Here is a 54,086-nt window from a genome sequence, read left to right as displayed (position 1 = left end):
CGGCTTGTGCGTGGCAATTCCCCCCGGCTCCGTTACTTCTCTGCCATGCCCGATCCCGCAAAGGTCCGTTACCTGGACCGCACCACGCCGCCGCATCTCTCCACGCTGATCCTCCTAGCCGGGGTGTCTGCGCTTGGCATGAATATCTTCCTGCCGTCCCTGCCGGGCATGACGCTGTATTTCGAGACCGATTACGCCATCATGCAGCTCTCGGTGGCGCTTTATCTCGGGTTCAACGCGGCGCTTCAGCTCGTGATCGGGCCGATATCGGACCGCTTTGGCCGGCGGCCCGTGGTGCTCGGCGGTATCGTCCTCTTCATGCTGGCGACCGTGGGCACGCTTCTGGCGCGCAGCGTGGAGGTCTTCTTGGTCTTTCGCATGGCCCAGGCGGCTATCGTGGTGGGCATGGTGCTGTCCCGTGCGATCGTGCGCGATCTCGTGACCCAGGACCGCGCCGCCTCCATGCTGGGCTACCTTACGATGGGCATGTCCGTGGTGCCCATGATCGGCCCGGCCATCGGCGGCGGGCTCGATGACGCGTTTGGCTGGCAGGCGAATTTCTGGCTCCTGCTCCTCATGGGTGGGCTCCTCTTCGCGCTGGCCTGGGCGGATCTGGGCGAGACGGCACCGCTCACGCAGAGCAGTTTCCGCGACCAGGTGCGAGACTACCCTGCCCTTCTCACCTCGCCGCGCTTCTGGGGCTACAACCTCGCCGCGGCCTTCTCCTCTGGCGCGTTCTTCGCCTATCTGGGCGGCGCGCCCTATGTCGGCGCGGAGGTCTTCGGCATGGGGCCCTCGGAGCTCGGCATCTATTTTGGCGCTCCCGCCATCGGCTACTTCGCGGGAAACTGGATTTCCGGGCGCTACTCCGTGCGCTTCGGGATCAACAACATGATCCTTTGGGGCTCCCTGCTCTGTTCGGGCGGCATGCTCGTGCTTCTGGCGACCTTCGCGGCAGGGCTACAAGGCGCGGTGATCTTCTTTGCCTTCATGACCTTCGTGGGCCTCGGCAACGGCATGGTCATCCCCAACGCCACCTCGGGCATGCTCTCGGTACGCCCGAAGCTCGCAGGCACCGCCTCGGGCCTCGGCGGCTCCATGATGCTGGGTGGCGGCGCGGCGCTTTCGGCGCTCGCAGGGGCCGCGCTCGGCGATGGGGCCACGGCCTTTCCGCTGATCTACATCATGTGCGCGACATCCGCGGCCGGGGTCCTGGCGATCCTCTTCGTGCGGTACCGTGACGCGCAGCTTGCCGCCGCGCCAGCGGAGTGATCAGCCCTTCGTGGCGCTGGGCGCCGGCGTGATTTCCCGCTTTTTCTGCGCCTCTCGAAAGGTGATGTAGCTCACGGCAGCCACGATCATGAGCCCGCCCAGGATGACGAAGCTGTCCACCGGCTCCCCGAAGAGGAGGAGGCCAACCAGGGTGGCCCAGACGAGCTGCAGGAAGTGGACAGGCTGCGTCACCATAAGCGGCGCGGCCTGGAAGGCGAGCGTCATCGTATAATGCCCCGCCGTGGCAAAGGCCGCGACGAGAAAGAGCCAGGCGAGGTCGCCCCCGCTCGGCGTGACCCAGACCGCGGCCGCGAAGGGCGCAAGCGCCACCGGCACCATCACCGAGAGCATGCCAACAACCATTGCAGGGCTCGCGCGATCCGCCAGCACCTTGGCCAGGAGATAGGACGCTGCGAAGAAAGCCGTGGTGCCCAGCATGGTGATGTGGGCGAGTTCCACCTCGCGAAAGCCCGGCCGCAGGATCACGAAGACCCCGAGGAGGGCCACGCAGATCGCGAGGATCCGCCGCACGGCGAGGCGTTCGCCGAGAAAGACCGCGGCGGCAATGGTGACCCCGATGGGCGTGAGGTAGCCCATGGCGGAGACCTCCGCGACCGGCAGGATGCCCATGGCGTAAAACCAGAGGATCACGCCCAGCGCATGGGCGGCCCCGCGCATGCCGAAGAGGCCGAGCGTCTCCCGCGAAAGACCCTCGCGGACCATGGGTCCTATCATGGGAAGGAGGAAGACGAGGCCGAGGACATAGCGCAGGAAAGCGGCCTCGGCGGCGGGGACGCGCCCGCCCAAATGCTTCACGACGGCCGCGACCCCCACGAAGAGAAGCCCGGTGATGACCATCCAGAAGACGCCGAGGAGGGGCCGTTGCCGCATGGCCGCACCCTGCCTCTGGGCTCGAGTATCTGCAAGCAGCGCCAAATTCCTTGCGAAGGAATTTGCAAAACTCTTGCGAAGAGTTTTGGCGGCGGCAGCGTAACTTACAGCGTGAGGATCAGCGGGCGGACCTGGCGGCGCGGGCACAAATTCCTTCGCAAGGAATTTGCAAGACTTTTCGCAAAAGTCTTGGACGCTCAGCCTGCCGCTTCGAGCTCCGCGGCGACGTCATCGCTGACTTCCAGATTGGCCGTCACGCGCTGGACGTCATCGTCGTCTTCCAGCACTTCCATGAGCCGCATGACCTTCTGCACGCCCTCGAGATCGAGCTCCGTGGTCGTCTGCGGCTTCCAGATAAGCTTCGTCGACTCCGCCTCGCCGAGATCGGCTTCCAGCGCGTCAGATACCGCCGCGAGATCGGTGTCAGCGCAATAGATGAAGTGCCCCTCCTCGGAGGTCTCCACATCCTCTGCGCCCGCCTCCAATGCGGCCATCATGACCGTGTCCTCGTCACCCGCATCAGCCGGGTAGACCACCTCACCCTTGCGGTCGAACATGAAGCTCACCGACCCTGTCTCGCCCAGGTTCCCGCCCGCCTTCGAGAAGGTGGAGCGGACATTCGAGGCCGTACGGTTCCGGTTGTCGGTCATCGTCTCCACGATGATGGCGATCCCACCGGGTCCATAACCCTCGTAGCGGATCTCTTCGTAATCCTCGCCGTCCCCGCCCGTGGCCTTCGAGATCGCGCGCTCGATATTGTCCTTGGGCATGGAATTGGATTTGGCCTCCTTCACGGCGAGCCGGAGGCGCGGGTTCTTCTCGGGGTCCGGATCGCCCATCTTGGCGGCCACGGTGATTTCCTTGGAGAGCCGCGAGAAGAGCTTGGCGCGCAGCTTGTCCTGACGCCCCTTGCGATGCTGGATATTCGCCCATTTGGAATGGCCTGCCATGGGTCTCTCCCGGTAGAGCTGTGTCGTGTCGCGCGTGTATAGGTCAGCCCCGAGACCGCTCGCAAGGCCCCATCACCGAGCGTCCGCGCGACCACACTGCCCGGAGGAGACGCCCATGCTTTCGACCCTCGCCGACATCGCCGATCTTCTCGCAGCGGCGGGAGTGATCGCGTCGCTTCTCTTTCTCGCTTTCGAGCTTCGGACCCAGAACCGCGAGACCGGGCTCGCCAATTGGCGCCACCTGCTCGAAAGCCTCACCGCCTTCAAGGCCGTGACGAACGATCCGCACATGGCCGATCTCATCACCCGCGGGCAGGCCGACTACAGCGCCCTGACGCCTGCCGAAAAGCTCGCCTTCGGCAACTGGCTCGAGCAGGGCATCCACATCATCGGCAACTTCGAAAAGCACTCAGGCACCGTCCCCCGCGCCATGCGCGATGTCAGCCTTGCCACCCATAACCTGATGCTCGATCACCTGCGGACACCCGGCGCCCGGCAATGGTGGCAGGAGGCGCGCCCGCGCGGGCGCTTCATGCCCAACACCGCCCAAACCATCGACAGGATGCAGGCGGAGGGCGTTGCCCCCATCGGCCCGCATCTCGGATAAGCTCTTGATCCCCGAGCGCCTTGTCGCAAGTGTCGCGCCATGACGCCGGACCAGATCATTCTCTTCAGCCTTTTCGCCGCCGTCTTCGCCCTCCTTCTCTGGGGCCGCTTTCGCTACGATCTCGTCGCCTTCGGCGCACTCATGGTCGGGGTGGTGGCCGGCGTCGTCCCGAGCGCGGAGGCGTTCGCGGGTTTCGGGCATCCGGCCACCCTCGTGGTCGCGCTGGTGCTCATTGTCTCGGCCGGGCTCGTGCGCTCGGGTGCCGTCTTTCTCATCACGCGAACCCTTGTCGAGCCCGACCGGCCCCTCGCCGGTCACATCACGCTCATGGGCGCGGTGGGCGGGATCCTTTCGGCTTTCATGAACAACGTCGCGGCCCTCGCGCTCCTCATGCCCGTGGACATCCAGACCGCGCGAAAGGCGGGCCGCGCCGTAGGGCTCACGCTCATGCCGCTGTCCTTCGCCACGATCCTCGGTGGCATGGTCACCCTCATCGGCACCCCGCCCAACATCATCATCGCCTCGATCCGGGAAGAAGCGCTGGGGGCGCCCTTCCGCATGTTCGATTTCGCGCCCGTGGGCGGGGTGGCCGCGCTGGCGGGGATCGCCTTCGTCGCGCTGGTGGGCTGGCGCCTCATCCCGTCCCGCGAGGGTCACGGCGCGGGCTCCATCGCCGAAGACTTCGCCGAATACGTGGCGGAGCTCACAGTGCCCGATGACAGTACGCTCATCGGAACCCGCGTGGGCGCGCTCGAAGACGAGGCCGAAAAGGCCGATGTCGCCATCCTCGGCCTCGTTCAGGACGGCAAGCGGCGCTACGGCAGCGCGCAAAACGCCGTCATCCGCCCGGGTGACGCCCTCGTCATCGAAGCGAGCCCGGAGGCGCTGGACGAATTCCGCACGGCGCTCAAGCTGCGCGTCTCCGACCAGAAACGCGAGGACGCCCTCAAGGCGGGCGGCGACGGGCTCAGCGTCTTCGAGGTGGTCGTCCAGGACAGCTCCCGCATCCGTGGCAAGAGCGCCCAGACCATCGGCCTCTCCTGGCGCCAGCGCACGGTGCTCATGGGCATCTCCCGCCGCGGGACACGCATCACCAAGCAGATCCGGAAGACCGAGACCCGCACCGGCGACATCCTCCTGCTTCTGGCCCCCACCGAGGCCGTACAGGACGTGACAGACTGGCTGGGCGTGCTGCCCCTCGCCGATCGCGGGCTCGCCGTGACCGAGAACTCCAAGACCTGGCTCGCCATCGGGCTCTTTGTCGCGGCGGTGGTCGCGGCGTCCTTCGGGCTCATCTACCTGCCCGTGGCGCTCGGGCTGGTGGTGGTGGGCTTCATCCTCGCCAAGATCCTGCCCATCACGGAGATCTACGATCACATCGAGTGGCCGGTGGTGGTGCTGCTCGGCTCGATGATCCCGCTCGGCGCGGCGCTCGAGACCTCGGGCGGCACGGAGCTTCTGGCCGGCGCACTCATCTCGCTCACGGAGGGATTGCCCGCCTGGGCGATCCTCACAGTGCTCATGCTCGTGACGATGACGCTGTCGGACGTGCTCAACAATACCGCGACGACCATCGTGGCCGCGCCTGTGGGCATCGAGATGGCGCGCACGCTCGAGGTCTCGCCCGATCCCTTCCTCATGGCCGTGGCGGTGGCGGCCTCGGCGGCGTTCCTCACCCCCATAGGTCACAAGAACAACACGCTCGTCCTCGGGCCGGGCGGCTACGGCTTCGGGGACTACTGGCGCATGGGACTGCCGCTGGAGATCCTGATCGTGGCTGTCTCGATCCCGACGCTCCTCGTCGTCTGGCCGCTGTAAGGCACCACGAATTTTTGCAAAATTCGTGGGCGCCAGAGGTGTCAGAGCGGCCAGATGAACGGAATGACCGCGGACGCCAGGAGACCCACCGACAGGTTGAGCGGGATGCCCACGCGCAGGAAATCAGTGAACTTGTACCCGCCGGGCCCGTAGACCAGCATGTTGGTCTGGTAGCCGATGGGCGTGGCAAAGCTGCAGGACGCCGCCACCATCACCGCCACCACAAGCCCGCGGGGATCGAGGCCCACGGCCGTGGCCAGACCGATGGCGATGGGCGTCACCACCACGGCCACGGCATTGTTGGAGACCGTCTCGGTGAGGATCGAGGTAAGCAGGTAGACCGCCCAGACGATAAGGAAGGGTGGCAGGCCGGAGAGCGCAGGGGCCACCGCGTTCACGATGAGCGCGACGGCGCCCGAGGCTTCGAGCGCCGCGCCAATGGCCAGCATGGCGAAAATGAGCGCGAGGAGGCGCCCGTCCACGAAGGAGAACGCCTCGTCGGCATCGATGCAGCGCGTCAGGAAAACCACCGCCACCGCGATCACCGCGAGCATGAAGATCGGCGCGAGCCCGAGGCCCGCGGCGAGGACGAGCCCGCCCAGCGCCGCCAGCACGATGGGCGCGTGGCTGCGCCGGTAGGCGCGCTCGCTCGGTGCTGTGACGTCCACCAGCCCCATGTCGGTCGCGAGCCGCTGGATATCCTCCGGCGCCCCCTCGAGCAGGAGCGTGTCCCCCACCTGCACGACGAGATCGTCGAGCTGGCGGCCGATATTCTGCGAACGACGGTGCACGGCCAGCGGGTAGACCCCGTAACGGCGGCGCAGACGCAAGTTGCCAAGCGAGCGCCCCACCATGCGCGCGCCGGGCGTGATCAGCACCTCCACCGTGGCCGTCTGAACCGAGCTCAGCTTGTCCACCATGGCGACGTCCTTCGACTTCTGAAGGCCCAGCAGCTCGGCCATCTCCGTGCGCAGCACCACCCGGTCGCCTGCCTCGAGGGTGACACCCTTGAGGTTGCGGCGGAGCGAGGCGTCCCCGCGCAGCACGTCGATGAGCCGCGAGCCCTCGCGCTTGAAGACGTCGATCTGGCTCACCTCCTGCCCGATGAGCGCGGAGCCTTCCGGCACCGCCACCTCGGTGAAGAATTTCATCTTCGCGCGGTCCGACAGCATCGCCGCCATGCTCTGCCGCTCCGGCAGGAGCCGCGGCGCGATGAAGCGCAGGTATAGGACGCCCCAGAGCACGATGATCACCCCGAGCGGGGTGATCTCGAAGATCGAGAAGGCCGCCAGGCCCTGGTCCCGCGCCACGCCGTCCACGAGGAGGTTCGTGGAGGTGCCGATCAGCGTCATCGTCCCGCCGAGGATCGCGGCATAGGAAAGCGGGATCAGGAGCTTCGACGGCGCGAGGTTCAGCGTCCGCGCGAGCTGCACGAAGACCGGGATCATGACCACGACGACGGGCGTGTTCGACACGAAAGCCGAGGAGAGCACGACAAAGAGCATGAGAAGCCCCACCGCCAGCGCCGGCTGCGTGGCCGCGCGGCCATCAGCATAGGCCGTGAAGGCATGGAGCGCGCCCGTGCGCACGAGTGCGCCCATGAGGATGAACATGGCCGCGATCGTCCAAGGCGCGGGGTTCGACAGGACGTCGAGCGCGGCGGTGTAGGGCAGGATGCCGAGGCCGAGGAGCAGCGCCACGCCCGAAATGGCCACCACCTCCGTGGGAAAGGTCTCCCGGACGAAAAGCACGAACATCAACACGACGACGCCCAGCGTCAGCGCGGCTTGGACCTCCATCCCAATGCCCAGTAGCTCGACCATGCGCGGCGCGATGCCCCCGCTTCTTGTTCTTCGTCGGGGACTGTTGCCTATGGCGCGGGGCTCTGCAACTCCTCGTCGGCCGGGCTCGGCGCCGCAAGGCGCGGACGAGGCTGGACGAGTGCCATGCCGATCAGCATCAGCACGAGCGCCGCCCAAATGTAGGGCGAATAGCTTTCCCCGAGGAGGAGGAGCGCCCAGAACACGCCGAAGCCCGTCACGAGATAGCTCACCTGCACCGCGAAGGTCGGGCCCGCGCGGCCCACGAGCCAGACATAGGTCGCATAGACGCAGGCATGGACGAGGCCCGAGCCCAGCATGGCCGCGTCGGCGGCCGTGTAGGGGCCGAAGGGGTCGATGAACTGGCCGGAGAAGAACGCGAGCGGCGTCGCGATGATGACGCCCAATAGCGAGGCGCCGAAGAGCGCCTGTACCGCGTCGAGCCCGGCGAGGCCCCAGCGCGCGACGAGGTTGCCCTCCCACGCGTAGCAAAGCGGCGCGATGATCGCGAAAAGGACCCATCCCACGAGCCCCGGGGCCGGCAGGCTGGCATCGGGGACGACGATCAGGAGCACGCCCACGAGCCCGAGCGAGAGCCCGGCAAGTCGCACTGGCTGGAACCGCTCCAGCCCAAGAAGCAGCGCCACCGGGAAGGCGAGCATGGGCACGAGCGACAAGAGTACCGACATGAGGCCCGACGGCAGGTGCACCACGGCCTGGTAGGAGGCCGAGTTCGGGATGATCGTGCCAATGAGTGCGATCATCAGGTAGACCCGCAGGGTGCCGCGCGTGATCGGCAATCCCTTGCCGCGGAGGAGCGTAACGAGGCCGAGCACCGCCGCGGTGATCGCCATCTGCCAGAAGATCAGGCCGAAATGCCCGTAGCCCGTGGAGACGGCGATCTTGGCCAGGGGCTGGGTGATACCCCAGCCCGCCCCGAGCAGGACGAGGATGGCCGAGAAGCCGAGGACCTGCGCGCGGGTCACGGTCTCAGGCCGCGACGGGCGAGGGCCCGGCGGCGGCGAGACGGCCGCCATGGCGGACCATCTCCACCCGCGTCGCGTGGCCCGTCCTGTCGTCAGTCTCCACGTAGAGGCCCGCCAGCGTGGCTTCGCCCAGCGCGGGGGTGAAGCGGCCCTTGGGCATGCCTGTGATGAAGCGGCGCAGCGGCTCGGCGGGCTCCATGCCGATGACGGAATTGTAGTCGCCGCACATGCCCGCATCGGTGAGGTAGGCTGTGCCGCCTTCGAGGATCTGTGCGTCCCCGGTGGGGACGTGGGTATGCGTGCCGACAACGAGGCTCGCGCGGCCATCGGCGAAATGCCCGGCGGCCATCTTCTCCGAGGTGGCCTCCGCATGGATGTCGATCAGTGCCGCCTGCACGGCACCGCCGAGCTTGTGCCGCTGGAAGACCGCGTCGAGCGCGCTGAAGGGATCGTCGAAGGGCCGCTTCATGAAAACCTGCCCGAGCGCCTGCGCCACGAGGACCTTGCGCCCCCGTGTCGCCTCGAAGATCGCCACGCCCCGCCCCGGCGCGCCCTTGGCGAAGTTGAGCGGTCGCAAGATCCGCGGCTCGCTCTCGATGAAGCCCAGCATGTCTTTCTGGTCGAAGGCGTGATCGCCGAGGGTCAAGCAATCCGCCCCGGCATCGAGCAGGGCCGCCGCATGGGCCGCGCTCAGCCCGGCGCCTGAAGTGGCATTCTCGGCGTTCACACAGACGAAATCGAGCTTCCAGGCCGCGCGGAGCTTCGGAAGATGCTCCGTGATCGCGGTTCGGCCCGCGCGCCCCATGACGTCACCAAGGAAGAGAATGCGCATGGCGCGGGACCTAGGGCAGCAGGCGGGCAAAGGGAAGGCCGCGAAGGCGGGAGTGGGGGCCAGCCCCCACCCCCCCGAGGTACAGAGCACAAAGAAGCCGAAGCTTCAGCGCAATATCCCGAGCCTAGCGCCCCCTGGCGCGGCGCGGAACACATTTCTGCCTGGCGCGGATGCAATGAGAGGGACGCGGACCTGCCGGCACGGGTCGCGCCGGGGACGGGCCAAGGCCCGGGCGTCACCTCAAGTCGATCACCTCTGCCTCGGTGATGATGAGATCGAGCGGTTGGTCCGTAGGCTCGAGCGGCAGCTCGTGCGCCTCCTGCGCGGCATAGGCAAAGCCTGCGGCCAGCGTGGGCCGCGCGGCGCGCAGGGCCTCCAGCGTCCGGTCATAGAACCCCCCGCCATAGCCCAGCCGCCCGCCGGCGCGCGTGAAGGCCACGAGCGGCACGATGACGATCTCAGGCGCTATGAAGTCAGGCTCTGCCGGGATGCGGGCCTTGAACGGGCCTTCGACCAGCGCCATGCCGGGCTCCCAGCGGGCGAAAGTCAGGGGCTGTCCCGTTCCCGCGATGACCGGGATCGCCACGGGCCCGTGGGCCGCGGCCTCCTCCATGGCCGGGAGGGGGTCGATCTCGGTGTTGATAGGCATGTAGCCCGCGACCGCCACGCCGCGAAAGCCCGCCAGAAAGCTCGAGAGATGCCCGGCGGCGGGCAGCGAACCGTGGGCGGCTTTGCGCCGGGCCAAGGCGGCGCGTCGCGCCTCTGCCTTGGCGTCTGCGAGGGTCACAGCAGGACGGCGGCGGCGAGGCCGAGAAAGGCGAAAAAGCCGACCACATCGGTCACCGTCGTCACGAAGGCGCCCGAGGCGAGCGCGGGGTCGATGCCGAGCTTGTCGAGGATCACGGGGATCGCCGTCCCGGCGAGGCCCGCCACGACGAGGTTGATCACCATGGCCGCGGCAATCACGCCGCCCAAGGCGGGCGAGCCGAACCAGATCACGCCCACAATCCCCATCACGACGGCGAAAATCACGCCGTTCACCAGGCCCACCAGGCATTCGCGCCGGATCACGCGCCAGACATTGGAGCCCGTGAGGTCCTTCGTGGCGATGCTGCGCACGGCCACGGTGAGCGACTGCGTCCCCGCATTGCCGCCCATGGAGGCCACGATGGGCATGAGCACGGCAAGCGCCACGATCTGCGCGATGGCGGCATCGAACTGCGCGATGACGAGGGAGGCGAGGATCGCCGTAATCAGATTGACGAAGAGCCAGGGGAAGCGGCGCTTCGTTGTTTCTACTACGCGGTCGCTGAGCGTGCCCTCGTTGATACCCGCGAGGCGCAGGATGTCCTCCTCGTGCTCCTCGTCGAGGACGATCATGGCATCGTCGATGGTGATCACGCCCACGAGCCGCTCATCGGCATCCACCACGGGCGCGGAGATCAGGTGATACTGGTTGAAGGCATAGGCCACCTCGCCCTCGTCCTGATCGACGGGGATGGTGCGAAAGCTGTCCTCGGTGATTTCCTTGAGCCTGACCTCGCGCTTCGAGCCCAGGAGACGCCCGAGGGTGACATAGGCCGTGGGCCGCATCCGCGGGTCCACGAGGATGACGTGGTAGAATTGCTCCGGCAGGTCGTCGGAGGCCCGCAGGAAATCGATGGCCTCGCCCACGCTCCAATGCTCGGGCGCCATGACGACCTCGCGCTGCATGAGGCGGCCTGCGGATTCCTCGGGGTAGGAGAGCGATTGCTCCACCGCCACACGGTCCGCATCGTCGAGCGCCTCGAGGATCGCCTCTTGCTGGGGCTCTTCGAGATCCTCGAGAATGTCGACGACATCGTCACTGTCGAGGTCGCGCACGGCCTCCGAGAGCACCGCGGCTGGGAGGAACTCGATGATCTCCTCCCGCACACCCTCGGTGATCTCCGAGAGCACCTCGCCATCGACGATGTCGGCGGCGAGTTCCAGAAGCTCGCGGCGCGGCCCGCTGTCCATCTGCTCAAGCAGGTCGGCGATGTCAGCGGGATGGAGCGGCTCGAACAGCACGTCGAGCGCGGCGCGGTCGCGCTCGGCGAGGGCCGCGCGCACCTGCGGCAAGAGGCGATCGTCGAGCTCATAGCCCTCCTGGTCCTCGGTCTCTGCGGCGTTCTCGGCCATGGCCCCTCCGGTGTTGTGCGCGCCCGATGGGAAGGCTACGCACGCTTGGATATGTCGAAACACCTCCTTCTTGGCCAGACCCTGCGCTTTACCGGCAGTCCTTTCGAGGCCCCGTGGGAGGATTTGACCGAGCTTCGGGCAGATGGCGCTGTCCTCGTGGAGGACGGCCGCATCGCGGCGGTGGGCGCGGGCACGGCGCTCCGCGCGGCCCATCCTGACGCACAGGTGGTGGATTACGGCGCGCGCCTGATCCTGCCCGGCTTTGTCGATGCGCACGCGCACTACCCCCAAACGGAGATGATCGCGAGCTGGGGCAAGCGCCTCATCGACTGGCTCAACACCTACACCTTCCCCGAGGAAATGCGCTTCGCCGATCCGGCCCATGCGGCTGACGTGGCGGGACGCTACCTCGATCTGCTGCTGGCCCATGGCACCACGACGGTCTGCACCTATGCCACGACCGCCCCAGCCTCGGTCACGGCGATCTTCGAGGCCGCGGAGGCACGGGGTATGCGCGTGCTCGCGGGCAAGACCTGCATGGACAGGAACGCGCCCGAAGGCCTCGTGGACACCGCCGCGCGGGCCTATGACGAGTCAAAAGCCCTGCTCACCGCTTGGCACGGCCGCGGGCGGGCGGGCTACGTCATCACGCCGCGCTTCGCGCCCACCTCGAGCGAAGCCCAGCTCGAGGCCCTCGGCGCGCTCTGGCGCGAGCATCCCGAATGCCTCATGCAGACCCATATCTCTGAGCAACGCGAGGAAGTGGCCTGGGTCAGGGAGCTCTTTCCGGGCAGCCGCGATTACCTCGACGTCTACGAGCGCCACGGCCTCTTCGGCGCGCGCGCGGTGCTGGGCCACGCGATCCACCTCGAAAGCCGGGAAATCGACCGCATTCGAGAAGCCGGCGCGGGCCTCGTCCATTGCCCCACGTCCAATACCTTCATCGGGTCAGGCCTCTTCGAGATGGGCCTCGCGGAGACGTGCCGCGTGGGCCTTGCCACCGATACCGGGGGCGGTTCCTCCTTTTCGATGCTGCGGACGATGGCGGCCGCCTACGAGATTGCGCAACTCCGCGGGCAGCCGCTCCACCCCGCCCAGCTCCTCTGGCTCGCCACCGAAGGCTCGGCGCGGGTGCTCCACCTGGAGGGCACGATCGGTCGGCTGGCCGTGGGCGCGGAGGCTGATATCTGCGTGCTCGATCTCGCCTCCACCCCGGCCCTCGCCCAACGCCACGACAACGCCGAGGCCGGGTGGGAGGCGATCTTTCCCACGATCATGATGGGCGACGACCGCGCGGTGGCCGATGTCTGGGTGATGGGAGAGCGCGTCAGCCGGTGACGTCTGGCGGCGCGTGGGCGCGCACCGGCGGCGCCTGACCCTCGAACTTCGCCAGCCGGACCCGGCAGGAATGCGCGGCCGTCCCTTGGGTCCAGTCAGAGGTGCGCGTGTCCCGCGTCAGCACGTTCGGATTGCCGTGGATGCAATGGCCCTCCGCGTCGGGATCGTACCACGCGCCGGTGGGGAGGAAGACCGCACCGGGGGCGATGGACTCGGTGAGACGCGCACCGGCAAGGCAGCGCCCGCGCGGGCTCGAGAGTTCCACGACATCGCCGTCTGCCACCCCGCGCACGGCTGCATCCTCCGGGTGGATCAGCACTGCCTCGCGCCCGGCCACCTTTGCCCGCTGGCTGAGCGCGCCCGCATCATGCTGGGAATGGAGCCGAGTGGGCGGCTGGCCGGAGAGGAGCGCCAGCGTGCCCGCCTCGGGCGCCTCCCGCGGTGGTCGGTAGAGCGCATGCCCCGCGCGGCCGAAGCCTGCCACGGCCTCCGAGTAGAGCTCGATCCTGCCAGAGGGCGTGGCGCGGGGATGCGCCTCCGGGTCCGCGCGGAACGCGGCGAGAAAGACGGTCTCGTCCCTCGGATCATCGAGCAGCAGAGGCTCACCGGCGAGAAAGGCCTCCCAGCTCGGCAGCGTCTCGCCATGCTCGGCCGCTGTGGCCTGTGTCAGTGCCCAAAGATGCGCGAGCCAGGCGGCCTCGTCCCGCCCCTCGGTGAAGTCCTCGGCCACGCCGAGCCGCTGGGCCAGCGCGGCGTAGATCGAGAATTCCGTCCGCGCCTCGCCGGGTGGGGCCACGGCCTGTCGCATGGGCACGAGCACGGTGTCCGAGCGCCCTGCCCCGAAATCCGTCCGCTCCTCCGGTGCGGCCACGGGGAGCACGATGTCGGCGTGGCGCGCTGTGGCCGTCCAGCTGATCTCGTTGACGACGACCGTCTCCGGCGCCTGGAAGGCGCGGGCGAGGCGGCGGAGGTCCTGGTGATGATGGAAGGGATTTCCCCCGGCCCACCAGACGAGCCGTGCATGGGGAAAGCGCCGCGCCGCGCCGCCCACCCAGTAGCGCCCGCCGGGATCGAGCAGCATGTCGGCGATCATCGCGACGGGGATCCGCGCCGCGACCTTGTTCTGGCCCTGCGGCAGGGCCGCCGCCCTAAAAGGCCGATCCACGGCGCCCACATGCCCATTGACCGCGTAGGCGAGGCCCAGCCCGCCGCCCGGCGTTCCCATCTGGCCGAGAAAGGCCGCGAGCGTCACCGCCGCCCAGAGTGTATCCTCGCCCCAATCGGCACGCTGCAGCGCGGCCGCGCAGGTGATGAATGTGGTGCCCACCGCCATGCGCCGCGCAAGGCTCCGCAGGGTGTCGACGGGAATGCCGGAGATCGCTGCCGCCCAATCCGCATCCTTTCGGATGCCGTCATCCGTGCCCTCGAGATAGGCGGCCACTTGGGCAGATCCGACCGTGTAGCGCTCGAGGAAGTCCTGCGCGTGGAGCCCCTCCTCCCTGAGCGTCTGCGCCAGCGCGAGCATGATCGCGGCGTCCGTACCCGGCCGTGGCGGGAGCCACTCGGCCTCGAGGTCTTCTGCCATGTCGCTGCGGAGCGGGCTCAGGTTGACGAAGCGCACCCCGCGCCTCCGGCAGGTGCGGAGCGCCTCGGGGATGAGGTGGCGCCCATTGCCCCCGTCGCAGATCTCCATGTTGCGCGCGGCGAGCCCGCCGAAAGAGACGACGAGATCGGCATGGCGCGCGATGACGGGCCAGCGCGTGGCCTCCGCGAGCATCTGCTTGAAGGGACCGCCGAGGATGTGCGGCATCGCCCCCATGGCCGCGCCGTAGCTGTAATTGCCCTCCGAGCCCACGAACCCACCGATGCAATTGAGAAAGCGCTTGAGCTGGCTCTGGGCGTGATGAAAGCGGCCCGCGCTCGCCCAGCCGTAGGAGCCTGCAAAGATGGCCTCGTTGCCATGGTTGGCGCGGATCCGGGTGAGCTCGCCAGCGATGAGATCGAGCGCGCGGTCCCAACTGACCTCCACGAAAGGCCCCTGCCCGCGCGTGCCGCCCCCGTCGAGCCAGCCTTGCCGGACGGCGGGCCGCAGCACCCGTGTGGGACCGTGCAGCGATCCCGCGATGTTGTCATTGAGCGGCGAAGGCTCGGGATCGAGCGGGTGGCCCGTGACAGAAATGATGCGCCCGTTCTCCAACCGGGCCTGCCCGAGACCCCAATGGTTGGAGAGCAGCGCGTCGCTCATCCCATGAGCCTCTCGAGGCTCCGCGCCTGCGCCCTGAGTGCCCGGGAGAGATCAAAGCTCACGATCTCGCCGCACCGGACGATCTCCCTGCCCTCCACGAAGAGCTCCCGCACCCGGCGCGGCCCCGCGAGAAGGAGCGTGGCGACGTCCCAGCTTCCGGCGCTTTCCACGCCGCTCACGTCCCAGATGGCGATATCGGCCCTGTATCCGACGGCGAGCTGACCGATCTCGTCATCGCGGCCCAGCACCTCCGCGCCACCCCGCGTGGCGATCTCCAGCGCCTCCATGGGCCCCATGGCACCCGCCCCGTGCACGAGCCGTTGCAATAGCAGCGTCTGGCGCGCCTCGTCGACGAGCGATCCCGCGTCGTTGGAGGCCGAACCATCGACGCCGAGCCCCACGGGCACGCGCGCATCCCGCATCGCGCGGACCGGCGCGATGCCTGAGGCCAGCCGGCAATTCGAGCAGGGGCAATGGGCCACGCCCGTCCCCGTCCGCGCGAAAAGCGCGATCTCGCCTTCGTCGAGCTTCACACAATGGGCATGCCAGACATCGCGCCCCACCCAGCCGAGCTCTTCGGCATATTGCCCCGGGCGGCAGCCGAACATCTCCAGCGAATAGGCGATGTCCTCGTCGTTCTCGGCGAGGTGCGTGTGGAGCATCACGCCTTTCTCCCGCGCCAAGGCGGCCGCGTCCCGCATGAGCTCGCGGCTCACCGAGAAGGGCGAGCAGGGGGCGACGCCCACCCGGCAGAGCGCGCCGGGCGCCGGGTCGTGAAACGTATCGATGACGCGCTGACAATCCTCGAGAATGGCGGGCTCGTCCTCGACGAGGCTGTCGGGGGGCAGTCCGCCCGCGCTTTCGCCGATGGACATGGACCCGCGCGTGGGATGGAAGCGGAGCCCCACCTCCGCGGCGGCGTGGATGGTGTCGTCGAGCCGCGCGCCGTTGGGATAAAGGTAGAGGTGATCCGAGGAGGTCGTGCAGCCCGAGAGCGCGAGCTCGGCAAGACCTATCTGCGTGGAGGCATGGAAATCCTCGGGCACCATGCGCGCCCAGATGGGGTAGAGCGTCTGGAGCCAGCCGAAGAGGCTTGCGTCCTGCGCGGCGGGCACCGCTCGGGTGAGCGTCTGGTAGAGATGGTGGTGGGTGTTCACGAGGCCCGGCGTGAGAACGCAGCCGCGCGCGTCGGTCACCTCAGCGTCAGGCGCGGAGAGGCCGGGGCCGATCTCGGCGATAATGCCGTCACTGATGCGGATGTCCTCACCCTCGAGGATGCGCCGGTCGCCGTCCATCGTCACGAGGCGCGCGGCCCCGCGGATGATCCGCTCAGCGGGCATTCAGCGCCTCGAGGGCGGCCTTGTGAAGCGTGGCATTGGCCGCGGCAACGGCGCGCCCGCCGCCATGGGCCGGCCTGCCCTCCCAATCCGTGACGATGCCGCCAGCGGCCTCCACGACCGCGATGGGGGCCTGGATGTCGTAGGCATTGAGCCCGGCCTCGATGACGAGATCCGCATGCCCACCGGCCACCAGGGCATAGGCATAGCAATCCATGCCGTAGCGCGTGAGCTTCGCGCGGGACGCCACGCGCTCGAAAGCGGCGCGCTCGTCCGGCGTGCCCACTTCTGGAAAGGTGGTGAAAAGGATCGCGTCCGAGAGCGTTTCTGTGCGGCGCGTCTTGAGCGGGCGCGTGCCACCCTGCGCCGTGAGTTGTGCGTGGCCGAACCCGCCCTCGAAGCACTCGCCGATATAGGGCTGTGCAACGATCCCGTAGAGCGGGCCGCGCGCGTCCGAGATCGCGATGAGCGTGCCCCAGGTGGGCGTGCCGGAGAGGTAGCCACGGGTGCCGTCGATCGGGTCGAGCACCCAAGTCAGCCCGCTCGTGCCGGGGGTCTCGCCCTCTTCCTCACCGAGGATGCCGTCTTCGGGGCGCGCCGCGCGCAGCACCGCGCGGATCGCGGCCTCCGCGGCGCGGTCGCCTTCGGTCACAGGGTCGAAAGCGGAGGCATCCTTGTTGTCAGCGGTGAGGCCCACGGCGCGGAAATGACGGAGCGTCTCCACGGCAGCGGCATCGGCGCAGGCATGGGCCACGCGTCTCAGCTCTGATTTGAGGGCGTCATCCACGCTCCGCTCCCGACTATCTTCTGTCGGGCTACGGAGCGGGGATTGTACGGTCAAGCATCACGTGCCGGGCAGCCACAAATTGCTGCGCGGCACCTGAGGCTCAATACAGTCGCACCGACAGCGCCCTCAGGCGACGTCGGAGAGCACGCGCGCGAGCTCGAAGAGCCGACGGCGCTGATTTTCGGGGATCGCGTAGTAAGAGCGCACGAGCTCCATCGCCTCGCGATCCGCCATCAGATCGTTGGGCGTCCCGCCCTCGGCATGCTCCGCCGCGGCTTCGTCAGCCCCGTCCAAACCCTGGAAGAAAAAGCTCACCGGGACCTCGAGGCGCTCGGCGATATCCCACAGCCGAGATGCGCTCACGCGGTTCATCCCGGTTTCGTACTTCTGGATCTGCTGGAACTTGATCCCCACCGCTTCAGCCAGCTGCTGTTGCGTCATCCCAAGCATCCACCGACGGTGGCGAATGCGTTTACCAACATGCACATCCACAGGATGTTTCATCGTGTACTCCCTAATACCTCGTCACGACACGACAGCGATCACCCCCCGCTTCGTGCGCCACACTTGTAGCACGAGGGCCGAGACGCCGCACAACCTGACGTTTTGTTAGGTTGGGGTCGGTTGAAACGGGGTAAAGCCCGGTTGGACACCGGTATACGGACGTGTTCTGCCTAAATTTTAGGCGCTTTTGTTCAAAACAAGCGGTGACTCGCCCGTCTAATGCATGACCCTCACGTCATTGCCGCGCTTGCATCGCCCGCGAGCGCACGGCTAGGTGCCGCCAGGGAGGGCCCGCGATGCGCGCTTTGGACGTCACCGAATTCAAGATCGCCCCGACACTCGTGGAACGGGAAATGCCCGCGCCCGGGCCTGGGCAGATCCGTCTCCGCGTGGAGGCCTGCGGGCTCAATTTCGCCGATCTGCTGATGATCCGCGGCGAATATCAGGAGACGCCGGAGCCCCCCTTCACGCTGGGCCTCGAGGCCGCGGGCGTGATCGACGCGGTGAGCGGCGACGTCGCGGGGCTCGAGCCCGGGCAGCGCGTGGCCGTTTTCGGGAATTTCGGCGGGCTTGCAGAATATCTGGTGGCCCCGGCGGAGGCCTGCCTGCCCCTGCCTGAGGCCATGACAGCGGCGCAGGCCGCGGCCTTCCAGATCGCCTATGGCACCTCGCACCTCGCGCTGACCCACCGGGCGGCGCTCCAACCGGGCGAAAGGCTCGTGGTGCTCGGGGCCGCCGGGGGCGTGGGGCTCACGGCCGTCGAGATCGGCGCGGTCCTCGGGGCGGAGGTCATCGCCGTCGCCCGTGGCGCGGACAAGCTCGCCGTGGCCAAAGCCGCCGGAGCGCATCACCTCATCGATGCCGAAGACCCCGAGCTTGCCGCGAAGCTGCGCGGCCACGGGGCCGATATCGTCTATGACCCCGTGGGCGGCGACCTCGCGCAGGCCGCCCTTCGCGCCTGCCGCAGGGGGGCGCGCTACCTCGTCATCGGCTTCGCCTCCGGCACTGTGCCGGAGGTCAAGCTCAACCATCTTCTCGTCAAGAACATCGCCGTGCACGGCTTTTACTGGGGCGGCTACGCGTCCTTTGACCCCGCCCCGATGCGCGCCTCCCTCGCCGCTCTCATGGAGCTTTTCGCGGAAGGCCGTGTCACGCCCCATATCGGGCTGTCCGTCCCGCTTGCAGAGGCGCCTCAGGCGCTGGAGGCACTCCGCCGCCGGGAGGTGACAGGCAAGGCCGTGGTGACGATGACCCAGTGACAGGTCCCCTGGCGCCATGGCCCTGTAATCGAGCCCCGCCTTAGCCGCGCTTGTAAGCCTCCGCGATCATGGCCGTGAGCGCCGCGAGGGGCTCGGCCCCCTTCGAGGCCTGCCGGTAGAGATTGACCTTGTGCGTCGACAGCTCCGGCAGCGCGCCCTGGTGGGCGATGCGCTCGAAATGCGCGGGTTCTGAGCCGTCAAGCATGGCGTGGACGGCGAGATCCGCGCTTACCGATGCCTCGATGGTCCGCGTACTGTCGGACGACACCGCCATCTCCCAGGAGATGCTCGCGCTGTCGAGCGCGCGCTGCGCGTCGCGGCGGAAGATGCAGGTATGCTCGAAGGCCAGCCGCAGGGGCCGGGCCTTCCACGCCGCCCCGCCGGGCGCCCCCACCCAGACGAGGGATGCCTCGCGCAGCGTCATACCCCCGCGGTCGAGCCCGCTTTCGGTCGTCAGAATCAGGTCGCACTCGCCGCGGGAGAATTGCGCCTTGAGCCCTTCGGTGAAGGAGGAGATGAGCTGCACCTTCATGCGCGGAAACTCCGCCGCGAAGCGCTGCAGGATCTGGGGAATGTGCGGGTAGACAATGTCATGGGGCACGCCCAGCGTGATTTCTCCCTCGTAAGCATCCGTCACGAGCCGTCCCAGTGCTTCGTCGTTGAGCGCCAGCATACGGCGTGCATAGCCGAGGAGCTGCTCGCCGGCGGCGGTGAGCGCGATGCGCCGCGAGGTCCGGTCCATGAGCCCCACATTCAAGGCCTCCTCCAGGCGCTTGAGCTGCATGGAGACGGCGGACTGCGTGAGGTTGAGGGCGCCAGACGCGCGGGTCACCCCGCCGAGATCGGCGACGGCAACGAAGGATCGAAGGGCGGTGAGATCGAGATTGCGCGGCATATCACTCTCCTTGATGCATCAGCCAACTATCATTCATTTTTCCTATGCATCAATCGGGGCCATAGTATCAAGCATCTTCATACGACCCCACGCATTGATCACCTAGGAGGATCGAACAATGACCTTTTTCACCGACCACGCGACCCGCACACTCCCCCGGCGCGCCACGCAATCCCGCTTCGGGCAGTTCCTGCACCTGCTCACCGTCGCCCGCACGCGCCAGGCGCTCGGCAGCCTCGATGCCGATGCCCTTGAAGACATCGGATTGACGCGCGAACAGGCACAATCCGAAGCAAATCGCTCTTTTTGGGACGTCCCGGCGCATTGGCGCTGCTGAGCGGCCCCTGCGGCGCTCAAACGCTTGAAATGCTGGGTCAGGCTGCCAATATTCTGACGAGAAGCAAGCGCCCCGAAAAGGGGCTCTCTCAGGGAACCTTTTTGGAGGACTAAATGGCAGAGTATCAGACCATCCGGACGTCGACCGGCGCCCGCTCGGCTGAGATCGACGCAGGGCTCCGCGCCCACATGAACAAGGTCTACGGCACGATGTCCGTGGGCATGCTGATCACGGCACTCGTGGCATGGGCGATTTCCGGCCTCGCGACGACGACGGATCCGGCCAGCGCCACCGTGCAGCTGCAAAACGGCACGCTGCTCACGGCGCTCGGCTCCGCGATCTATCTGAGCCCGCTGCGCTGGGTGATCATGTTTGCCCCGCTCGCCGTGCTCTTTCTCGGTATGGGCACGGTCATGCGCCGCGCTTCCGCGTCCGGCGCACAGCTCTTCTTCTTCGTGTTCGCCACGCTCATCGGCCTGTCGCTGAGCTCGATCTTCATCGTCTACACGGCGTTCTCGATCACGCAGACCTTCCTCGTGACGGCCATCGCCTTCGCGGGTCTCAGCCTCTACGGCTACACGACGAAGAAAGACCTCAGCGGTTGGGGCACGTTCCTCATGATGGGCCTCATTGGCCTCATCGTGGCGATGATCCTCAACATCGTGCTGGGGGCGTTCTTCGGCATATCGTCGCCGGCGTTCATGTTCGCGATCTCCGCGATCGGCGTGCTGATCTTCGCGGGCCTCACCGCCTACGACACGCAGAACATCAAGAGCGAGTACGTGGCGCATGCGCAGTACGGTGACCAGGAATGGCTGGACAAGTCTGCCATCCACGGCGCGCTGAGCATGTACCTGAACTTCCTCAACATGTTCCAGTTCCTGCTCTTCTTCCTGGGCAACCAGGAATAAGCAGCCGAGACCGGCAACGAAAAGAAGGCCGCCCTCCGGGGCGGCCTTTTTCATTTTTGAATGCCGCCTCCTGACGCGCGCGCCAATCGCCGGGGATGGTGGGCGGGGCGATGCGCAAGCGAGCGCCGTCCCGCCATGCTCAGCGCAGGCTCGCCAGCCAGGCCTCCGTCTCCGCCACGCCGCGCAAGCGCACCTTGGCCCCGGTGAAGGCCGCGAACTCCCGTGCCATGCGAGCCCGCCCGGAGCGCCACGTCCGCAAGATGAACCAGATGAAAGCCACCGTCTCGGCGTTGAACTGCTCCGGGCATCCCTCCGGCAGATCGGGCCTTGTGCGTCCCCGGTAGCGCCAAGAGCGCGCGAGCACACGCCAGAGCCGAAGCCAGAGCCCCACGTCGATCCAGACGAGCATGTCCGCCCGCGCGAGCCGCGAGGGCCACGTCGTCGAAAGCCCGCCCTCGATGATCCAGGCGTCCTCTTCCTCGCGGGCGCGCGCCATGGGGATCTTCTCGGCCATGGGCCGCGGCACCCAGCCCGTCTGCCAGTGAATGTGATCGAGATGCACGACCGGCAGCCCGGTGCGCGCGCCGAGCGCCCGTGCGAGCGTGGATTTGCCGGCGCCGGGCTGCCCGATGATCATCACCCGCCTCACAGCGCGCGCTGCATCCGCATGGCCGGGAAATCGATGGCCCCTTGCAGTTGGACGACCATGGGCTCCACCTGCTCGAAGCCAACCGCCTCGTAGAACGGCACCGCAGTGAGCGTGGCCCAGCATTCCAACGCGCGCAGCCCCGCGCCACGCGCCTCCGCGAAGGTATGCGCCATGAGAGCGCGCCCGATCCCGCGCCGCAGGTGCCGGTCGTCGGTGACGACATGGCGAATGTCTCCCCAGCGCGCGCGCCGCCGATTTACGGTGAAGCCCCCTGCCCCGAGGACGGTGCCGTCTTCTTCGGCCAGGTAGTATGTGCCCGAGGCCATCAGCGAAGGGCGCGCCCGGGTCATCGCCGGGATCGCGGCCACGAGCACCGAGGGCGGGTAATCGGCCTTCAGGAGCCGGGGATAAGAGCGCTGGAGAAGCGCGTCGACGGCGGCCGTATCTGCCGGCGTGGCCGGGCGGATCAGGAGCTCAGACATCGGCCCCGGGCCTGAACGCGGGGTCTGACGCGGAGCGCGCGGCAAGGGCCAGCCGCAGCTGTGCTGCGACCTTCGCCTGCTCGGCAGGAGAGACATATCGCGCTGCGCCCGTGCCATACCGGGCCGAGGTGATGTCGTCGCTGGCATGGAGCGGGAGGACATGGGCATGGACATGCGCCGCCTCGTTGCCGGTGAACACGAACCCCACCCGCTCGACGTTGTAGAGCGCCTTCTGCACGCGCGCGATACGCTGACCCAGCAGCACCATCTCCGTCGCCAGCGGCGCGGGGAGGCAATCGAAGGTCTCGTAGTGCGCGCGGGTGACGATCTGGACATGGCCCTCGCGGATCGGGCGGTGATCCGCGAACAAGGCGAGGGTCTCCGTCTCCCAGGCGCGGCATGTATCCCGCTCCGAGGCGGCGATCTCACAAAAGGGGCAGCTGTCCATAACGGGGGATCCCTTAAAACGAAAAAAGCCGCGCTTCGAAGCGCGGCTCTTTCAGGGTCGTCCAAGTCAGGCTTACTTGATCTTGCCTTCCTTGTACTCGACATGCTTGCGCGCGACGGGGTCGTACTTCTTGATCACCATCTTCTCGGTCATCGTACGTGCGTTTTTCTTCGTCACATAGAAGTGGCCCGTGCCCGCGGTGCTGTTGAGCCGGATCTTGATCGTGGTGGGCTTTGCCATCGTGTCGTCTCCTCGTCAGGCCCTTTGAGCCTGGTGCAATCTGAGTGCTGCCTTCTATCCGCCCGAGCGGCCAAGTCAACAGCGAAGCGCCACGCCGTTTCTAAACGGCTCAAGCTCCTTCCAAGGGGCTTTGACGCCCTATGAAGGGCGTTTGGCGCGGGTGGCCTATAAGCCGGATTCTGTCCACCGCGCTCGCGCGCGGATAGATGGCCATTCCTCTGGGATGCCTGTTGCCAGACACCTCTAGCTGCCTACCCGGATCCCAGGCCGAGGCGGCCGGCGGGATCCCTATTCGGCATTGCTCCCGGTGGGGCTTGCCATGCCCGCGCTGTTGCCAGCCCGGCGGTGGGCTCTTACCCCACCGTTTCACCCTGACCCGGCATGCCGGGCGGTCTGATTTCTGTGGCGCTTTCCCTGGGGTCTCCCCCGCCGGGCGTTACCCGGCACCGTCGCCTCGTGGAGTCCGGACTTTCCTAGAGGCGCATGCCCCTCGGCCATCCAGCCACCCGCGCGCCCCGCGCTTAAGCGGGCCGGCGCGCCCGTGCAAGGCCCAGCGCCGCGAGCCGGGCCCAGTCGAAATGCGCGCCGGGATCGATCTTGCGGCCCGGCGCCATGTCCGAATGCCCGATCACGCCGTCCGCCGTGATGCCCCAGCGCGCCATGATCCCGGGCAAAAGCGCCTCGAGCGTCGCCATCAGCGGCGCGGCATAGGGCGCGTGACCGTCATTGACCATCTCGATCCCGATGGAGCGGGAATTGATGTCCTCCTGTCCCTGCCAGCTGCCCGCGCCTGCATGCCAAGCGCGCATCTCCTCGTCCACGAGCTGCCAGAGCGTCCCGTCCTCGCCGATCACGTAGTGCGCCGAGACCTCATGCGCGGGGTCGCACAGCCGCTCGAGCGCTGCGCTCGCGGGCGTCATGGCGGTGTAGTGGAGGACGATCAGGTGCGGCGTGAGCCCGTCCCGGCGCGGCCCGAAATTGGGCGACGGGTGCCAGAGGGGCGCGCTCAGTTGCCCACCACGCGGAAGGGCGCGGGATCCCAGGCGCAGGCGAAGCCGTCGCCATCGGGATCGAGGTTGCGCCGGTCGCGTTCGGGGCCGCCGGCAGCGAGGAAGGTCTGCTGCGCGATGTCGGCGCTGGGGAATTCGGCGCAGTTGCGCAAGTGCCGATTGCGATTGGAGAGCCCCGAGCGGCGGTAGAGCGATTGCCCCACGCTATTCGTCGTTCGCAGCGCGTATTCCACGATATTGGGCCCCGCGCCCGTGCGCGACGGCAGTGCCGTGGGCGCCACGACCTCGAAGGCCGCGCGGTTGGCCGCGATGCGCGCGGCGTCGCTCTCAATCGTTTCTCGTTCCGAGACGGCATCGAAATTCTGCTCGTCAGAGATGCCGGTGGGCGCGCGGTCCGTGGCCTCTGGCGCGGTCGCGGCCGCCGCGGCGGTCCCATTGAGAGCGGGGTCATTTGCCGTAGGCGGCGGCGGCGAAGGCACATTCGTCACCCCGTCTTGGCTGATCGAGCGGCGCAGCGCGGCGTCGCGCGCCGCCTGGGCGGCGAGAAACTCGTCAGGACTGCCGAAGCCCACGCCCGAGCCCGAATCAGGGACGGTTGGGGCACAGGCCGCCAGGGCCAGGAAACCGATGATCACTGCTCCACGCATGGGACCTCTCGCGCTTTGATGCGTCATACAGGCTCGCGGCGGGCCATGCCAGTGCGGCGGGCCATGCCAGCGCGACGGGCCGTCCAAGCGCCGACCACGGCCGCCCCTACCACCACCGCGCAGGCGTGGCGGAAAAGCCCGCCGCCCTCTCGAGCGCGAAGGCCGTGTTGAGCAGATCGCCCTCTTCCCAAGGCCGCCCGATGAGCTGAAGCCCCAGCGGCAGACCCGCGCCATCGAGCCCCGCGGGGACGGAGATGCCCGGCAGGCCCGCGAGGTTCACCGTCACGGTGAAGACATCGTTGAGATACATCTCCACCGGATCGTCGAATGTCTTCCCGAGCTCGAAGGCCGCCGATGGCGTGGCCGGTGTCAGGATCGCGTCCACGCCTGCGGCGAAGACATCGTCGAAATCCTTCTTGATCAGCGCCCGCACCTTCCGCGCGCGGTTGTAGTAGGCGTCGTAGAACCCGGCGGAGAGCACGTAGGTCCCCACCATGACGCGGCGCTGGACCTCTGCGCCGAAACCCTCGGCGCGTGTTTTCTCGTACATCTCGGTGATGCCGTCGCCCTGGTCGAGCTTGGCGCGATGGCCAAAGCGCACCCCGTCGTAGCGCGCGAGATTGGAGGAGGCCTCCGCTGGCGCGATCACGTAATAGGCCGGCAGCGCGTATTTCGTGTGCGGCAGGGAAATGTCGCGGATCACGGCGCCCGCATCCTCGAGCATCGCGCGGCCCTCGGCCCAGAGCGCCTCGATCTCGGCGGGCATGCCCTCCATGCGGTATTCCTTGGGGATGCCGATGACCTTGCCCTTGATGTCGCCGGTGAGCGCCGCTTCGAAATTCGGCACGGGCAGATCGGCAGAGGTCGAATCCTTTTCATCGTGGCCCGCCATCGCGCCCAGCATGATCGCGCAATCGCGCACGGAGCGCGCCATGGGCCCCGCCTGGTCGAGGGAGGAGGCAAAGGCCACGATCCCCCAGCGCGACACGCGGCCATAGGTGGGCTTAAGCCCCGTGATGCCGGTGAAAGCCGCGGGCTGGCGGATCGAGCCGCCGGTATCTGTGCCAGTGGCACCGAGGCAGAGCCCGCCTGCCACCGCCGCCGCCGAGCCGCCGGAGGAGCCGCCGGGCGTGAGCGCGGCATCCGAGTTTCCCGCGCGCCAGGGGTTGACGGCGTTGCCGTAGACGGAGGTCTCGTTCGAGCTGCCCATGGCGAATTCGTCCATGTTGAGCTTTCCCAGCATGACCGCGCCCGCGTCAAAGAGCTTGGACGTGACCGTGCTTTCGTATTCGGGCCTGAAGCCTTCGAGGATCCTGGAGGCCGCCTGGGAAGGAACACCCTTCGTGCAAAAGAGATCCTTGATCCCGAGCGGAATGCCGCACATGGCGGGCGCATCGCCCGCCGCGATGCGTGCATCCGCCGCCGCGGCCTGGGCCCGCGCGATCTCGGGCGTGTGGTGCACGAAGGCGCCGAGCGCGCCCGCGGCCTCCGCCTCCCCGAGACAGGCCTCCGTGAGTTCCGCCGAGGTCACCTCGCCCGCGCGCAGCGCATCCCGCGCCGCCGCGATCGTCATCTTCGAAAGATCGCTCATTCCACCACCTTGGGCACGGCAAAAAAGCCCTCGCGCGCGTCAGGCGCGTTCTTCAGCACCGCCTCGGCCTGGCTGCCATCGGTCACCACATCCGCGCGGCGCTTGAGGCGCATGGGCGTGACAGAGACCATGGGCTCCACTCCGTCCACGTCCACCTCCGAGAGCTGCTCGATGAAGCCGAGGATCGCGCTGAATTCATCCGCCAGCGCGGGCAGACGCTCCTCTTCCACGCGGATCCGCGCGAGCTTGGCGACCTTGGCCGCGGTGTCGGTATCGATGGCCATCACGTCCTCCGAAAGGGTCGATCCGCGTCCTAGCGGGCAGGCGCGGGATTGCCAACCATGTGGCGCCGATAAACCTCGATCATCCAGCCCAGCATGAGCCCGTTGAGAAGATGCCAGAGGAAATGCGAGCCGAGCGGAAAGTCGTCGCAGATGATCTCGTCCACCGACCGCACCGAGATCGAGACCGACAGGAGAAGCGCGCCGAGGATCATCCCCCGCGCGGTCTGAAAGTTCTCCCGCGCCACGAGCGGGGCGAATAGCAGAAGGAGGATCGGCACCGTCCAGTAGAAGTTCGAGATCGCGAAGAAGGGCAGCCGCTCGATGAGCGGCACGACGAGCGCCGCGAAGGGCACAAAGGCTGCCGTGAGCAGGAGCGCTGCCCACCGGGGCCAATGCAGGTAGTGGAGCCCCACCGCGAAAAGGTAGAGCAGGATGAAAAGCCCGATGGGCACCACGTCCGCCGTCACCGCCCAGACCGTGGCGTGGGTGTGAAAGAGGTAGGAGCCCACGCCGATCGCCGCGAGGATCGCGATGAGGAGATAGGCGATGGGAAGGCCCGTGCCCTGCACCCGCCGGTACATGATGAAAGCCGCCACGAGAAAGGCCGCATTCGTCAGTGCGTTCACCGGCTCGGCCCAATAGGTGAAGTCCACCCGCTCGCAGTAGCCGTCGATCTGCTCCATCCAGTTCATTGCCGCAGGACCTCCCCGTGGTAGCGTTGCGCTGCAAGATAGGGAGGTCGACATGAAACTCACATGGCTGGGCCACGCCTCGTGGCGGCTCGAGATCGCGGGGGAGGTGATCCTCATCGATCCCTGGCTCGAGGGGAACCCGATGATGGAGGGTCAGGATGCCGCCGCCGCCACGGCGGGCGCCACGCATATTCTCGCCACCCACGGCCATTTCGACCATGTGAGCGGCCTCGCGGACGTGAGTGCCGCCACGGGCGCGCCGGTCTCGGGCATGGTCGAGCTCGTCAAGCATCTCGCCGCGGCCGGCGCCGTCGAAGGCCACGCCTATAACAAGGGCGGCACCATCGCAGTGGGCGACGTGCGCGTCGCCATGGTGCCCGCCTCCCACTCCTCGACAATCGGGGAGAAGGGCTTCTACGCGGGAGACCCCACGGGCTTCATGGTCACCGGCGAGGGCAGGACACTCTACTTTTCCGGAGACACGACGATCATGGCCGACATGGCCTGGATGGGCGATTTCTACAAACCCGAGATCGGCATCCTCTGCGCGGGCGGCTACTACACGATGGGCATGGAAGAGGCCGCCTACGCGGCAAAGACTTATTTCTCGTTCAAGACGGTGATCCCGCAGCACTACCGCACCTTCCCCGCCCTCGCCCAATCCGCGGCCCCGCTCGAGGCCGCGCTCCCAGGCGTCGATGTGCGGGAACCCGAAGTGATGGTCCCGCTCGACCTCTGAGGGCGGCCACATCCCTGCTTCCCCTGCGCCCGACAGGCAGGGCGAAGCGCCTTGGGCGGCAGGGGCCCTCCGGGGGAGGTACGAGGCACAAAGAAGCCGAGACCACGCGCCGCCGCGCGCGCCCCACATGCCCCGGGTGCCGTTGACGACTTTCTTTCGCTGCCCGGTTTCTTTGTGCCCCGTACCTCGGGGCTGTGGGGGCTGGCCCCCACGCCATGCCTATCGGCGCGCGCCGAAAAACGCCCTGAGCAGTGCTGCGGCCTCGGCCGCCAGGATGCCGTCGTAGATCTCCGGCACGTGATGCGCCTGGGGATGCGAGAAGACCCGCGGCCCCCGCTCGACCCCGCCCGATTTCGGATCCGATGCCCCGTAATGGAGCCGCGCGATCCGTGCCGCGGAGATGGCCGCGGCGCACATCGGGCAGGGCTCGAGCGTCACGTGGAGCTCCGCCCCCGGTAGCCGCTCGGCGCCCAGCGCCGCGCAGGCGGCGCGGATGGCATCGATCTCGGCATGGGCCGTCGGGTCCCGGCGCTCGCGCATCCGGTTGCGCGCCTCCGCAAGGACCGCGCCGTCCGGGCCGACAAGCACAGCGCCGACGGGCACCTCGCCCGCCTCCGCGGCGGCGCGCGCGAGCTCCAGCGCGCGGCGCATATGGGGAAAGCGTTCCATCCCTTCGCATCGCATCGCCCTTGGCGCGGGGCAAGGGGTGCGCTAGGCCCGCGCCATGGCAGAGACGGCAAAACCCGGCGACAGGATCGCCAAGGTGCTCGCCCGTGCGGGCGTGGCCTCGCGCCGGGGCGCGGAGGAGATGATCGCGCGGGGCCGCGTGGCGGTGAACGGCGAGGTCCTGACCTCGCCCGCGCGCAACGTGACCGCCGCCGACAAGATCACCGTGGATGGCCAGCCCATCAAGGAGGCCGAGCCCGCGCGGCTCTGGCTCTATCACAAGCCCCCGGGCCTCGTGACGACCGAGCGCGACGAGAAGGGCCGCGACACGGTCTTTGCCAACCTGCCCGCGCATCTGCCCCGGGTGATGAGCGTGGGCCGCCTCGATCTCAATTCCGAGGGGCTGCTGCTTCTGACGAACGACGGCGAGCTTAAGCGCAAGCTCGAGCTGCCTGCCACGGGCTGGCTGCGCCGCTACCGCGTCCGCGTGAATGGCAGCCCCAAGGACGAGACCCTGGAGCCGCTGCGCATGGGCCTCGCGGTGGACGGTGAGCGCTTCCAGCCCATGCAGGTCACACTCGACCGCCAGCAGGGCGCCAATGCCTGGCTCACCATCGCGCTGCGCGAGGGCAAGAACCGCGAGATCCGCCGAGCCGCCGAGGCGATCGGCCTCACCGTGAACCGCCTGATCCGGGTGAGCTACGGGCCCTTTCAGCTGCGCGAGCTGAAGGCGGGCGAGGTGGAGGAGGTGCGTCAGCGCGTCCTCGCCGACCAGATGGGATGGTCCACGAAGCCCAAGCTTCAGCCGCGCCGCCGCAGACAAGGCCCGCGCGGCTAGGCACCGCGTCCCACGGCTGTCGGACGCGCGCCCGGGACCTGATCCGTGGCCTGATCCGGGGCCTCCTCTCTTTGCTCCAAGCACCGCCATAGTGGCACAACCCGAGGGCTATCTTTGCCCCGCTCCCGGCCCTAAGCATTGGAGAACAGACCTTTTCACGGATGCATTCCCATGGCCGAGCTCCTGACCTTCGAAAACCTGGGTAACCTGCTGATGCTCTGCTTCCTGCAGGCGGTGCTCGGGTTCGACAATCTCCTCTACATCTCGATCGAGTCCCAGCGCGCGCCGCTGGCCCAGCAGAAGACCGTGCGCTTCTGGGGCATCATCATCGCGGTGGCGCTGCGCGTGGTGCTCCTCTTCGCCATGGTCCAGCTGCTTGACGCGCTGGCCGCGCCCTTCTTCGTCTTCGACTGGGAGGGCGTCATCGAAGGCGGTGTGAATTTCGCCACCATCGTCTTCCTCTTCGGCGGCGTCTTCATCATGTACACGGCCGTCAAGGAGATCACGCATCTGCTGACGATCGAGCACCTCCACACCGACGTCGAAGGCAAATCGTCGAAATCCGCGGCGCAGGTCATCACCCTCATCGTACTGATGAACCTGATCTTTTCCTTCGATTCGGTCCTGTCGGCCATCGCGATCACGGATGTCTTCATCGTGCTGGCCACGGCGATCCTCTTGTCGGGGCTCGCCATGCTGCTCCTCGCTGACGGGGTGACAGCCTTCATCGAGAAAAACCGCGCCTACGAGGTGCTTGGGCTCTTTATCCTGCTCATCGTGGGCGTGGTGCTCATCGGCGAGGCCGGCGTCGCCGCCGCCCATGCGGCCGAATCCGCCGTGAGCGCCGACGTGGCCAGCCACACGACCCATGACAACGACCTCGCGCTCCGCGTCTTCGGCTTTGCCATCGTGCCCATGTCAAAGACGACGTTCTACTTCGCGGTGATCGTGCTTTTCGCCGTGGAGATCATCCAGTCGCGCTACCGCAGGAAGCTCTCCGCCGAACGGGCGGCGACGCAAAATGGATGAGGAGAACTGGTAGTTCACGGCCGTCATACCTATGGTAAAGTGCATGGAGACGAGTGAGGGGCAATGTCCGGTAAAGCGCTGCAAAACCTGAGCTGGCTGCTCCTCATCGTGCTGATCCTCACCGTGTCGATCACGGGGGGCGTCTGATGGCGGAGCGCTACGGCGGGAAGTACTCGAAGGGCGGCGCGACTGAAAACGCGCGGCCTGCGCCGAGCTCGCCCTACGAGGGCGCGCGCCCCTCCGCGGTGGGGCTGCGGGTCAATCTTCTCTTCATCGCGCCCCTGCCCCTCGTCTTCTCGCTTTTCGGCTCGGGTGCCACGACGCTCGCCGTCAATATCGTGGCCCTCGCGCTCATGCTGCTCGCTGCGTGGCTCACGCGCGAGGGGCTCGTGGCCGAGGAGGCCTACACTGCGCGCACCATCGCCAAGCGCCCGGCCATGCCGCGCAAGATCGCGGGCGCTGCCGTGCTCGGGGCGGGGCTCGCGCTGGCGTCGCTGGCGACCATGGGCGCCTTCCCTGCGGTCGTCGTGGGCGCGGTGGGCGCGGCGCTCCATCTCGGGGCCTTCGGGCTTGACCCGCTGAGCGACAAGGGCGCAGAGGGCATCGACCAGTTCCAGCAGGACCGCGTGGCGCGGGTGGTGGACGAGGCGGAGGCCTATCTGGGCTCCATGACCACGGCCATCGCCGGGCTGAAGGACCGCGGGCTCGAGCGCCGCGTCGCCGCCTTCCAGGCCACCGCGCGCAAGATGTTTCGCACCGTTGAGGAAGATCCGCGCGATCTCACCGCCGCAAGGAAGTTTCTCGGCGTCTATTTGATGGGCGCGCGCGACGCGACGCTCAAGTTCTCCGATCTCTACGGCCGCCAGCCGAAGCCCGAGGACAAGGCGCAATATCTCGCGCTCCTCGATGATCTGGACGGGAATTTCGCCGCGAAGACGGAGAAACTCATGACCGACAACCGCACCGACATGGATATCGAGATCAAGGTGCTCCGCGATCGCCTCGCCCGGGAGGGTGTGCAGTGAGCCCGTCCGAGAGGGCGCATTTTCAACTGCCCCGCGAGGGCTTTCATTAACCGGCCCCGTCGGGCCACCACCCAAGCCACGAGCCAGGGTATTTGACCAAGGCCCCGCCGAGAAAAACGGGGCCACCGCCAACAGAGGGACCACCATGAAAGAAGACGTCCGCACCCGTGCAGAGGCCGCCCTGGCCGACGTGGAAAAAGTCACCGCCGTCGTGCTGCCCGAACCGTCGAACGCGCTCGTGCCTGTCAACGAGACGGCGGAGCCCGAGATCGCCAAGCGCGTGGCCGAGATCGACGTCAAGAACACGCAGTCCATCGTGGAATTCGGCTCCGCGGCGCAGGCCGAGTTGCAGGAAATCTCCCAGTCCATGCTGGCGGGCGTCAAGAACAAGGATGTGGGCCCAGCCGGCGACTCGCTGCGTCAGATCGTGACCACGATCCGGGGCTTCTCCGTCTCCGAGCTCGACACCCGGCGCAAGCGCAGCTTCTGGGAGCGCCTCCTCGGGCGCGCCGCGCCCATGGCCAATTTCGTCGCCCGCTACGAAGAGGTGCAGGGCCAGATCGACAAGATCACGGGCAACCTGCTCGAGCATGAGCACACGCTTTTGAAGGACATCGAGAGCCTCGACGTGCTCTACGAGAAAACGCTGCAATTCTACGACGAGCTTGGCCTCTACATCGCCGCCGGCGAGGCCAAGATCAAAGAGCTCGACGAGAAGGACATCCCCGCCGCCGAGGCCGCCGTGGAAGCCGCCGCGGAAGAAGACAAGCTCATCCGCTCCCAGGAGGTGCGCGACATTCGCGCGGCCCGCGACGATCTCGAGCGCCGGGTCCACGACCTCAAGCTCACGCGGCAGGTGACGATGCAGTCGCTCCCCTCGATCCGTCTCGTGCAGGAAAACGACAAGTCGCTCGTGACGAAGATCAACTCCACCCTCGTCAACACGGTGCCCCTCTGGGAGACGCAGCTCGCGCAGGCCGTCACCATCCAGCGGAGCCGCGAGGCCGCCGAGGCCGTGCGCGACGCCAATGACCTGACGAACGAGCTCCTGAAGGCCAATGCCGCCAACCTGCGCGAAACGAACAAGGTCGTGCGCGAGGAGATGGAGCGCGGCGTCTTCGACATCGAGGCCGTCAAGCAGGCCAATGCCGATCTCGTGGCCACAATCGAGGAAAGCCTCCAGATCGCCGACGAGGGCAAGAAGAAGCGCGCCGCCGCGGAAGTCGAACTCCAGAACATGGAAAAGGAGCTCCGCGAGACGCTGGCCAAGGCGAAGTCCTCCGGGACGGGCTCGGGCTACGCCGTGGGCACGGCTGCCTCCACGAAGTGAAGGCACGCGCCGCCCTCCTTTTGGCCAGTGTCGCGCTGGCGGGCTGCGAGGTCGCGGAAGGCGGCCTCGAGAACTCCGTGCGCCCCACGGCCCGCCCGCCCGCCGCGGTTGCGCCCGCGCCCAGCGAGGAAAGCCTGCGGCTGGCGGCGTTCTACACGCGCCTCGAACAAGGCCAGCGCGTGCGCGGGCTCCTGAGGACGGATGGCGGCACTGTGGATGCGCCCTTCAACGAGCGCACGCTGGCGGAGAATTTCCTCGCCATCGCACTCTTTGACGAGAATCCGGGCAACGAGATCCGCGTGGGTGCCGCGCCGGTGCCCACGGTGCTGCGCAAATGGTCCGGCCCCGTGCGCATCGGTCTCCGCTTCGGGGCGAGCGTGCCCGGGGAGGACCGCGCGCGTCAGGAGATGCAGGCGCGGGACTACGCGCGCCGCCTCGCCACCGTCACCGGTCACCCGATCAGCTACGTGGGCAGCGGCGGGGAGAATTTCTCCGTATACGTGGTCAACGAGGACGAGCGCCGTGCGCTGGCGCCCACGCTTGCAAGCACGATCCGCGGCTTCGACGAGACCACGGCCGCCACCGTGCGCGACCTGCCCCGCTCCGTCTATTGCCTTGTCATCGCGTTCTCGGGATCGCGCAGCGCCAATTACACCCGCGCCGTGGCCATCATCCGGCAAGAGCTGCCGCCCGCCTCCTGGCGTTCCTGCCTTCACGAGGAGGTGGCCCAGGGCCTCGGGCTGCCGAATGACAGCCCCCGCGCGCGGCCCTCGATCTTCAACGACGACGAGGAATTCGCGCTGCTCACGCGGCACGACGAACTCCTCCTCGCGATCCTCTACGACCGCCGCCTGCCAGCAGGCATCGCCGCCGCCGAAGCCGCCCCCCTTATCCGCCGCCTGGCCGCCGAACAGCTCGGCGCCGGCCCCGTCTGACCCAAGATCACCTCCAGAGTTCAGGAGCCCGCCCATGCCCATCTTCGATTTTCTCTCCGGCCAGTTCATCGACGTCATCGAATGGACCGACGACACGCGCGACACCATGGTCTTCCGCTTCGAGCGCGAGGGCCACGAGATCAAGTACGGCGCCAAGCTCACCGTGCGCGAGGCGCAGTCGGCCGTCTTCATCCATGAGGGCCAGCTCGCCGATGTCTTCACCCCCGGTCTCTACATGCTCGAGACCAACAACATGCCCATCATGACCTCGCTCCAGCACTGGGATCACGGCTTCAAGAGCCCGTTCAAGAGCGAGATCTACTTCGTCGCCACCAACCGCTTCACCGATCTGAAATGGGGCACGAAGAACCCGATCATGCTGCGCGATCCGGAATTCGGGCCGACCCGGCTCCGCGCCTTCGGGACCTATGCGATCCGCGTCACCGACCCCGCGCGCTTCATGACCGAGATCGTGGGCACCGACGGCGAGTTCACCACCGACGAGATCAGCTTCCAGATCCGCAACATCATCGTGCAGGAATTCTCGCAAGCCATCGCGCGGAGCGGCATCCCCGTCCTCGACATGGCCGCAAATACCGGCGACGTGGGCAAGCTCATCGCGGAGGCCATCACGCCGACCCTCACGAGCTACGGCCTCTCGGTGCCCGAGTTCTACATCGAGAACATCTCGCTCCCGCCCGCCGTGGAAAAGGCGCTCGACGAGCGCACGTCCCGCGGGATCACCGGCAATCTCGACGATCATCTGAAGTACAAGGCCGCCGAGGCCATGGGCGCGGGCGGCTCGGCCGGCGATGCCATGGGCATGGGCATGGGTGCCGGTCTCGGCATGCAGATGGGCAACATGATGATGGGCGGTATGGGGCAAGGGGCGCAGCACGCAGCCGCTGGAGCCCCCATGGCCCCGCCCCCGCCGCCGGTGGAGCACGTCTGGCACATCGCCGAAAACGGCGCCACGAAAGGCCCCTACTCGAAGGCGCGGCTCGCGGAGATGGCAGGCAATGGCGGGCTGACCCGCGAGACCTTCGTCTGGACCCAGGGCCAAGATGGATGGAAGCGCGCCGAGGACGTCACCGAGCTCGCGCAGCTCTTCACAATCATGCCGCCCCCGCCGCCGCCGGGCGCCTGATCCGGGTCACGCGCTCACGCGAAACGCGGGCGCGCCGCGCCTCTCTTCGGGCAACGGATCCAGCCCTTCGACCGCCGCGAAGCGCGGGCTCGGGATCAGCCAGCGGTCAATGGTCCGCGCGAGACGCGCGTCTCCGCTGACGAAGAGCTCGCCCAGGTCGAACTCGCGTGCGACGCTCGTGCGCCCGATCACGATGCCACCAAGGGACACGATGCTCGTCTCCACGTAGAGGTCGACATCGAATCCAGGGATAGAGGTGCACACTTCCACCGGGGCACCTGGCTGCATGAGCAGCCACCAGGTGTCGTAGTCGAGCCCGGGATCGGAGAAGCGGAGCTGGATGACGACGCGCCGCCCCGGCAGCTCTTCGGTGGCGACGTGCTTGCGCATGTTCCACATCAGGTTTGACACCGACGTGCTGCAGAGCGCGAGCTCCGCCGAGATATAGCGCTGCGACCAGTCCGCCAGCGCGTAAAGCGCAGGCTCGAGGGCGACGGCCGCATCGGTGCGGATGTAATCGACGTCGCCGGTGGCGGGGTCTGCAATCCGCTCCACGAGGCCCAGTTCCTCCAGCTCCTTCAAGCGTTTCGACAGGAGCGCGGGGGAAATGCTGCCGATCTCGCGCCGGATCGCGTTGAATTTGCTCGCCCCGGCCCAGAGCGCCACGAGGATCGCGATCGTCCAGCGCGGCTCGAGGATCTCGCACACCCGCGTGATGGGGCAGATCATTCCGTAAGGTTTCTTGGTCATCGGCCTCTCCTGTCGCGCCCTGAAAATACCGCAGCGCCCCCGTCTTGGGCCAGTTCACAATCTGTAGTGGGTGCGCTTCAGCTTCTGCACTGCCTGGAAGCGCGGGATTTCACCGATGTTCGGGCCATCAAATCCCGTGAGGAGGCCAGAGATGGACCACGCAACCAACCCAACCCGAATTCCGCAGGCAGGACGCCTGTCCCGCCGCATCCTCGACGCCTTGCGCACGCTTTCCGCATGGTCTGCGGGCGCCTTCTCAGGTGAGATCGACGCACCGGCATCTTCCGAGATCACCACGCGCCTCTATAATCACGCCAACGGGGCACGCCGGCGCTGAGCGGGCACGGCGCCGACCGGACCTGCCTGGAAACGGCAAGCTGAAACTTCGGGACGCGCCGATGCGTAGCTACACCATGACGACGCGATTGATGCCCGCGAGCCTTGCCGCCCGCCTGCCGCAAAAGCGGACGGTGCTCAAAGTGCTGCACTGGAGCCTTCTGCCCTTTTTCGTCTGGTTCATCTTCGCCGACCCAGATGTGATCCGGTCGTGGGGGCCGCGCTGGTTCCAGCTGCATTCCCTCATGGGGCTGGGTTTCGTCGTGATCGCCCTCGCCTGGACCGCCTTCACGCTGCGCTACGGCCTGCTGAGCCGCCCGGGACCGAAGCTGAGGGGCTGGCTCAGACCGCTACACCGCTGGCTCCACATCGCGCTGGTCTGGAGCCTCTTTCTCGTGGCGTTCGGCGGCTTTCTCCTTGGGCTGACGGCGAGCTTCCAGATGAAGGCCGGGGGCTTTCTGCCCTTCGCGCCGCCCCTCGATCTGCCAGAGGCGCATCATATTGTCGGCCTCGCCCACACCTACCAATTCTATTCCATGATCGCCCTCGTGGGTGTCCATGCGGGCTTCCATGTCTGGCGTCACCTGCGCCTGCGCGATAATGCTTTGCGCATCATGGCTCCCAAATTCCTCCATAAGTACCTGTGACCGAGGCCGGGCTCGAGGCTGCGCCCCTCGCGGGCGATACCCGCTTTCCCTGTGGCAATTGCGGGTCCGATTTCCGCTTTGCCCCCGAGCGGGGCCTTCTGATCTGCGATCATTGCGGCAATGCCGAAGAGATCGGCAGCGGCGCGGGCGGCCCGCTCGAGGAGCTCGATTTCAAGGCCGGGCTCGGCGGTACGCTTGACGCCGAGGAGATGGAGGAAACCCGCGTGCTCTCCTGCACGTCCTGCGGCGCGCGGGTGGAGTTCGACCCCGCGCAGCACGCCGCCGAATGCCCCTTTTGCGCCACGCCAGTCGTCACAGACACCGGCACCAACCGCCACATCAAGCCGCGTGGCGTCCTCCCCTTCGCGCTCGACGAAGGCGCGGCGCGGGCGGCGCTGGAGGCGTGGCTGGGCGGGCTATGGTTCGCGCCGGGTGGCGTGGCCGAGTATGCCCGCAAAGGGCGGCGCATGGCGGGCATCTATGTCCCCTATTGGACCTACGACGCCGCCACCGCCTCGCGCTATACCGGCCAGCGCGGCACCCATTACTACGAGACGAAGACGGTCATGCGCGATGGCAAACGCGAGACGGTGCGCGTGCGCAAGACGCGGTGGAAAAGCGTGTCCGGCCGGGTGGCACGGGCTTTCGACGACGTACTCGTCCTCGCCGCCACGTCGCTGCCCAAGCGCTACACGGACCGTCTGAGCCCTTGGGACCTCAGCGATCTGCAGCCATACAATCCGGAATACCTCGCGGGCTTTCGTGCGGAGGCCTACACCGTCAATCTCGACGCGGGCTTCCAGGAGGCACAGGGGATCATGCGCCGGGTGATCGAGCGCGACGTACGCTTCGACATCGGCGGCGACGCGCAGCGGATCACGACCCTGAAGACCGAGGCGCGCGACGTCACCTTCAAGCACATCCTGCTTCCGGTCTGGATGGCTGCCTACAAGTATCGCGGCAAGAGCTTCCGCTTCGTCGTGAACGGGCGCACCGGCGAGGTGCAGGGGGAGCGTCCCTACTCGGCCTGGAAGATCGCGGCGGCGGTCGTGGTGGGCCTCGTCGTGGCGGGCGTGGCGGGGTACGTGCTGGCGCAGGGCTGAGCCGCACGGCGCGCCCCGGGTCTACAGGCTCGGTTCGCGAGGCGCACCCTACGCCTGCGGCGCGTCGAGAAGGGTTTCGATCCACGCCTCCTTGGGATCGCGCAGCTTGCCAGCGCGTTTCCAGCTGAGCCCGCGCATGACCTCCTGCGCGGCCCCCGGCATCCGCTCGGGAAAGCGCTGGCCCGAGGCCACACCCCAGAGCGCCGTCCAAAGCCGCCCCACCGTCCAGGGATTGTAGCCCCCGCCCCCGGTGATGAGCGTGCGCGGGGCGAGGCCGAGGAAGGCGCGCACCCAGGCGACGTGGGCGTTGTTCGTCATCGAGAGCCGCGATTGCGGATCATCCGTGACTGCGTCCGCCCCGCATTGCAGCACGATGGCATCGGGCTTGAACGCCCGGACCGCCGGCAGCGCGATCTCGTCGCGGATGCGCGCGAGGCCCGCATCGTCGAAGCCTGCCTTCACGGGGATGTTGATATGCGTGCCCGGGCCCCGATCCTCGGCCGCGCCCGTGCGCGGCCAGCGGTTCTCCTCGTGGACCGAGAAGACGAGCACCGAGGTGTCCTCGCGAAAGGCATGGGCCACGCCGTCGGGGTGATGGGCGTCGATATCGAGATAAGCCACACGCTGCGCGCCCACGTGCTGGAGCGCCAGGATCGCGAGCACAACGTCATTGAGATAGCAAAAGCCGCTGGCAAAGCCCGGCATGCCGTGATGCGTGCCCCCGCCGGGATGGAAGACGACCCCGCCATCGGCGAGGAGCTCCGCCGCCAGAAGCGAGCCGCCGCAGCCCGTGGCCGGTCGGCGGTACATCTCCGGGAAAAACGGGTTCATGGTCGTGCCGAGCTTGAAGCGGTCCTTGTCCGCTTCCGGCAGGGACTGCGCGGCCTCCGCGCGCTCGAGCGCGTCGATATAGGCAGGCTCGTGCCAGAGCGCGAGCGCCTTGGGCTTGGCGCGCGGCGAGGTCATGTAAGCCCCCTCGGGGAGCCATCCGAGCGCGCGCGACAGGTCGATCACGGTGGACACACGCGGGATCGCCAGAGGGTGCCAGTCGCCGTAGGACGAGCCCCGATAGATCTCTGATCCCAGAAAAGTCGCCACCGTCCGTCCTGCCTGCCCGTTTACCGCATCTGCACCATCGGTGGTCTCTGCGCTTGCCGATCGCTAGATATAGCGTATTCTGCGTCTATCGAGCAGTTTTCAAAATGAAGCCTAGGACAAAGCGGCCAATGAGCGCGCACCAGCTTCCCTTATCCATTTCCGCGTCGGAGAAGCGCGAAGCGCGGACCCAGTTCGCCGCCCTGCCCTTTCGCGTGGTGGATGGCAACGTGCAGGTCCTGCTTGTGACCTCCCGGCGCTCGAAGCGCTGGATCCTGCCCAAGGGCTGGCCCGAGGCGGGGCTGACCCCGGCGCAAAGCGCGGCCAAGGAAGCGTGGGAGGAAGCTGGCGTCCTCGGCACGGTCTACGAGATCTGCCTCGGCGTTTACGCCTTCGAGAAAGAGCGCGACGACGATCCCGACCTGCCGGTCCTCGCCTTCGTCTACCCGATCAAGGTGCAGAAGACGAAGCAGACCTATCCGGAACAAGGCGAGCGCCGCCGTAAATGGGTGACGGCCAAGAAGGCCGCGAAGATGGTCGATGTTCCGGGCCTCGGGCGCATCCTGAAATCCTTCGATCCCCGGCTGCTGAAGGGGCGCAGGGCCTGACTGGGCTCCTACTGAGCTCTGTCGGGGCTCCATTGTCTTGCCCCTGCGCGATGATATGTAGGCTGCATGATCCGCTACACGTTGAAATGCAAAGAGGGCCACGCCTTCGACAGCTGGTTTTCCGACGCAAGCAGCTTTGACAGCCTGCGCGCGGCGGGCCATGTCAGCTGCGCGATCTGCGGCTCCTCCGAGGTGGAGAAATCGCTGATGGCCCCGGCCGTGGGCGCCCCTGCGGACGCCGCGCCGCTCCGCGCGCAGCCCGCCCCGCAGGAGGTGGCCATGCAGAAATTCAAGGCCCATCTCGAGGCAAATAGCGACTATGTGGGCCGCGATTTCGCCGCCCGCGCACGGGCCATGCATGACGGCAGCGAGCCGGACCGGGCCATCCACGGCGAAGCCAGCTTCGAGGAGGCGCGCTCCTTGGCCGAAGACGGCGTGCCCGTGGCGCCGCTGCCGTTCCAGAGCCCCCGGCGCAGCAACTGATGCGGGTCATTATCACCGGCGGCAGCCGCGGCATCGGGGCCGGGCTCGCGAAGGGCTACGCGGCGCGCGGTGCCGAGGTCATCGCCACCTCCCGGGCCGATGTGGACATGGCGGATGCGGCCAGCATCGCCCGTTGGGCAAGCGGGGTCGCGGACCCCGTAGACCTCCTCGTCTGCAATGCCGGGCTCTACGCCGACAAGGGCGAAACGCTCGAGCGCGGCTACCCGGCGGAGATGTGGGCCACGCAGATGGCGGTGAATGTGACGGGCGTTTTCCTCACCGTTCAGGCGCTTTTGCCTCGGTTGCGCGCGGCAGAGGCCGCCAAGATCGCCATCATCTCCTCGCAGATGGGCTCGAGCACGCAGGCCTCGGGCACCTCGCTCATCTACCGTGTCTCGAAGGCGGCGGTGCTCAATCTCGGCATGAACCTCGCCAGCGCGCTCCGGGCCGATGGCATCCCGGTGGGCATCTACCATCCCGGCTGGGTGCGCACGGATATGGGCGGGGGCCATGCCGCGATCGGCGTGGCGGAGGCGCGGGAAGGCCTCATGGCCCGCTTCGACGAGCTGGGCCTCGCGACCACGGGGTGCTTTCGCACCTGGGACGGGCGCGACCACCCGCTCTGACGCGCAAATCCCGCGCCCGGGCTTTTCTTCCACCAGCCTCCCTTGCGTCGCGCAAACGCAACGCCTATGCCGCGCGGCGGATATCTGAGGCCTTTTATGCCCACACTCGTGATGAAATTCGGCGGCACGTCCGTCGCCACGCTCGACCGCATCAAGCGCGCCGCCAAGCGGGTGGGTCGCGAGGTGGCCCACGGCTATGACGTGATCGTCATCGTGTCGGCCATGTCCGGCGAGACGAACAAGCTGGTGGAGTACGTCTCCGAGACCTCGCCCTTCTACGATGCGCGTGAATACGATGCCGTCGTGAGCTCGGGGGAGAACGTCACGGCGGGCCTCATGGCGCTCACGCTCCAGGAGATGGACGTACCGGCGCGGAGCTGGCAGGGCTGGCAGGTGCCGGTGAAGACGACCGCCGCGCATTCGGCCGCCCGGATTGAGGAAATCCCCACCGACAACATCACCGCGAAGTTCGCCGAAGGCATGAAAGTGGCCGTGGTGGCAGGCTTTCAGGGGGTGAGCCCCGAGGGCCGGATCACCACGCTGGGGCGCGGCGGCTCCGACACGACGGCGGTGGCCTTCGCCGCGGCCTTCGGCGCGGAGCGCTGCGACATCTACACCGACGTGGACGGCGTCTATACCACCGATCCCCGCATCGCCGAGAAGGCGCGCAAGCTCGACAAGATCTCCTTCGAGGAGATGCTCGAGCTCGCGTCACTGGGCGCCAAGGTGTTGCAGACGCGCTCCGTCGAACTCGCCATGCGCTACAACGTGAAGCTGAGAGTGCTCTCGAGCTTCGAGGAAATGTCCGACACGGCAGGCACGCTGGTCTGCGACGAGGAGGAAATCATGGAACAGAACGCCGTGGCCGGCGTGGCCTACAGCCGCGACGAGGCCAAGATGACCCTCATCTCCGTGGCCGACCGACCGGGGATCGCCGCCGCCATCTTCGGCCCGCTGGCCGATGCCGGCGTGAACGTCGACATGATCGTCCAAAACATCTCCGAAGAGGGGCGCACCGACATGACCTTCTCCTGCCCCACCGACCAGGTCGCGCGGGCAGAAAAGGCCATGGCCGAGGCCAAAGAGCGCGGCGAGGTGAACTTCCGCGAGATCGTGGCGGATATCGCGGTGGCCAAGATCTCCATCGTGGGGATCGGGATGCGCAGCCATGCGGGCGTGGCGGCGAAGATGTTCTCCACGCTGCGCGACGAAGGCATCAACATCAAGGTGATCACCACGTCCGAGATCAAGGTCTCCGTGCTCGTCGATCGCAAGTACATGGAGCTCGCCGTGCAGGCGCTCCACGACGCCTTCGAGCTCGAAAAGTCGTAGCTCGTCTCCAATGGGCCTTCGAAGGCCCTCCAATGCAACGTCGCAGCCGTTCAAAAGCGGTTGCGCCCCGCCTTGAACACAGACGCGGTTTGAAAAAGATCGAGAACTAGGGAAGTCGGAGGGGCCGGCGCCAAGGCCGTATTGATACGGCTTTCCTCGCAGGCCAACAAAAAACCCCGCCTGGCGCGGCGGGGTGGAAGCTTACTTGAAGGTCGTTTTCATCGGGCTTTTCCAGTGTTCCGATGTCGCGCAGAGCGTGGAGCGCGTAAAGCTGCCCTCTTTCAATTGGCGCTGTGTCACCCGGCCGTTGATGTAGGCGAACACGGCCACGAAGCCCAAGGTGGCGAAGCTCAGAAGCAGGGGAAGTTCCATAGTCGTCTCCTTGTGAGATACTGCGTTGCGGACCTGTCGGATACGGGCCCGGGGCAGTCATGGTTCACAAAGAGTATGCAAATCGGGGTGGGCAGAATGACGCAGGGGCAGGCCCCCTATCCGACCAGCAAAACCACCGCCGCGAAATAGACGAGCATCCCCACCCAGCCGAACTGAGCCGCGAGCATGGCACCGGCGAAAAGGAGCGCGAGGACAGCGGTGACGATGAGCGTCTGGATCGTCAGCGGCTGCGCCGCGATCCGCGCTTCCACGTCCGACAGGCTCTCCCCCGGCCAGGCGCGGGCGATGAGCCCCACGGCCACGCGGCGGCACGCCCGCGCCGCCTCGGAGAAAAACGTATCCGCCATGGCTCCTCTTACCTCACGCCGCCGCCAAGGCAAAGCCGCGCCCCAGCGGCCGCCATCCCGCCAGCGTCAGCGCCGCCGCACCGAGGGCCGCCGCGTAGAACGGCGCGGTGAGCCCCACCGGCCGCGACAGCGCGCCCTCGACCGCGCCGATCAGCCAGCCCGACAGGAGAAGCCCGATCGGCATCATCCCCCAAGCGAGGAGCCGGTAGACTGAATTGAGCCGCCCGAGGATCGCGTCCGGCGTGACGCGCTGCCGGTAGGACACGCTCACCGTGTTCCAGATGAGACCCGTGGCCTGGAACGGCGCGAGGATCGCGGCGAGGACCCAGGGGTTCGGCGCGAGCGGGATCGCCGCGAAGGCCAGCGCGGAGCAGAGCAGCATCCACTGCGCCGTGCGCCCGGGCCCGAGACGCGCGATGATGCGCTCGGCCACGAGGCTTCCCGCGATGCCCCCAACGGCGCCCGCCGCGAGGAGGAGCCCGTAGGCCGGTGCGCTCATGCCCAACGTCTCCTGCGCGTAGAGGATGAGGGCCACCGTCACCATCATCCAGAGCAAGTTCCAGCCGCCCGTGATCAGCGCCAGCGCCGTCAGCAGCGGTGAGGCGCGGAGGAACGCGAAGCCCTCCGCCAGCTCGGCGCGCCAGTCCGCCTCGGCCCGCGGCGGCGGCCGGAAGGCACCGGGCAAGCTCGCCAGAAGCAGCGCCGCCAGCGCAAAAGCCGCGGCATTGAGCGCGAAAGGCGACCAAAGGCTCGCGGCGATGAGAAACGCGCCCAGCGCCGGCCCGAGGAGTTCGTTGCCGATGAGCTCCACCGACCAGAGCCGCCCGTTGGCGCGCTCGAGCGTGGCCTTGGGCACAAGCGCAGGCAGCATCGTCTGTGCCGCGTTGTCCCGAAAGACCTCCGCCGCGCCCACAAGAAAGGCCGCGGCAAGCAGCAGGCCGAAGAGCCAGGGCACCGACACGCCGCTCTCCGCCGCCTCCGGCAGGGGCAGCGCCAGCGCCACCGCGAGCCCGGCCAGCGCGAAGGCGCCCGCGCGCACCACATCCATGGCAAGGATGAGCTGCCGCCGGTCCACCCGGTCTGCGATGACACCCGCCGGCAGCGCGAAGAGAAACCACGGCAGCCGCAGGGCCACGGGCATGAGCGCCACGAGGAGCGCGTCCCGGGTCAGGAGTGTCGCCACCCAGGCCCAAAGCACCGTGGCGATGCCATCGGCGAGGTTCGTCAGGCCGGAGGCGCCGACGAAGCGGAGAAAAGTACTTTGAGACGAAAGGCCCATGGCGCTTTGAACCCCGCACCGCCCGGCCCGTCAATCACGCCCGCCCCTATGTCCTGCCCGACTGCGCGACCTCTGTGGCCCGCTGACCCGCCATGGCACTCGCAAAGCGCACCTGGCACGGGCGGCACGCGCAGTGATTGCCCGTCGCCGCGAAGCCCGCTAACCTGTCAGCATTCCTTGACACGTGCCGCCCCATCGACAGCATTTCCATGAACGCCCCCACCGAGACAGAGAGCCGAAAGCTCCTGGGCCGCCTCCGCGCGGCCATGGCCGAGGATATGTCGGGCCAGGCGCGGCTCGATCGGATCGTGGACATCATCGCAGGCTCCATGGCCACGGAGGTGTGCTCCATCTACCTCTTCCGCGATGACGAGACGCTCGAACTGTGCGCCACGGAGGGCCTGAACCAGGAAGCGGTGCACAAGACCCGCATGCGTCTCTCCGAGGGCCTCGTGGGCCGCGTGGCGCGCAAGGGCAAGCCCGTCAACACCGCCGATGCCCCCTCCACGCAGGGCTTCCGCTACATGCCGGAGACCGGCGAGGAGGTCTTCTCGGCCTTCTGCGGCGTCCCGATCCAGCGGCTGGGCGTGCCCCAGGGCGTCCTCGTCGTGCAGTCGAAGGCCGCGCGCGAATACAGCGAGGACGAGGTCTATGCCCTCGAGGTCGTCGCGATGGTGCTCGCGGAGATGACCGAGCTCGGGCAGCTCACCAGCGGCGGCGATTTCACCCTCGCCCGGCACCAGCAGCCCGCCATGTTCCGCGGCACCGTGGGGCAGGAAGGCGTCGCCATGGGCGCGGTCTACCTGCACGAGCCACGCGTGGTGGTGACCAATCCGTTCTCCGACGACCCCAAGACCGAGCTCGCCCGCCTCGACACCGCGCTCGACCAGCTGCGGCTCTCGGTAGACGAGATGCTCGCCGGCACCTCGGGCATGTCCAAGGACGAGCGCGAGGTCGTGGAGACCTTTCGCATGTTCGCCAATTCCCGCGGCTGGCGGCGACGCATGGAGGGCGATATCGCCTCGGGCCTCTCTGCCGAGGCCGCCGTGGAGAAAGAGCAGAGCCAGGCACGCACGCGGCTGGGCGACCAGCCGGATGCCTATCTCCGCGAGCGACTGCACGATCTCGACGATCTCTCCAACCGTCTCCTGCGCCTGCTCACGGGCCAGGGCGAGACCGGCGAGATGCCCGCCGACGCGGTACTCGTCGCGCGAAATATCGGGCCCGCCGAGCTCCTCGATTACGGTCGCAAGCTCAAGGGCATCGTCCTCGAGGAAGGCTCCGTAGGCTCCCATGCCGCCGTCGTCGCCCGCGCCTGGGCGATCCCGCTCATCATCAATGCGCAGGGCATCACGACCGACGCGCTCAATGGTGACACGATCATGCTCGACGGCGAGCAGGGGATCGTCCACCTGCGACCAGACGACACCGTGCGCACCGCCTTCAAGGACAAGATGGCCATGCAGGCGGAGGCGCAGACGCGCTATGCCTCGCTCCGCGATCAGCCCGCCCGTGCGCTCTGCGGCTCGGTCGTCTCGCTGCACATGAATGCCGGCCTCATGGCCGATCTCCCCTCCCTGCCCTCCTCGGGCGCAGAGGGCGTAGGCCTTTTCCGCACCGAGCTCCAATTCCTGATCCGCGCACAGATGCCCAAGCGGGCCGAGCTCGTGGCGCTCTACAAGCGGGTGCTCGATGCCGCCCAGGGCAAGCCTGTGGTCTTTCGCACGCTCGATATCGGCTCCGACAAGGTGCTGCCCTACATGAAGCCCAATGACGAGCCGAACCCGGCCCTGGGCTGGCGCGCGATCCGTGTGGGGCTCGACAAGCCCGGCGTTCTGCGGATGCAGCTTCAGGCGCTTGTGCGCGCCGCCGAGGGGCGCCCGCTCCACGTGATGTTCCCCTTCGTGGCGCAGTACGAAGAGTATCGTCAGGCCAAGGCCGAGCTCGACAAGGCGGTGGAGCGCGAGCGGATCCTCGGCCACGCGCTGCCCTCCGAGATCCACGTGGGCGCGATGCTCGAGACGCCCTCGCTCGCCTTCGCGCCACGCAAGTTCTTCGAGGAGGTCGAATTCCTCTCCATCGGCGGCAACGACCTCAAGCAATTCTTCTTCGCCGCCGACCGGGAGAACGAGCGCGTGCGCCGCCGCTATGACACGCTCAACGTGAGCTTTCTGAGCTTCATCGAACAGATCGTGGCCCGCTGCGTGACCACCGACACGCGGCTTAGCTTCTGCGGCGAGGACGCCGGCCGCCCGATCGAGGCGCTCTGCCTCGCGGCGATGGGCCTGCGTGCGCTCTCCATGCGCCCGGCCTCCATCGGCCCGGTGAAGCACATCCTGCGCCGCTCGAACCTCGACGAGGTGAAGGCGGTCATCGACACTGCACGCGCCCGGGGAGATCAGAGCGTGCGCCCCGCGATCATGGACTTCCTGCGCACGCGCGGCTGACGAGCCCGCCTTTTTTTGTTCCGGCCACGCTCACTGCTGCCCGAGATGGACGCGCCTTTGGTTCAATGAGTGCCTAGCCGCGCGCCGCTAGACCATGGAAGTTCAGGCGCCCCCAACATCCGAAAAGCGCCCGCGCGACCTGTCTTTCATCTCTCCCGAAAGTACCTCGCGGAGCGCAGGGGGCTGGCCCCTCGCGCCCGCCTCCTACTTCTGTCCCATCGGAAAACAAGGAGGCTCCCATGCTCCCCAACCTCGGCCTGCTCCTCGGCTGCCAGCTCCTCGGCGAGATCACCGCCCGGGGCCTCGGCCTGCCCGTTCCCGGTCCCGTCCTGGGGCTTGTGCTCCTCCTCCTCCTCGTGGTGCTGCGCCCGGCGGTGGCTGGGGCGCTGCGGCCCACGACCACCGTGATCCTCGCGCATCTCTCGCTTCTCTTCGTGCCCGCGGGCGTGGGCGTGATCGGCAATCTCGACGTGTTGAGCGCGGACTGGCTGCCGCTTCTCGTAATCCTCGTCCTTTCCACGTGGCTGGCGATGCTCGCCGCCCTCGGCACGTTTCTCGGGGTCCAGCGCCTCCTCGGGGGGACAAAGCCATGACCGACGTGGCCGAGCTCTGGAGCTATCTGTCGGCCGCGCCGCTCACCTGGCTCACGGCCACGCTCCTCGCCTATCTCGCCGCCGACGCGGCCGCCAAGCGGCTCGAGAACGCACCCTGGGCCAACCCGGTCCTCTTTTCCGTGCTCCTCATCGCGCCCGTGCTCTGGGGCACCGAGACCGCCTACGCCACCTATTTCGAAGGGGCGCAGTTCATCCATTTCCTGCTCGGCCCGGCCACCGTGGCGCTGGCGCTGCCGCTCTGGGACAACAGGGAGACGATCCTCGCCTCCGTGGCCCCCATCGCCCTCGCGCTCATCGTTGGCTCGGTCGTGGCGGCGGGCTCGGTGATCATCATGGCCCGGCTGGCAGGCCTTCCCGAGGCGGTGCTCCTGTCGCTTGCGCCGAAATCCACCACCGCGCCCGTGGCGCTCGGCATCGCCGAGGCCGTGGGCGGCATCCCCACGCTGACGGCGGTGCTCGTCATCCTGACGGGCATCATCGGGGCGGTGACGGTCACGCCGCTCATGAACCTCCTCAGGATCACCGACTGGCGCGCACGGGGTTTTTCGGTGGGCGTGGCCTCCCACGGGATCGGCACGGCCCGGGCCTTCCTGGTCAACCCGGTGGCCGGGGCCTATGCGGGCATCGCCATGGCGCTGAACGCGCTTCTGACGAGCTTCATCGTGCCGCTTCTCGTGCGCTGGCTGCTCTAGGAGGTGTCCCCGGACGTGTTGGCGCGCGTGACCTCGCCGCTGACACCGGCCCAGGCCCCGGGCTGCAGCGCGTGGCCGAGGACGCGGTCGGGGTTGGTGGGCGGCGGCATCCGGACGCCCGTCAGCGGCGTGAAGCCGTAGCGCCCGTAATAGGGTGCATCGCCCACAAGGATCACGCGCGCCCAGTCGAGCGCCCGCGCCGCCCCGAGGGATTGGCGGATGAGATCGCCGCCTAGCCCCTCGCCCTGCCGCGTGGGGTGCACGGCGATGGGCCCGAGAAGCAGGGCGGGCTGCCCGCCCACGGCGACAGGCCAGTGGCGCACCGCGCCTGCGAGGATCCCGCCCGCGTCCCGCGCGGTCAGGCAAAGCGGCCCCACACGCGGCACCCCCTCGCGCAGCCGGTAAGAAGACAGCGCCTCACGTCCCGGGGCAAAGCAGGTGTCGTAGAGCGCCTCCACCTCCCACCAGTCTTCCGGCGCTTCCTGCCTGATCGCGTACATGGCCTCTGTCCGGGTCCTCGTCCGGTGTCCGATCGGGGCCCGCAACGGCCCCGCCTCAATTCGCTGGCGCGCGGGCTATCACGGCGCTAGCTCTGCCGCAAAGAAGGAAAGCTCGATGTTTTACCGCCCCGAAGACGGCCACGGCCTGCCGCACAATCCGTTCAACGCCGTGGTGACGCCGCGCCCCATCGGATGGATCTCCACGCGCTACGGCGGGCAGGACAACCTCGCGCCCTATTCGTTCTTCAACGCCGTGGCCTACGTGCCGCCGCAGGTGATGTTCGCCTCGACCTCGCGCAAGGAGGACCGCGGTGACACGAAGGACAGCGTGGCGCTTCTGCGCAAGAGCGGCGTCTTTTGCGTGAACGTCGTAGAATATGCCGCGCGCGAGGTGATGAACGCTTCCGCCGGGATGCTCGCGGCCTCGGAGGACGAATTCGCGGTGTCGGGGGCGGAGAAGGCGGAATGCGAGACCATCGACTGCCCCCGCGTGGGCACCGCGCCCGCCTCGCTCGAATGCCGCGTCACGCGGATCATGCGGATGGAGGGCGATAACAACTACGTCGTTTTCGGGGAAGTGACCGGCATTCACCTACGCGACGATTGCGTCGTGGATGGGCGCTTCGACATCACCCGCTACGCGCCGCTCTCTCGCCTCGGCTACCGGGACTACACCCGCGTCACGGAGCTCTTCTCGCTCAAGCGCCCCGGCGAATGATCAGGGAGCGGACACGAATTTTTGCAAAGATCCGTGCGCGCCCGGGGCGTCAGTGGCCGCCCGCCAGAATGCCGGTGCGGACGCCGTAATCCACCGCCACCTGGTAGTCGGGATCGTCGTCGCTATCGACCATGAGATGCCCCGCCGTCTTCAGAAGCTGGTGGCAGTCCCGGCTCAGATGCCTGAGCTGGATGCGCTTGCCCGCGGCCTCGTACTTCGCGGCGACGGCCTCGATCGCCTGCAGCGCAGACTGGTCGGCCACGCGGCTTTCGGCAAAGTCGACGATGATCTCGCCGGGGTCACCAGCCACGTCGAAGAGCTCTGCGAAGCCTTCCGCGGAGCCGAAGAAGAGCGGCCCCTGGACTTGGTAGACCTTCGCGCCCTCGGGCGTCCGGTAGCTCTTGGCGGAGATGCGCGTGGCGTTTTGCCAGGCATAGGCCAGCGCGCTCACGATGACCCCGACGACGACCGCGATGGCGAGGTCAGTGAGCACAGTGACGACCGTCACGAGCACGATGACGAAAGCGTCAATGCGCGGCACTTTCCGCATGATCTTGAAGCTGTTCCAGGCGAAGGTCCCGATCACCACCATGAACATCACGCCCACGAGCGCGGCGAGCGGGATCTGCTCAATGGCGGGCGACAGGAAGACGATAAACGCGAGGAGAAAGAGCGCAGCCGCAATCCCCGCGATCCGCGTCCGCGCGCCCGATTTCACGTTGATCATCGACTGCCCGATCATGGCGCAGCCGCCCATGCCGCCGAAAAAGCCCGTGACGGTGTTGGCGATGCCCTGCGCCGTGCATTCCTGGCTGGAGCCGCCGCGCGTATTCGTCATTTCGCCCACGAGGTTGAGCGTGAGCAGGCTCTCGATGAGGCCGATGGCCGCGAGGATAATGGCGTAGGGCAGGATGATCTCGAGCGTCTCGAGCGTAAGCGGCACTGTGGGGATGTGGAAGGCCGGCAGTCCGCCCTCGATGGAGGCGAGATCGCCCACGCGGGGCACGTCGATCCCAAAGACGATCACGATCCCCGCCACGATCCCGATGGCCGCCAGCGGCGCGGGCACCGCCTTCGTCAGCCGCGGCATCACCCAGATGATCGCCATGGTCACCGCCACGAGCGCGAGCATCCAGTAAAGCGGCGTGCCAGACATCCACTCGCCGCCCGTCATGCCGTGCCCGTTGGAGACCATGGTGCCCGGCACCTTGAATTGGCTGAGCTGGGCGAGGAAAATCACGATGGCCAGCCCGTTGACGAAGCCCAGCATCACCGGGTGCGGCACGAGACGGATGAATTTGCCCCAGCGCATCACCCCCACGACGATCTGGATGAGCCCCATCAGCACCACTGTGGCGAACAGATATTCCACACCGTGCGTCGCCACGAGCGAGACCATCACCACCGCCAGCGCACCCGTGGCCCCCGAGATCATGCCCGGGCGGCCGCCAATCAGCGCGGTGACGAGGCCAACGATAAATGCTGCGTAGAGCCCTACGAGCGGGTGCACACCGGCGACAAAGGCAAAGGCCACCGCCTCGGGCACCAGCGCGAGGGCCACGGTAAGACCCGCGAGGACCTCGATCCTCAGCCGGGACAGATCGAGCGGGTTGCCCTGCAAGCCGTCAAAGGCGGTGGAATTGCTCAAAGCGGCAAGGATGCGGGTCAAATGCTCGTCCCCCGGGGCGGTACGCTGCGACTGTATGGATGTTTGGCTCGACCTAGCCGACCGTGCCGAAATTGCACGGTATTCTTCCGCATACCTGCTATGCGTGCCGCGAAATTTGCTGCGGCCGCATCAATTTTGCCACCCCTCTCGACGCGCGGCGGCGATGCTGCCTAGAGTGATCACGAGACGGGGGAGATGCACGATGCAGCGTTTGGTTCAGCTGGTCTTGGTGTGCGTGGCGGCGGTCTTGTGCCTTTCGGGCGCGCGGGCCCACGGCCAAAGCGTGCAAGATATCTTGGCCGCCGCCAATGCAGGTGACGGCGCGCGCGCGCTCGAGATCGCCACAGGGCTCGCCGCGGGCGGCGATACTACGGCGATGCTCTATGCCGGGGTCATCTATCGCGGGGGCCTTGCGGGGGTGGAGCGTGATCTGCCTGAGGCAGTCTCGTGGTTTCTGCGCGCCGCCGATGCGGGCAACCCGGTGGGCTACTGGAACGCGGGGCTGGCGAGCCTCGCACTGACGCGCGACGCCACGCTCAGCCGTGAAGAGCTGCGCGCTGCCGCGCAAGCGGGCATCGCCCATCTCGAGGCAGGGCACGCCGCGGAAGAAGAGAATGCCTCGGCCGAACTCGCACGCCAGCTGATCTACGGGACGGCGACCGGCCGCGACCCTAAGCGGGCGGTCGCGATCTTCCGCGAGGCCGCGGCACGGGGCGGCCTGCGCGCCATGGTGGATCTCGGGCTTCTTCACATCGAGGGCGATCTCGTGGATCGCGACTTTGCCGAAGCCGAGCGGCTCTTGAGCGCGGTGATCGACCGGCTGCCCGAGGGCAACGCGCTGAGACGGGAGGCGATCCGGTATCGCGGGACGCTACAGAGGCACCAGAGCCAAGGCACCTCGATCTCTCTGCCCCACGCGTTTCTGGCCAGGCAGGTTTTCGTCATGGGGCGCCAGCATGCGGACGAGCTTGCCACCTGTTACGAGGGCGACGTGCCGGGCAACCCGGTCTTTCGCACGGTTGCACCGGGCCGCGTGGAATATGCGCAGAACGCGACCCATAGGCGAAAGTCGGGCTACACGCCGACCCCATTGCGGACCAATGTCGAGGGGGTGCAAACCTATCGCTTTAGCCGCGAGGTGATCTTTTCGATCTCGGTAACGGGCGAGGACGCGGCGCTCGCGGCCGTCGATCTCGACAGCGTGCGCACCATCGCCCCCGAGGGGAATGGCACGGTTCCGATCCCCGAGATACCCGTCGGCCCGCTGACGCTCTCTTACGGAGAGAATGGCCCTTTCGTGCCATTGACCGCCGAGGACACCGCGCAGCTCTTTTCGATGCCCGATGGCACCCCGGCCAGCCACGTCCGGATCGATGCCGGGCTCTGCGTCTCAGACGCCTGCACGGCGGGCGTGACGGAGATCCTCGCCCGCATGGAGGCAGGCCTCAAGGCCGTCGACGCCGACGCCGAGGCCTCCAAGCTCGAGGTCCTGGCCTTCGGAGACCCCGAGGCAGGCGCGCCATACGCCACCGTCTTTCTCGCGCGCGGCTGGGATCTCTTGCAGGCCACGGCGCGCTCGGCGGTCGCCTCGGGCCTCGAAGGCGGGCGCATCAAGGAATGCGCGCGGGTCCGTGGGCGCATCGAAGAGTTGCGGGCCTATTCCCGTTGAGGGCACTGACGCCGGATGAGGCACGGGCGGGCGTTCAATCGGCGCAGGGTGCATCGGGGGCTTTTCATCGCCGCGCCGGGCGGTCAGGCTCGCGCCCATGACACAGACGAAAATCGGGATTATCGGCGGCTCGGGCGTCTACCAGCTCGACGGGCTCGAGGGCGCAGCCTGGGTCGCGCAGGAGAGCGCGTGGGGCACACCCTCGGACGAGATCCTCACCGGCCGCCTCGGCGGAGTGGAGATGGCCTTCCTGCCCCGCCACGGGCGCGGGCACACGCATTCGCCCACGACGGTGCCCTACCGCGCCAATATCGACGCGCTGAAGCGCCTCGGCGTGACCGACGTGATCTCCCTCTCCGCCTGCGGCAGCTTCCGGGAGGAGATGGCGCCCGGCGATTTCGTCGTCGTGGACCAGTTCATCGACCGCACCTCCGCGCGGGAAAAGTCCTTCTTCGGCGCGGGCTGCGTGGCCCATGTAAGCCTCGCCCACCCCACCTGCCCGCGCCTCGGCGCGGCGGTAGCCGAAGCCGCGCGTGGGGCCGGGATCACCGTCCATGACGGCGGCACGTACCTCGCCATGGAAGGCCCGCAATTCTCGACGCTGGCCGAATCGAAGCTCTACCGCGAGGTCTGGGGCTGCGACGTGATCGGGATGACGAATATGCCCGAGGCCAAGCTCGCCCGGGAGGCCGAGCTTTGCTACGCCTCCGTCGCCATGATCACAGACTACGATTGCTGGCACCCGGAGCACGACGCCGTGGACGTCGCACAGGTGATCAAGACACTGCAGGGCAATGCCGAGAAGGCGCGAAGCCTCGTCGCCGCCCTGCCCGGCCTTCTGGGCGCTGACCGCGCGCCCTGCGAACACGGCTGCGACCGCGCGCTCGACTACGCGATCATCACCGCGCCTGAGGCCCGTGACCCTGCCGTCATGGCGCGGCTCGACGCCGTGGCGGGGCGCGTCTTGTGACGATGCAGCGTGCCTATCCGATGACACACCTCACCCAACTGCACGGCTAAGGAGAGCCCATGCCCCTCGATCTCTGGCTTGCCTTCGTGGCCGCCTCCACCGCCTTGCTGCTCATCCCCGGACCGACGATCCTACTCGTCCTGAGCTACGCGCTCTCGCAAGGGCGCAAGGTGGCTGTTGCCACGGCCACGGGCGTAGCGCTTGGCGATCTCATCGCCATGACAGCGGCGCTCGCCGGGCTCGGCGCGATCATCGCGGCCTCGGCCACCGCCTTCACGCTGCTCAAATGGGTGGGCGCGGCCTACCTCGTTTATCTCGGGCTCCAGATGCTGCGCAGCGCGCCGGGAAAGGCCATGCTCGCGAAAGCGCCGGCCACGGAGCCGCGTGCGATCCTGCGTCACGCGGCCATCGTCACCGCGCTCAATCCCAAGGGCATCGGCTTTTTCATCGCCTTCGTGCCGCAATTCATCTCTCCAGCGCAGCCCTTCGCCCCGCAGGCCGCGATCCTCACCACCACCTTCGTAGGCCTTGCCGCGATCAACGCGCTGGCCTATGCGCTCGCCGCCGACCTGATGCGCGCCCGCATCGCGCGGCCCAGCGTCATCCGGCGTCTCACTCAGGCAGGCGGCGCGACGCTCATCGCCATGGGCGCGCTGACGGCCACGCTGCGCCGGACGCCGGGCTGACGCCCGGCCTACGCCCTTGAGGAGAGACACGTGAAGACCGTCAAAGACTACATCCGCACCATTCCGGACTTCCCCCATGAGGGGATCATGTTCCGCGACGTGACCACGCTCTTCGCCGATGCGCGAGGCTTCCGGATGGCCATCGACCAGCTGCTGCACCCCTATGCCGGCGCCGAGATCGACAAGGTCGTGGGGCTCGAGGCGCGCGGCTTCATCCTCGGCGGCGCGATCGCGCACCAGCTCTCGGTGGGCTTCGTGCCGGTGCGCAAGAAGGGCAAGCTGCCCGGGGCCACGATCGAGCAATCCTACACGCTGGAATACGGCGAGGCGGTGATGGAGCTCCATGACGACGCGCTCGAGGCCGGTGAGCGGGTCCTTCTGGTGGACGATCTGTTGGCCACGGGCGGCACGGCAGAGGCGG

57 protein-coding genes, 1 other RNA gene and 1 pseudogene (1 of these 59 running past the window's edge) are annotated in these 54,086 nt (G+C 67.6%); 29 read left to right on the top strand and 30 right to left on the bottom strand.

From position 1 onward, the window contains the following. Positions 1-45 precede the first annotated feature (45 nt). Complete coding sequence (locus tag AAFM92_01190; GenBank protein ID MEL7298972.1) at positions 46-1,272, top strand: multidrug effflux MFS transporter; 1,227 nt, start codon at positions 46-48, stop codon at positions 1,270-1,272. Here the strand turns inward: AAFM92_01190 and AAFM92_01185 are convergent, their stop codons facing one another. Both AAFM92_01185 and AAFM92_01180 read right to left on the bottom strand, forming a co-directional pair. Further along, a complete protein-coding gene (locus tag AAFM92_01185) occupies positions 1,273-2,163 on the bottom strand; it encodes a DMT family transporter (protein ID MEL7298971.1) in 891 nt (296 codons plus the stop codon). It lies immediately after the preceding gene. Between the two features lie 197 nt (positions 2,164-2,360). Beyond that, positions 2,361-3,113: a YebC/PmpR family DNA-binding transcriptional regulator gene (locus AAFM92_01180; GenBank protein ID MEL7298970.1), complete on the bottom strand. Its 753-nt coding sequence runs from the start codon at positions 3,111-3,113 to the stop codon at positions 2,361-2,363. 115 nt (positions 3,114-3,228) lie between these two features. Here AAFM92_01180 and AAFM92_01175 point away from each other — a divergent pair, with 115 nt between their 5' ends. Continuing rightward, entirely contained in the window at positions 3,229-3,720 is a 492-nt protein-coding gene (locus AAFM92_01175; GenBank protein MEL7298969.1) for a hypothetical protein, read from the top strand. 39 nt (positions 3,721-3,759) lie between these two features. Further along, positions 3,760-5,538 carry an SLC13 family permease gene (locus tag AAFM92_01170; protein MEL7298968.1) on the top strand — a complete coding sequence of 593 codons (1,779 nt, stop codon included), beginning with the start codon at positions 3,760-3,762 and terminating at the stop codon, positions 5,536-5,538. Between the two features lie 41 nt (positions 5,539-5,579). Here AAFM92_01170 and AAFM92_01165 read toward each other — a convergent pair whose 3' ends face one another. The 5 genes from AAFM92_01165 to mgtE form a co-directional block, all read right to left on the bottom strand. Beyond that, positions 5,580-7,361 carry an SLC13 family permease gene (locus tag AAFM92_01165; GenBank protein ID MEL7298967.1) on the bottom strand — a complete coding sequence of 594 codons (1,782 nt, stop codon included), beginning with the start codon at positions 7,359-7,361 and terminating at the stop codon, positions 5,580-5,582. A gap of 47 nt (positions 7,362-7,408) precedes the next feature. Then, entirely contained in the window at positions 7,409-8,395 is a 987-nt protein-coding gene (locus tag AAFM92_01160; protein ID MEL7298966.1) for a DMT family transporter, read from the bottom strand. Next, positions 8,349-9,176, bottom strand: coding sequence for a TIGR00282 family metallophosphoesterase (locus AAFM92_01155; protein ID MEL7298965.1), 828 nt, complete (start codon positions 9,174-9,176; stop codon positions 8,349-8,351). Before AAFM92_01155 ends, AAFM92_01160 begins: the two co-directional genes overlap by 47 nt. Before the next feature lie 235 nt (positions 9,177-9,411). Continuing rightward, positions 9,412-9,963, bottom strand: a complete 552-nt coding sequence (locus tag AAFM92_01150; GenBank protein MEL7298964.1) for a 5-formyltetrahydrofolate cyclo-ligase — start codon at positions 9,961-9,963, stop codon at positions 9,412-9,414. Continuing rightward, positions 9,960-11,336 (bottom strand): magnesium transporter, encoded by a 1,377-nt coding sequence (mgtE, locus tag AAFM92_01145; GenBank protein MEL7298963.1) that lies wholly within the window; start codon positions 11,334-11,336, stop codon positions 9,960-9,962. Before mgtE ends, AAFM92_01150 begins: the two co-directional genes overlap by 4 nt. Positions 11,337-11,387: 51 nt before the next feature. Between mgtE and guaD the strand changes: the two genes are divergently transcribed. Then, positions 11,388-12,674 carry a guanine deaminase gene (gene guaD / locus AAFM92_01140; protein ID MEL7298962.1) on the top strand — a complete coding sequence of 429 codons (1,287 nt, stop codon included), beginning with the start codon at positions 11,388-11,390 and terminating at the stop codon, positions 12,672-12,674. On the opposite strand, the gene AAFM92_01135 is transcribed toward guaD, so the two are convergent. The 4 genes from AAFM92_01135 to AAFM92_01120 all read right to left on the bottom strand — a co-directional run bounded on the left by AAFM92_01135 (position 12,664) and on the right by AAFM92_01120 (position 17,547). Further along, complete coding sequence (locus tag AAFM92_01135) at positions 12,664-14,919, bottom strand: molybdopterin-dependent oxidoreductase (protein ID MEL7298961.1); 2,256 nt, start codon at positions 14,917-14,919, stop codon at positions 12,664-12,666. The two genes, guaD and AAFM92_01135, sit on opposite strands and share 11 nt — an antisense overlap. Further along, on the bottom strand, positions 14,916-16,259 hold the full coding sequence (locus AAFM92_01130; GenBank protein ID MEL7298960.1) for an 8-oxoguanine deaminase: 1,344 nt from the start codon (positions 16,257-16,259) through the stop codon (positions 14,916-14,918). Before AAFM92_01130 ends, AAFM92_01135 begins: the two co-directional genes overlap by 4 nt. Continuing rightward, on the bottom strand, positions 16,249-17,043 hold the full coding sequence (gene hisN / locus AAFM92_01125) for a histidinol-phosphatase (GenBank protein MEL7298959.1): 795 nt from the start codon (positions 17,041-17,043) through the stop codon (positions 16,249-16,251). The genes AAFM92_01130 and hisN overlap by 11 nt, the downstream gene beginning before the upstream one ends. Before the next feature lie 126 nt (positions 17,044-17,169). Further along, positions 17,170-17,547 carry a helix-turn-helix transcriptional regulator gene (locus tag AAFM92_01120; GenBank protein ID MEL7298958.1) on the bottom strand — a complete coding sequence of 126 codons (378 nt, stop codon included), beginning with the start codon at positions 17,545-17,547 and terminating at the stop codon, positions 17,170-17,172. A 296-nt stretch (positions 17,548-17,843) separates the two neighbouring features. On the opposite strand from AAFM92_01120, the gene AAFM92_01115 reads away from it, so the two are divergent. Continuing rightward, entirely contained in the window at positions 17,844-18,806 is a 963-nt protein-coding gene (locus AAFM92_01115; GenBank protein MEL7298957.1) for an NADPH:quinone oxidoreductase family protein, read from the top strand. A 40-nt stretch (positions 18,807-18,846) separates the two neighbouring features. Here the strand turns inward: AAFM92_01115 and AAFM92_01110 are convergent, their stop codons facing one another. Then, positions 18,847-19,701 carry a LysR family transcriptional regulator gene (locus AAFM92_01110; GenBank protein MEL7298956.1) on the bottom strand — a complete coding sequence of 285 codons (855 nt, stop codon included), beginning with the start codon at positions 19,699-19,701 and terminating at the stop codon, positions 18,847-18,849. Positions 19,702-19,819: 118 nt separating this feature from the next. Between AAFM92_01110 and AAFM92_01105 the strand changes: the two genes are divergently transcribed. Both AAFM92_01105 and AAFM92_01100 read left to right on the top strand, forming a co-directional pair. Further along, entirely contained in the window at positions 19,820-20,038 is a 219-nt protein-coding gene (locus tag AAFM92_01105; protein ID MEL7298955.1) for a DUF1127 domain-containing protein, read from the top strand. A gap of 113 nt (positions 20,039-20,151) precedes the next feature. Further along, on the top strand, positions 20,152-20,949 hold the full coding sequence (locus AAFM92_01100) for a Bax inhibitor-1/YccA family protein (GenBank protein MEL7298954.1): 798 nt from the start codon (positions 20,152-20,154) through the stop codon (positions 20,947-20,949). Between the two features lie 139 nt (positions 20,950-21,088). Here the strand turns inward: AAFM92_01100 and AAFM92_01095 are convergent, their stop codons facing one another. From AAFM92_01095 to AAFM92_01050, 10 genes and pseudogenes are all read right to left on the bottom strand, one after another. Further along, positions 21,089-21,586 carry a hypothetical protein gene (locus AAFM92_01095; GenBank protein MEL7298953.1) on the bottom strand — a complete coding sequence of 166 codons (498 nt, stop codon included), beginning with the start codon at positions 21,584-21,586 and terminating at the stop codon, positions 21,089-21,091. Positions 21,587-21,594: 8 nt separating this feature from the next. Then, positions 21,595-22,080, bottom strand: coding sequence for a GNAT family N-acetyltransferase (locus AAFM92_01090; protein MEL7298952.1), 486 nt, complete (start codon positions 22,078-22,080; stop codon positions 21,595-21,597). Beyond that, entirely contained in the window at positions 22,073-22,528 is a 456-nt protein-coding gene (locus AAFM92_01085) for an HIT family protein (GenBank protein ID MEL7298951.1), read from the bottom strand. The genes AAFM92_01090 and AAFM92_01085 overlap by 8 nt, the downstream gene beginning before the upstream one ends. Before the next feature lie 72 nt (positions 22,529-22,600). Then, positions 22,601-22,768: a 50S ribosomal protein L33 gene (gene rpmG / locus AAFM92_01080; GenBank protein MEL7298950.1), complete on the bottom strand. Its 168-nt coding sequence runs from the start codon at positions 22,766-22,768 to the stop codon at positions 22,601-22,603. A 152-nt stretch (positions 22,769-22,920) separates the two neighbouring features. Continuing rightward, positions 22,921-23,278: RNase P RNA component class A (rnpB, locus tag AAFM92_01075), an RNA gene on the bottom strand. Positions 23,279-23,310: 32 nt separating this feature from the next. Further along, a pseudogene (locus AAFM92_01070) lies at positions 23,311-23,778 on the bottom strand (N-acetylmuramoyl-L-alanine amidase). Beyond that, a complete protein-coding gene (locus tag AAFM92_01065; protein ID MEL7298949.1) occupies positions 23,775-24,425 on the bottom strand; it encodes a hypothetical protein in 651 nt (216 codons plus the stop codon). Before AAFM92_01065 ends, AAFM92_01070 begins: the two are co-directional and overlap by 4 nt. Positions 24,426-24,531: 106 nt before the next feature. Continuing rightward, positions 24,532-26,016 (bottom strand): Asp-tRNA(Asn)/Glu-tRNA(Gln) amidotransferase subunit GatA, encoded by a 1,485-nt coding sequence (gatA, locus tag AAFM92_01060; GenBank protein ID MEL7298948.1) that lies wholly within the window; start codon positions 26,014-26,016, stop codon positions 24,532-24,534. After that, on the bottom strand, positions 26,013-26,300 hold the full coding sequence (gatC, locus tag AAFM92_01055; GenBank protein MEL7298947.1) for an Asp-tRNA(Asn)/Glu-tRNA(Gln) amidotransferase subunit GatC: 288 nt from the start codon (positions 26,298-26,300) through the stop codon (positions 26,013-26,015). Before gatC ends, gatA begins: the two co-directional genes overlap by 4 nt. Before the next feature lie 29 nt (positions 26,301-26,329). Beyond that, positions 26,330-26,992: a ceramidase domain-containing protein gene (locus AAFM92_01050; protein ID MEL7298946.1), complete on the bottom strand. Its 663-nt coding sequence runs from the start codon at positions 26,990-26,992 to the stop codon at positions 26,330-26,332. Between the two features lie 52 nt (positions 26,993-27,044). Between AAFM92_01050 and AAFM92_01045 the strand changes: the two genes are divergently transcribed. Continuing rightward, the gene (locus AAFM92_01045) at positions 27,045-27,731 is read left to right on the top strand and encodes a metal-dependent hydrolase (protein ID MEL7298945.1); all 687 of its coding nucleotides are present in this window, start codon (positions 27,045-27,047) and stop codon (positions 27,729-27,731) included. A 219-nt stretch (positions 27,732-27,950) separates the two neighbouring features. Here AAFM92_01045 and AAFM92_01040 read toward each other — a convergent pair whose 3' ends face one another. Continuing rightward, positions 27,951-28,400, bottom strand: coding sequence for a nucleoside deaminase (locus tag AAFM92_01040; GenBank protein MEL7298944.1), 450 nt, complete (start codon positions 28,398-28,400; stop codon positions 27,951-27,953). Positions 28,401-28,455: 55 nt separating this feature from the next. Between AAFM92_01040 and AAFM92_01035 the strand changes: the two genes are divergently transcribed. The 6 genes from AAFM92_01035 (at position 28,456) to AAFM92_01010 (ending at position 34,701) form a co-directional block, all read left to right on the top strand. Next, entirely contained in the window at positions 28,456-29,235 is a 780-nt protein-coding gene (locus AAFM92_01035; protein MEL7298943.1) for a pseudouridine synthase, read from the top strand. Positions 29,236-29,406: 171 nt separating this feature from the next. Next, positions 29,407-30,264: a tellurium resistance protein TerC gene (locus tag AAFM92_01030; protein ID MEL7298942.1), complete on the top strand. Its 858-nt coding sequence runs from the start codon at positions 29,407-29,409 to the stop codon at positions 30,262-30,264. Positions 30,265-30,410: 146 nt separating this feature from the next. Next, positions 30,411-31,289 carry a 5-bromo-4-chloroindolyl phosphate hydrolysis family protein gene (locus tag AAFM92_01025; protein MEL7298941.1) on the top strand — a complete coding sequence of 293 codons (879 nt, stop codon included), beginning with the start codon at positions 30,411-30,413 and terminating at the stop codon, positions 31,287-31,289. 145 nt (positions 31,290-31,434) lie between these two features. Further along, positions 31,435-32,619 (top strand): toxic anion resistance protein, encoded by a 1,185-nt coding sequence (locus AAFM92_01020; GenBank protein MEL7298940.1) that lies wholly within the window; start codon positions 31,435-31,437, stop codon positions 32,617-32,619. Beyond that, entirely contained in the window at positions 32,616-33,554 is a 939-nt protein-coding gene (locus tag AAFM92_01015) for a DUF2927 domain-containing protein (protein MEL7298939.1), read from the top strand. The genes AAFM92_01020 and AAFM92_01015 overlap by 4 nt, the downstream gene beginning before the upstream one ends. 34 nt (positions 33,555-33,588) lie before the next feature. Further along, positions 33,589-34,701 (top strand): SPFH domain-containing protein, encoded by a 1,113-nt coding sequence (locus tag AAFM92_01010; protein MEL7298938.1) that lies wholly within the window; start codon positions 33,589-33,591, stop codon positions 34,699-34,701. A 6-nt stretch (positions 34,702-34,707) separates the two neighbouring features. Here the strand turns inward: AAFM92_01010 and AAFM92_01005 are convergent, their stop codons facing one another. After that, positions 34,708-35,451, bottom strand: coding sequence for a helix-turn-helix domain-containing protein (locus tag AAFM92_01005; GenBank protein ID MEL7298937.1), 744 nt, complete (start codon positions 35,449-35,451; stop codon positions 34,708-34,710). 151 nt (positions 35,452-35,602) lie between these two features. Here AAFM92_01005 and AAFM92_01000 point away from each other — a divergent pair, with 151 nt between their 5' ends. The 3 genes from AAFM92_01000 (at position 35,603) to AAFM92_00990 (ending at position 37,537) form a co-directional block, all read left to right on the top strand. Further along, positions 35,603-35,788, top strand: coding sequence for a hypothetical protein (locus AAFM92_01000; GenBank protein MEL7298936.1), 186 nt, complete (start codon positions 35,603-35,605; stop codon positions 35,786-35,788). Positions 35,789-35,849: 61 nt separating this feature from the next. Then, the gene (locus tag AAFM92_00995) at positions 35,850-36,434 is read left to right on the top strand and encodes a cytochrome b/b6 domain-containing protein (protein MEL7298935.1); all 585 of its coding nucleotides are present in this window, start codon (positions 35,850-35,852) and stop codon (positions 36,432-36,434) included. Continuing rightward, on the top strand, positions 36,431-37,537 hold the full coding sequence (locus tag AAFM92_00990; GenBank protein MEL7298934.1) for a TFIIB-type zinc finger domain-containing protein: 1,107 nt from the start codon (positions 36,431-36,433) through the stop codon (positions 37,535-37,537). Before AAFM92_00995 ends, AAFM92_00990 begins: the two co-directional genes overlap by 4 nt. Positions 37,538-37,585: 48 nt before the next feature. Here the strand turns inward: AAFM92_00990 and AAFM92_00985 are convergent, their stop codons facing one another. Next, positions 37,586-38,635, bottom strand: coding sequence for an acetoin utilization protein AcuC (locus AAFM92_00985; protein ID MEL7298933.1), 1,050 nt, complete (start codon positions 38,633-38,635; stop codon positions 37,586-37,588). Positions 38,636-38,763: 128 nt separating this feature from the next. Between AAFM92_00985 and AAFM92_00980 the strand changes: the two genes are divergently transcribed. The 4 genes from AAFM92_00980 (at position 38,764) to AAFM92_00965 (ending at position 41,681) form a co-directional block, all read left to right on the top strand. After that, positions 38,764-39,240: an NUDIX hydrolase gene (locus AAFM92_00980; protein ID MEL7298932.1), complete on the top strand. Its 477-nt coding sequence runs from the start codon at positions 38,764-38,766 to the stop codon at positions 39,238-39,240. A 66-nt stretch (positions 39,241-39,306) separates the two neighbouring features. Next, positions 39,307-39,723, top strand: a complete 417-nt coding sequence (locus AAFM92_00975) for a DUF1178 family protein (GenBank protein MEL7298931.1) — start codon at positions 39,307-39,309, stop codon at positions 39,721-39,723. Then, a complete protein-coding gene (locus AAFM92_00970) occupies positions 39,723-40,349 on the top strand; it encodes an SDR family NAD(P)-dependent oxidoreductase (GenBank protein MEL7298930.1) in 627 nt (208 codons plus the stop codon). Before AAFM92_00975 ends, AAFM92_00970 begins: the two co-directional genes overlap by 1 nt. A gap of 96 nt (positions 40,350-40,445) precedes the next feature. Further along, positions 40,446-41,681, top strand: a complete 1,236-nt coding sequence (locus tag AAFM92_00965) for an aspartate kinase (GenBank protein MEL7298929.1) — start codon at positions 40,446-40,448, stop codon at positions 41,679-41,681. 201 nt (positions 41,682-41,882) lie between these two features. Here AAFM92_00965 and AAFM92_00960 read toward each other — a convergent pair whose 3' ends face one another. The 3 genes from AAFM92_00960 to AAFM92_00950 all read right to left on the bottom strand — a co-directional run bounded on the left by AAFM92_00960 (position 41,883) and on the right by AAFM92_00950 (position 43,700). Next, complete coding sequence (locus tag AAFM92_00960; GenBank protein ID MEL7298928.1) at positions 41,883-42,053, bottom strand: hypothetical protein; 171 nt, start codon at positions 42,051-42,053, stop codon at positions 41,883-41,885. Positions 42,054-42,169: 116 nt separating this feature from the next. Then, positions 42,170-42,421 (bottom strand): hypothetical protein, encoded by a 252-nt coding sequence (locus tag AAFM92_00955; protein MEL7298927.1) that lies wholly within the window; start codon positions 42,419-42,421, stop codon positions 42,170-42,172. A 13-nt stretch (positions 42,422-42,434) separates the two neighbouring features. Continuing rightward, complete coding sequence (locus tag AAFM92_00950) at positions 42,435-43,700, bottom strand: MFS transporter (protein ID MEL7298926.1); 1,266 nt, start codon at positions 43,698-43,700, stop codon at positions 42,435-42,437. 209 nt (positions 43,701-43,909) lie between these two features. Here AAFM92_00950 and ptsP point away from each other — a divergent pair, with 209 nt between their 5' ends. The 3 genes from ptsP (at position 43,910) to AAFM92_00935 (ending at position 47,453) form a co-directional block, all read left to right on the top strand. Further along, positions 43,910-46,147 (top strand): phosphoenolpyruvate--protein phosphotransferase, encoded by a 2,238-nt coding sequence (gene ptsP / locus AAFM92_00945; GenBank protein MEL7298925.1) that lies wholly within the window; start codon positions 43,910-43,912, stop codon positions 46,145-46,147. Between the two features lie 239 nt (positions 46,148-46,386). Continuing rightward, a complete protein-coding gene (locus AAFM92_00940; GenBank protein ID MEL7298924.1) occupies positions 46,387-46,740 on the top strand; it encodes a CidA/LrgA family protein in 354 nt (117 codons plus the stop codon). Further along, complete coding sequence (locus AAFM92_00935) at positions 46,737-47,453, top strand: LrgB family protein (GenBank protein MEL7298923.1); 717 nt, start codon at positions 46,737-46,739, stop codon at positions 47,451-47,453. Before AAFM92_00940 ends, AAFM92_00935 begins: the two co-directional genes overlap by 4 nt. On the opposite strand, the gene AAFM92_00930 is transcribed toward AAFM92_00935, so the two are convergent. Further along, on the bottom strand, positions 47,450-47,953 hold the full coding sequence (locus AAFM92_00930) for an N-acetyltransferase (GenBank protein ID MEL7298922.1): 504 nt from the start codon (positions 47,951-47,953) through the stop codon (positions 47,450-47,452). The genes AAFM92_00935 and AAFM92_00930 overlap by 4 nt on opposite strands. Positions 47,954-48,068: 115 nt before the next feature. Here AAFM92_00930 and AAFM92_00925 point away from each other — a divergent pair, with 115 nt between their 5' ends. Continuing rightward, complete coding sequence (locus AAFM92_00925) at positions 48,069-48,671, top strand: flavin reductase family protein (protein MEL7298921.1); 603 nt, start codon at positions 48,069-48,071, stop codon at positions 48,669-48,671. 49 nt (positions 48,672-48,720) lie between these two features. Here the strand turns inward: AAFM92_00925 and AAFM92_00920 are convergent, their stop codons facing one another. Beyond that, entirely contained in the window at positions 48,721-50,292 is a 1,572-nt protein-coding gene (locus tag AAFM92_00920; protein ID MEL7298920.1) for a SulP family inorganic anion transporter, read from the bottom strand. Positions 50,293-50,623: 331 nt separating this feature from the next. On the opposite strand from AAFM92_00920, the gene AAFM92_00915 reads away from it, so the two are divergent. From AAFM92_00915 to AAFM92_00900, 4 genes are all read left to right on the top strand, one after another. Then, a complete protein-coding gene (locus AAFM92_00915) occupies positions 50,624-52,009 on the top strand; it encodes a tetratricopeptide repeat protein (protein MEL7298919.1) in 1,386 nt (461 codons plus the stop codon). Positions 52,010-52,106: 97 nt separating this feature from the next. Next, positions 52,107-52,979, top strand: coding sequence for an S-methyl-5'-thioadenosine phosphorylase (locus tag AAFM92_00910; GenBank protein ID MEL7298918.1), 873 nt, complete (start codon positions 52,107-52,109; stop codon positions 52,977-52,979). Positions 52,980-53,038: 59 nt separating this feature from the next. Next, positions 53,039-53,665 (top strand): LysE family translocator, encoded by a 627-nt coding sequence (locus tag AAFM92_00905; protein MEL7298917.1) that lies wholly within the window; start codon positions 53,039-53,041, stop codon positions 53,663-53,665. 30 nt (positions 53,666-53,695) lie between these two features. Then, on the top strand, positions 53,696-54,086 hold the 5' portion of the coding sequence (locus AAFM92_00900; GenBank protein MEL7298916.1) for an adenine phosphoribosyltransferase. 140 nt of this gene lie beyond the right edge of the window; only the first 391 of its 531 coding nucleotides appear in the window; its start codon is at positions 53,696-53,698; the stop codon falls past the right edge of the window.

This window comes from Pseudomonadota bacterium (genome assembly GCA_038533575.1).
Lineage (GTDB): Bacteria > Pseudomonadota > Alphaproteobacteria > Rhodobacterales > Rhodobacteraceae > Shimia_B.
Note: the sequence above shows the minus strand (reverse complement) of the source record. Positions and strands in the feature narration are given on the sequence as shown.

Excerpts from the sequence above, each read along its gene's own strand:
- AAFM92_01110 (MEL7298956.1), bottom strand. The coding sequence starts at position 19,701 with ATGCCGCGCAATCTCGATCTCACCGCCCTTCGATCCTTCGTTGCCGTC.
- gatC (MEL7298947.1), bottom strand. The coding sequence starts at position 26,300 with ATGGCCATCGATACCGACACCGCGGCCAAGGTCGCCAAGCTCGCGCGG.
- AAFM92_01005 (MEL7298937.1), bottom strand. The coding sequence starts at position 35,451 with ATGACCAAGAAACCTTACGGAATGATCTGCCCCATCACGCGGGTGTGC.
- AAFM92_01050 (MEL7298946.1), bottom strand. The coding sequence starts at position 26,992 with ATGAACTGGATGGAGCAGATCGACGGCTACTGCGAGCGGGTGGACTTC.
- AAFM92_01160 (MEL7298966.1), bottom strand. The coding sequence starts at position 8,395 with ATGGCGGCCGTCTCGCCGCCGCCGGGCCCTCGCCCGTCGCGGCCTGAG.
- AAFM92_01155 (MEL7298965.1), bottom strand. The coding sequence starts at position 9,176 with ATGCGCATTCTCTTCCTTGGTGACGTCATGGGGCGCGCGGGCCGAACC.
- AAFM92_01025 (MEL7298941.1), top strand. The coding sequence starts at position 30,411 with ATGGCGGAGCGCTACGGCGGGAAGTACTCGAAGGGCGGCGCGACTGAA.
- AAFM92_00955 (MEL7298927.1), bottom strand. The coding sequence starts at position 42,421 with ATGGCGGATACGTTTTTCTCCGAGGCGGCGCGGGCGTGCCGCCGCGTG.
- rpmG (MEL7298950.1), bottom strand. The coding sequence starts at position 22,768 with ATGGCAAAGCCCACCACGATCAAGATCCGGCTCAACAGCACCGCGGGC.
- AAFM92_00930 (MEL7298922.1), bottom strand. The coding sequence starts at position 47,953 with ATGTACGCGATCAGGCAGGAAGCGCCGGAAGACTGGTGGGAGGTGGAG.
- AAFM92_01030 (MEL7298942.1), top strand. The coding sequence starts at position 29,407 with ATGGCCGAGCTCCTGACCTTCGAAAACCTGGGTAACCTGCTGATGCTC.
- AAFM92_01035 (MEL7298943.1), top strand. The coding sequence starts at position 28,456 with ATGGCAGAGACGGCAAAACCCGGCGACAGGATCGCCAAGGTGCTCGCC.
- AAFM92_00975 (MEL7298931.1), top strand. The coding sequence starts at position 39,307 with ATGATCCGCTACACGTTGAAATGCAAAGAGGGCCACGCCTTCGACAGC.
- AAFM92_01000 (MEL7298936.1), top strand. The coding sequence starts at position 35,603 with ATGGACCACGCAACCAACCCAACCCGAATTCCGCAGGCAGGACGCCTG.
- AAFM92_00925 (MEL7298921.1), top strand. The coding sequence starts at position 48,069 with ATGTTTTACCGCCCCGAAGACGGCCACGGCCTGCCGCACAATCCGTTC.
- gatA (MEL7298948.1), bottom strand. The coding sequence starts at position 26,016 with ATGAGCGATCTTTCGAAGATGACGATCGCGGCGGCGCGGGATGCGCTG.
- AAFM92_01175 (MEL7298969.1), top strand. The coding sequence starts at position 3,229 with ATGCTTTCGACCCTCGCCGACATCGCCGATCTTCTCGCAGCGGCGGGA.
- AAFM92_01100 (MEL7298954.1), top strand. The coding sequence starts at position 20,152 with ATGGCAGAGTATCAGACCATCCGGACGTCGACCGGCGCCCGCTCGGCT.
- AAFM92_00970 (MEL7298930.1), top strand. The coding sequence starts at position 39,723 with ATGCGGGTCATTATCACCGGCGGCAGCCGCGGCATCGGGGCCGGGCTC.
- AAFM92_00940 (MEL7298924.1), top strand. The coding sequence starts at position 46,387 with ATGCTCCCCAACCTCGGCCTGCTCCTCGGCTGCCAGCTCCTCGGCGAG.
- AAFM92_00950 (MEL7298926.1), bottom strand. The coding sequence starts at position 43,700 with ATGGGCCTTTCGTCTCAAAGTACTTTTCTCCGCTTCGTCGGCGCCTCC.
- AAFM92_01190 (MEL7298972.1), top strand. The coding sequence starts at position 46 with ATGCCCGATCCCGCAAAGGTCCGTTACCTGGACCGCACCACGCCGCCG.
- AAFM92_01090 (MEL7298952.1), bottom strand. The coding sequence starts at position 22,080 with ATGTCTGAGCTCCTGATCCGCCCGGCCACGCCGGCAGATACGGCCGCC.
- mgtE (MEL7298963.1), bottom strand. The coding sequence starts at position 11,336 with ATGGCCGAGAACGCCGCAGAGACCGAGGACCAGGAGGGCTATGAGCTC.
- AAFM92_01040 (MEL7298944.1), bottom strand. The coding sequence starts at position 28,400 with ATGGAACGCTTTCCCCATATGCGCCGCGCGCTGGAGCTCGCGCGCGCC.
- AAFM92_01115 (MEL7298957.1), top strand. The coding sequence starts at position 17,844 with ATGCGCGCTTTGGACGTCACCGAATTCAAGATCGCCCCGACACTCGTG.
- AAFM92_01085 (MEL7298951.1), bottom strand. The coding sequence starts at position 22,528 with ATGGACAGCTGCCCCTTTTGTGAGATCGCCGCCTCGGAGCGGGATACA.
- AAFM92_00960 (MEL7298928.1), bottom strand. The coding sequence starts at position 42,053 with ATGGAACTTCCCCTGCTTCTGAGCTTCGCCACCTTGGGCTTCGTGGCC.
- ptsP (MEL7298925.1), top strand. The coding sequence starts at position 43,910 with ATGAACGCCCCCACCGAGACAGAGAGCCGAAAGCTCCTGGGCCGCCTC.
- AAFM92_00980 (MEL7298932.1), top strand. The coding sequence starts at position 38,764 with ATGAGCGCGCACCAGCTTCCCTTATCCATTTCCGCGTCGGAGAAGCGC.
- guaD (MEL7298962.1), top strand. The coding sequence starts at position 11,388 with ATGTCGAAACACCTCCTTCTTGGCCAGACCCTGCGCTTTACCGGCAGT.
- AAFM92_01065 (MEL7298949.1), bottom strand. The coding sequence starts at position 24,425 with ATGCGTGGAGCAGTGATCATCGGTTTCCTGGCCCTGGCGGCCTGTGCC.
- AAFM92_01105 (MEL7298955.1), top strand. The coding sequence starts at position 19,820 with ATGACCTTTTTCACCGACCACGCGACCCGCACACTCCCCCGGCGCGCC.
- AAFM92_01170 (MEL7298968.1), top strand. The coding sequence starts at position 3,760 with ATGACGCCGGACCAGATCATTCTCTTCAGCCTTTTCGCCGCCGTCTTC.
- AAFM92_00910 (MEL7298918.1), top strand. The coding sequence starts at position 52,107 with ATGACACAGACGAAAATCGGGATTATCGGCGGCTCGGGCGTCTACCAG.
- AAFM92_01020 (MEL7298940.1), top strand. The coding sequence starts at position 31,435 with ATGAAAGAAGACGTCCGCACCCGTGCAGAGGCCGCCCTGGCCGACGTG.
- AAFM92_01180 (MEL7298970.1), bottom strand. The coding sequence starts at position 3,113 with ATGGCAGGCCATTCCAAATGGGCGAATATCCAGCATCGCAAGGGGCGT.
- AAFM92_01010 (MEL7298938.1), top strand. The coding sequence starts at position 33,589 with ATGCCCATCTTCGATTTTCTCTCCGGCCAGTTCATCGACGTCATCGAA.
- AAFM92_01165 (MEL7298967.1), bottom strand. The coding sequence starts at position 7,361 with ATGGTCGAGCTACTGGGCATTGGGATGGAGGTCCAAGCCGCGCTGACG.
- AAFM92_01135 (MEL7298961.1), bottom strand. The coding sequence starts at position 14,919 with ATGAGCGACGCGCTGCTCTCCAACCATTGGGGTCTCGGGCAGGCCCGG.
- AAFM92_01185 (MEL7298971.1), bottom strand. The coding sequence starts at position 2,163 with ATGCGGCAACGGCCCCTCCTCGGCGTCTTCTGGATGGTCATCACCGGG.
- AAFM92_00965 (MEL7298929.1), top strand. The coding sequence starts at position 40,446 with ATGCCCACACTCGTGATGAAATTCGGCGGCACGTCCGTCGCCACGCTC.
- AAFM92_01045 (MEL7298945.1), top strand. The coding sequence starts at position 27,045 with ATGAAACTCACATGGCTGGGCCACGCCTCGTGGCGGCTCGAGATCGCG.
- AAFM92_01095 (MEL7298953.1), bottom strand. The coding sequence starts at position 21,586 with ATGATCATCGGGCAGCCCGGCGCCGGCAAATCCACGCTCGCACGGGCG.
- AAFM92_01130 (MEL7298960.1), bottom strand. The coding sequence starts at position 16,259 with ATGCCCGCTGAGCGGATCATCCGCGGGGCCGCGCGCCTCGTGACGATG.
- AAFM92_00935 (MEL7298923.1), top strand. The coding sequence starts at position 46,737 with ATGACCGACGTGGCCGAGCTCTGGAGCTATCTGTCGGCCGCGCCGCTC.
- AAFM92_00995 (MEL7298935.1), top strand. The coding sequence starts at position 35,850 with ATGCGTAGCTACACCATGACGACGCGATTGATGCCCGCGAGCCTTGCC.
- AAFM92_00905 (MEL7298917.1), top strand. The coding sequence starts at position 53,039 with ATGCCCCTCGATCTCTGGCTTGCCTTCGTGGCCGCCTCCACCGCCTTG.
- AAFM92_01120 (MEL7298958.1), bottom strand. The coding sequence starts at position 17,547 with ATGAAACATCCTGTGGATGTGCATGTTGGTAAACGCATTCGCCACCGT.